Below are 54,176 nucleotides of genomic sequence, written 5' to 3'. Positions count from 1 at the left end.
TCCAGCGCAGCGTAGAACATCGCGACTTCCTCCCTCTTGGATCTGTCGAGATCCTAACGGGAGCTTGACCCCTCGCGGGTCCGCCCGATTACGCATGCTTCTGGCACGCTGTGCCGATCGAACATCAGCAACATGACCAGCGTCCCGCCTGGAACACGGGTCGCCCGATGGGGCCCAAGCCGCCGCTGACGCCCGTCATATCTGGGCGATCCGAACGCGATTGCAGCACGATCAACGCGTGCGCGATCTTGCCATGTTCAATCTGGCGATCGACAGCAAGCTGCGTGGGTACGATCTGGTTCGTCTGTGGGTGAGCGACGTCGTGCTCGGCGGCACCGTCAGATTGCGGACGTCCATCATTCAGCAGAAGACCGGTCGCCCCGTACCCTTTGAACTGACTGATCCGACGCGCGAAGCTCTGACGGCGTGGCTTCGACGCCGCCCCTCAGTCGAGGCCGACTGGCTTTTTCCCAGCCGAAGTCGCAAGGGCGATCACGTTACGACCCGGCAGTACGGGCGCCTACTCGACGGCTGGGTGACACTGATCGGGCTGGACCCGGCCCTCTATGGTACCCACAGCCGGCGCCGGACAAACGTCGCCTTGATCTACAAGCGCACCGGCAACCTGCGAGCCTGTCAGCTCTTGCTGGAGCACTCCAAGCTGGAGAGCACCGTCCGTTACCTCTGCATCGGAGTTGACGACGCGCTCATCCTCTCGGAGCAGACCGACCTCTGACGAAAGCACTACGACAGCGGCTGTAGCTTCTGCTGCAGCCGCTCGGCGTGACGTAAGACGGAAACAGGAGCTATGTGCCGGCAGAAGAGGTTGCACCGGCGCCAGTCAGCATGCTCTCCTCGCGCCGGCCTATCAGTCGGACACGTTCAGCGTTGCAGGCTCGGCGATGTTGACGCTTTCGTTTGTATCGCAGCCATACACCGAACGCGAGCGCGAGAACCAAGCTGATGCCGACAAAGGCGGGGTGAGAAATCAGCGCGATGTCATAGAACCGGGCCAGCCCCCAAAGGATGATCGACGCCAGAGCCGTGCTAATCAGCCCATAGGTCGCGGCTAAGCCCTCCGGCGGAGGAGCATAGTTCGAGGCGGCGAGTTTCGCCTGCTCATTGAGTTCCCGCATCTTGTCTTTCTTGGCACGCAACAGTGCCTGGAACTTCGCCACGGCCTGCTGTATCGCACAAATTAGCTAGGCGGCGAGCGTCATCCGCTTGGCGGCAAACCTTCCCGCGCTCCGTATGGCGGTACATCGACGAGCGTGGCGATGAGCCGAAGCAAGGCACGCTGTTCAGGCCGGTCGTTGCTTCCGCTTCCCAAAAATTCGCTTAACGCGATTGGGGTGAGTTGACCGCCTGACGGGCCATTGGGCTGATGGATCACAAAGGCGTTGCCGTTGCTGGGCTCTCGACCAAGATACCAGCAATCCCCATTGGGACTGCGATAAAGCTCTCGCCTCTCGGTCATGAGATCGGCTCCGGCTTTAGAGGTCCCGATGCCGCCCTGTTGAGACGATCAAACATCTCGGTGATAGGGTTGTAGAGGGAGCGCGGCCGGCGATGTCCGGCAAAGCCATCGCGGGCAATCTGGCTTTCGCTGATCACGCGTTCCCGGCAGTCTTCACCGATAATCCGGTACTGCAGCTCCCCGTCCCGGGCTGCGGGCAGCAGCCTCGTAACGCTGTATGTTCCGACAGCGTCACGGTCGAAAAAACCGTAGGCAAGGCGGACGTCGTGCCCGACAATATGGCGGTGTGTCATGATGGCTCCCATGTGCATTCAGCCAGCGGAGCTGAGATGTCTTGTACCACACCAAGGCCGGCCAAGGGATCCTTTCTGAGACCACAGGCCTGATGCCCAAATATTCCAGCCGCTTCTACGGCGTATCGATCTGATATCGTGCAATAATATTGATAGTGAAACTTCCCTGAAATCGGATTCATGTAAATTTTCTTTGCAAGAGATCCCGTTTTCGTTTAATCCTCTCGTCATCGAGATTGTTCGGACGGCTTTTGTTTTTCTCGCGTTTTCAGCGCGACATCGATGATGACCCCCTTTCGAAATCGTTCTCAACCCGTTGGCAGTCGCCGGCGGGCGGCAGAGTTGTCAACAAGGAGGGTTCTTCATGACCACCGGCATCGTGAAATGGTTCAATTCCACAAAGGGTTTCGGCTTCATTCAGCCTGACGACGGTAGCCAGGATGTGTTCGTTCACATCTCCGCAGTCGAGCGTGCTGGCATGCGTGATCTGCAGGAAGGCCAGAAGCTCGGCTTCGAGGTCGCCCGCGACAGCAGGTCCGGCAAGATGGCCGCTGAGCAGCTTCAGGCTGCGTGATTTAGCCCTGTTTTTGTCGGCGACCACGGATGTACTGGCGCTGACGATCAGAGGTTGCACGAAGAGGCCGAGCTCATGCTTGGCCTTTTTTGCGTTGGTGGGTGCCGACTTCCTGATGTGCAAATGCAATAGACGGCCTCCGCGACCCATGTAGTTGTCGCCGATCACACTCGCGAATGAGGTATGCCTTGCCCTTCAGCCACTGGACACCCGACAGCCTGCGCCGTGCCATCCAGGCCGCCGGGGTCGCGCTTTGGTCATGGCATGTCGAGGCGGACACGTTCGTCATGGACGAGCAGGGCTTCGAGATGTGGGCCGTCGACATGACCGGTGACCTCAAGTTCGAGGATCTGTCGGCTCGCATCCATCCCGCCGATCGCGACCGTGTCCGTGCCGCGTTCACCGCGACGCGCGGCGTCGAGGGCGCCTACGAGATCGACTTTCGCATCATGATCGGGGACGAGATCCGGTGGATCTCCGCACGAGGCCTGGGCAACGATTCCGGCATGCACGAGGGGCACATGTACGGCATTTTCCTGGACGTGACCGGACGCAAGCAGGCCGAGGAAGGCCATGAGCTACTTGCCGGCGAGATGAGTCACCGGGTCAAGAACCTGCTGGCTATCGCGTCGGGGCTGACGCAAATCGCTTCCCGCTCCTCCACGACCGCAGTGGAGATGGCCAAGGACCTTACGAATCGGCTGACCTCGCTGGGCAGGGCCCACGACCTGGTACGGCCGCTTCCCGGTCACCAGGGCACGGCCGCCCTGCTCGGCGACCTGCTGTCGATCCTGCTGTCGCCATATGAGGACATGGGCGCCTTCGCTGGCCGCATCCGTGTCGCCGTGCCCCGCATGGGCGTCGGCGAAGGCGCAGCGACCACGCTCGCGCTGGTCATCCACGAACTGGCCACCAACTCGGTGAAATACGGGGCACTTTCTTCGGACGAGGGAACCCTTGACGTGTCCGGCTCGCTCGAAGGTGACGACATCAAGATCGTCTGGATGGAACGGGGCGGCCCCGAGGTCGAGCCGGCAAAAGCCAGCGGCTATGGCAGCAGGCTGGTGGCCCGCAGCGTCACCGGGCAACTCAGTGGAGCGATCGACTATGCATGGGAACCAGCGGGACTGATCGTTACGCTGACCCTGAAGGTTGCGAAGCTGGCGTCCTAGTCGACGGCCTCCAGCACCTTCAACAGCTCGCTCTCGGCATACGGCTTCCTGAGGAACACGGTGTCGGACGGCATATCGGCGACCAGAGGTGAAACGCGACCCGACGCGAGGATGAGAATGACCGGCGGCCAGCGCTCGCGAACCGCGTGGATAAGCTTTAGGCCGTTCATGGAACCCGGCATCTCGATGTCCGAGAAGACGACGCGAATGTCGGACCGGGTCTCCAGCAGCAGGATGGCATTATCGGCGTTGCCAGCCTCCAAGACATCGTATCCCGCGTCCTCGATCACGCCGACCGCGTTCATCCGGATGATGGGCTCGTCTTCGACGACAAGGACGACGATTTTCATTGGAAGCCTTCACCGCGCGAGCATAGAGAAACCGTCGTAGAAATGAATGGTTGCGTGGTACGCTTCAGAAATCTGAATATCGCGCGTATCCGGCGCATCAAGCTAGGAGTCTGGTTTCCCAGTCGATGGCTTCGAGCACATCGAACAGCTCCCGGTCGCGGTACGGCTTCTTGAGGAAGGCCGTCTCGGATGGCATGTCCGCAACCAGAGGGGATTCTCTGCCCGATGCAAGGATCAGGACCACCGGAGGCCATCGCTCGCGGACCGCATGGATCAGCTTCAGGCCGTTCAACTTGCCAGCCATTCCCCAGTCGGTGAACACCACGCGAATATCGGGATGTCTCTCCAGCTCGACGATGGCGCCGTTGGCGTTGGAGGCCTCCAGGACATCGTAGCCCGCCTCTTCGATTAGCAGGATCACCGTGGCCCGGATGATCGGCTCGTCTTCGACGACTAGGATTGTTTTGTTCACTGGGCGCTTTCGTTGCCCATCAGTAACGGCGCTGGAATGGAATGGTTGCCCGGCTTTCGAAATAAGCTGTCTCGGCCCGCCAGCATCCAAAAATGAATCACCACAATGAGTGGCGGACCGATGCTTTCCGCGCTGCCCAACCTGCTCAGGAGGCAGCACATGGACGCCGCGAAGTATTTCGAGCGAGACGGACACACATGGCGCATCGATCAGCAAGTTGGCGCCGGCCATTGTCTCCGAGATGGGTCGGCTGCGGTCGCCGCGGGGAAAGGTCTGCTTCCCGGCAATGAGCCGATGTCAGGAAGTGGCGCGGCGCGGTCGTCTAGCCGGAAAGCCCGCGACGATGCACGATGCGAGAATCGATGCCCTCCAGTCTCATGCAGCAAATTGCTGAAGCGCGGCCAGCGCGCTTCAGCGCTTATCGTGAGAAAGTCAGGGACTTTATAGCCCGTACTGCCGTCTCATTACCTCTGCTGCCCGCTCACCGACGACTGCGCAAGGAGCCTGGGTGTTGCCGGTCGTGACACGCGGCAGCACCGAGCCATCGGCGATTCGCAGGCCGGTGATCCCGTGGACCGCGAGCGTGGCACCGACCACCGACATGTCATCCGAGCCCATTTTCGCAGTGCCGCACTGGTGCCAGTAGGTCACCGCCGCATCTCGGATAAAGGCATCGTCGATCTGACGACCCGTTCCAGGGATACGTTCGGCGCTGACGAACGGCCTGAATGCGTCGCTGCCGCCGATCTCGCGGCAAAGCTTCACACAAGCCCGAGCCGCTTCCAGGTCGCGCGGATCCGACAGCATGTTGGCGTCGACGACAGGCTTGTCACTCGGATCTGCCGACGCGAGGCGTATCCGACCGCGACTATGGGGCTGGGCAAGCCCTGCAAACATCGTCCAGCCATGGGCTGGCACGCCCAGTTGCGCCGTCCGCTCGCTCGGAACCGGGAACTCCACCTGACAGAAGAGCAGATCCGGCGCGGTGAGGTCGGGCCGGCTCTTCCAGTAAAGCGTCGCCTCGCTGCCGCTGTTGCGCGGCGCAAGCGGCTCACGATACTCCCAGGTACATCCGAACGAGACGTGATCCTGCAGATTGCGGCCGACGCCGGGAAGGTGGTGGATGACGGGGATGCCGAGCCGCGCGAGTTCGTCACGATCGCCCACCCCGGACAGCATCAGCAGCTTGGGCGTGTTGATAGCACCCGTCGAGATCACGACCTCAGCGCTTGCCTTGATCGACGAGATCAAGCCGGCTCGTTCGATCTCCACACCGATGGCGCGGCGCCCGTCGAACAGTACGCGTCGAACGCTCGTCCCGGTGAGGATTGTCAGGTTCGCACGATCGGCAATCGGCCGGACATAGGCTCGGTACAGGGAGTGTCGTCGTCCGTCGCGAACGAGCATGTCGGCATAGGCAACCCCGCCGACGCCTTCCATCATCTCACCATTGGGATGATCGAAGCGGGGGATGCCGTGCCCCTCCGCGGCATCCAGGAGGGCGCCGGCGATGGGGCTTGGGTCCTTTGCCGGCTGAACCCAGACCGGGCCGGTCGTGCCCCGGTATTTGGCATCTGGCCGGCCCTGCCAGTTCTCGATGCGGCGGTAGATTTCGAGGACCGAGGCGTGGTTCCAGGCTGGATCGCCCGTCTCCGCCGCGAAGTGGTCCCAGTCGCTGCGGTGGCCGCGTGCCCAGACCATGACGTTCACGCTGGAACCGCCGCCGATACCCTTGCCCATCGACATCGACAGGGCCCGGCCGTCGAGATGCGGGTTCGGCTCGGCCTGGAACCCCCAGTCGCGATCCGTGCCGAGATTGGTGGGCCACAGAGCGGGATCAAGCACGGACTCCGCATTGTCGTCGGGCCCGGCCTCGATCAGAAGGACGCTACAAGCCGGGTTCTCGGCCAGGCGGCGCGCAACCACCGATCCCGACGAACCGGCGCCGCAGACGATGAAATCGTAGGTGGTCTCGAGGTTGGCTCTGCGCTCCGCCTGATTTTCGCGCGCACGTCTTTCGAAGCCCCCGGCATCGCCGGGGGCGGAAGTGTCAGTCATCGTTCGATCTTTCCGGTTGGGCCGTGTCGGGGACCGCGATGAGCGGCTGGCCGTTACTTCGCGGCGGACTTCGCCTGGCGAGCGGCCTGGTCGATCACGTCGGCGACGACCTTGGGCTGGGTCATGAAGAGGGCATGACTGGCCGAGACCTTCGTGACCTTGGCGCCGATGCGCTTGGCCATGTGATCCAGCATCGCCTGATCGAAGGCCTTGTCCTCGCTGGCGATCACGGCCCAGCTCGGCTTGGTGCGCCAAGCGGCGTTCTTCAACTTGGTGCCGAAGGCCGAGAGGTTGATCGGCACCTGCGAGTCCCGCATGAAGGCGACATCCGCATCGGAGACATCGTGGGCGAAGCCGGCCTTGAACTTNCTTGGTGCCGAAGGCCGAGAGGTTGATCGGCACCTGCGAGTCCCGCATGAAGGCGACATCCGCATCGGAGACATCGTGGGCGAAGCCGGCCTTGAACTTCGCGCTATCGACGAAGGCGAAACCGTCCTGCGCCTTGTCGAGGACGAACTCGGTCGCCGGGGCGAAGCCCTCATACTGCTGGGCCGTCGTCTCGCCGGCATCGGGGGAGAGCGCCGAGACATAGACCAGGCCAGTGACCTTGGGATCGACGCCCGCTTCGGTGATCACGGTGCCGCCCCAGGAATGGCCGACGAGGATCGTGGGGCCGTCCTGCCGGTCGAGCGCCCGCTTGGTGGCGGCGACGTCGTCTTCGAGCGAGGTCAACGGGTTCTGGACGATCGTCACGCGGTAGCCGCGGGCCGTCAGCAGGTCATAGACACCGCGCCATCCCGAGCCGTCGGCGAAAGCGCCGTGCACCAGGACGACGTTCCTGGCAGGTTGCGCCGTGCTTGCAGTCTGGGCGACAGCGGCCTGCGACATGCCGCCGATGGCGGCCGCGGCGAGAAGGGTGTTGCGGATGGACTTGTTCATGACAGCGTTCCTTCGTTTGAATGTTGCGGTAATTGTTATTGCGATAACTGATGTGCTGGTTATCGCCACGCTTGTCAATCTGACACTTGCCGCGATATATGTTTTCGAGATCACGGTTCCGTGAGCCGGAGTGAAAGGCCTGACGATGACCGACGCCACCACAGCCCCGCCAGTGCCGCTGGAGGACCAGCTCTGCTTCTCGATCTACTCCGCGGAGATCGCGATCCAGCGGTCCTATAAGCCGTTGCTCGATGGCCTCGGGCTCACATATCCGCAGTATCTCGTGCTCAACGTGTTGTGGCGTGACGACGCCCAGACCGTCGGCGGCATCGCTCAGCAGCTCGCCCTGGAATCAAGCACGCTGACGCCGCTGCTCAAGAGAATGGAAACGGCCGGCCTGTTGCGTCGCACGCGCAATCCCGAGAATGAGCGGCAGGTCATCATCGCGCTCACCCCCAAAGGCGACGCTCTCCGCTTTCGTGCCGGCTGCCTGAACGCAAATCTGCTCGAAGCGTCCGGACAGACGGTGGGCGACCTTGGGACGCTCAACCAGCTGATCCGGCAACTTCGCGACGCGATCTACGCCCATACCGGCGCCTTGGGCGTGGGAGAGCCGGGGATGAATCCCGACCCCAAGGGCTGACGGCGAGAGCCGAGGCTAGACCGTCGGCACGGTCCCGCCATCGATGGTGTATTCGGTTCCGGTGATGCTTCCGGCTCGGTCCGAGGCGAGAAAAGCGATCAGGCTTGCGACTTCGTCGGTGCTGGCCGGTCGGCCGATCGGAATGCCGCCGAGGGAGTCCATAATCATCTTCGTGCTCGCCGCGACGCTGACGCCCTGTTGCTCAGCCAGGCGCTCCGTGAAGTGGATCGACCCTTCCGTCGCAATCCAGCCCGGCGAGACACGGACGACTCGCACGCCTTTGGGGGAGACCAGCTTAGAGAGGCTCTTGCTGTACGAGGAGAGCGCAGCCTTCGCTGCCGCATAACCGATCGTCGCTTCCGGCAGCGGCATGACGCGCTGGATCGAGGTGACGTGGACGACGACACCGCTGCCTTGCGCCGTCATCGTCGGCACCAGCTCGCGATCGAGTCGAATGGCCGGCATCAGGTTGAGGTCGAGCTCCTTGCGCCATTCCTCGTCCGTCAGGGCCTCGTATCCGCCTGCCGGCGCGGAGGAGCCGCCCAGCATATGCACGATGATGTCGACGCCACCCAAACGCTCTCGTACGGCCTCCGCCAGCTGCGCGCAGCCTTCGGGCGTCGTGAGGTCGACGCCCACGAACATCTCCGCCGGCAGGTCTTCCGGCTTCGACCTGGCACTGGTCAGGACCTGGGCGCCCAGCTCGCGGAAGAGCTTGACGGTTGCGGCGCCTGCGCCACGTGTGCCGGACGTCACGAGCGCCCGCTTGCCTTCCAGGCTGATGAACGGGTTCACAGGGTGATCTCCAGTTCGCCGATCTCGTCGCCTTCCAGGCGGAAGAAATACCGCAGATCGATCGGGCTGCCCGGGAAGTTGCCCTCGACATGGCAGGTCACGACGGTGCGGCCGCGGTCAGCTGCGCGCCCGGCTCTCCGCGAGCCTGCGCGGCGCCAGGGCCTCCGGCAACAAGCGCGAGGCCCTGCGCCTGAGGCGCGAGATGGGCGTCGTACCCAAGACCGCCCAAGCCGTCGTCCTGAACAAGGTCGCGCGCGCCGAGGTCGAGGCGCTCAAGCTGCGCCACGCGAGCCGCGCCCAGGTCCGGATGGCCAAGGTCCGCCAGGCGATGCGCGACTGGCGCGCCGCCGCGCTCGGCGCGAGGCCCGAGCCGATGGCCGCCCCCAACCCCGCCGCCGTGCGCAGCGGCGGCGTCGCCGTCAGCGCCGGCGCCAAGGCGCCGGCGGCCGAGGTCAAGCTCCCAAAGCCGAAGGAGCACCCGATGTGGGCCTCCTACGACCAGATCGTCGACGACGTCTTCAAGACCGGCTTCCAAAAGTACATGTGGGGCGTCTACAAGCGTTACGGCCAGTTCATCCTCGAGAACGCCGACGCCAACGTGCCCGGCCGCACCCCCTTCGACCTCGCCGAAAAGCTCGTCCAGGCGGTCAAGCAGCACCCGGCCAAGGCCGAGGAGCTGATGATGTCGTACACCGACGGCCGCCAGGTCCCGCAGCCGGGCCAGCCGTCGCGGGCCGACCGGCCGCAGCCGGGGCCGCGCGTCGTCGAGATCGAATCCGCGCCGTCCGGACCCGCCTCGACGGCGCCGGAACCCGCCTTCAAGCAGAAGGGCCGGATCCCCCGTCCGACGCCCGACCAGGTCGAACCGTTTCCTTATGACCTCACGCCGAGCTTGCGAGAGGAGGTCATAACGGTCGGGCCGCCCCAAGCCGAGCCACTGGACGAGAAATCGCCAAATGGATACGGGCTGCAGTCCGAGCCTCCGACCGACGAGGATGAGGAATATGCAAAGCTGAAACGCAGGAAGAGAAAGCACGCCCTTCAGGTTCAACGCGCGCGCCGACAGGCGGGGCCAGATCTATAAACGTCGTCTGTAATGAGTCGTCGAGTGGCATACAGGCGCCGCGGAACGAACTCACACTTCTAGACGACCAGGACGAATCTCGCTCGTGATGGCGATCGCGCAAGGTTCGTCAGTGGGGTTGGCTCTGCGCCCGCCTTGGACGGCCTGCCGAGGATCCCGGCGACCGTGCAGGCCTGTTCCACGGTCAGGTAGTGTCCGAGGACGGAGTCGCCATGCAGGTTCTCGATCCTGTCGAGCACCGGCTCGTCGCGCTCGAGCGCGCCTCGGGCGCTGGCAATCGCCTCGCGGATCTCCGCTTCGGCGACGCCGAGGTAGAAGGCGATGTGCGTGTGCCTGGCCCTGAGCACTCCCTCGGCGTCGACGAACATGTCGATCGCCTTCAAGGCGCGGTCTCGCTCTGACGGAGGATCTTCAGCAGGAGCCTCCGCGAGACGTCGTCCCTGTGCAGGGTCTCGTGGAACCAGGTCAGCCGCCCGTGGACGATGCTGGCATCTGCCTTCTCGCGGGCGTGCATGACATCCTGGATCATGCTGAGCCTGTCGGTCTGCGGGAGGCCGTCGACGGCGAAGTCGACGTGGTTCCGGTTCAGGAACCGGCCCGCCCCGCCGAGGGCCGTCGGCCGCTCGCCGAGGGCGTCGATGAAGGGGCGCGAGGCGAGATGGGCCTCGAACTGCGCGACGGTCATGCCGAGCGCCATCGCGAGCGAACCGTCGAGGACGTGCATCTCGGCGCCGAATTCGGAGAAGATAATGCCTTTGAAGGAAGTGGTCCGGTCGAGGTCGAAGCCGCTAGAGGGCGGCGCGATGGCGGGCTGGTGCGGAGCGCCGACCAGTCGCTGGACTTTGTCCGGCGAGACCAACTTGCCCTTTCGCCAGGCGATGAACACGTGCGTCATGAGGATGCGCAGCTCGCGGCCCTTCTTCGTCCGCGTCATCGGGACGAGGTAGTAGAGCGGGTCCTCGGTGAGGTAGTAGACGGTGCCTTCTTTCGTTGCGCCGTTGCCGCTTTCATACGGCTCACTCACTGAGTAAACCGTTCCGAAGAGCCGTAGGTCATCGAGGTGGCGGCGCGTGAGGGCGCGCGCCTTGTAGGTTTTCGTGTTCGAGCCGCTCGCCGGTTCCTCGTAGAGGTACTCGCCGAGATCGAGGTCCCTGACGGTGAGGTCGCCGTTTTTGATGGTGAAGCGAAGCCCGTTCTCGACGAAGGTGTCGCCCTCGCTGATGCCTTCCGGGATGGTGACGTCCTTCATGATGGCGGCCTCCGTCGCGAATCAGCGTGTCAATTCCTAGGGTGGCAGCTGTCCACAGCCTGGGCTAGACATCTCGGATCGGTGGAAACCGCGCCACCGCGTCGCGGTTTGCGCCACCGTGGCGCAAATCTCCAGGGGGGGTTTGGGACGCCATGTCCCAAACCGATTTGCTCCGCTGTGGAGCAAATCGACGAGGCCACCGCATCATGGGCGGCGGGTATCGCAGGGCGGTCCCGCCGCACCCCGCTTCTGAGGCGGGGACGCTCTTCGTCAGGCGTGAAGGTGCCGGCTCTATGGCACCTTCATCATGGTCATCGGCAGGGCGTAGCCATGTCCTGTGGCCCGTTTCTCTTCTGGGCAGATCACCCCGTGTCGCGGGGTGATCTTGCCTGTTTGCAGGGGTCCGGACCAGAACGAGAGTGCTGGCGCGGACCCTTGGAAACGGACTCTGGTGGGCTGTCGGACCGCCATGAGTCTGCTCTTCGAACGACCCGCTGCCACCCTCTCAGGGTGGTGCGATCACCCATCGGGGGAGCGCGCGGGACGAGGCCTCTCAGGCCGGATTCGAGAGCCTTACGCAGGCCGCCGAGAGCGCGGCCGGAGCCCGTCGGGAGACCCCTCGGAGAGCACGGGGAGCGCGGCAGCGGGCCCATCGAAAGTGATCGGAACAAGGCGAGAGCCGCGATCCGTCACTTTTGTATGTCGTGCCCTCCTTCTCCCTCTGTCTGGGCCTAATGCGTTGTAGCATTTGTCCCTTGATAGGCCCAATAGTTAAGTCGTTGAAATCGCACGTCGTAGTGCGTCTGCGAAGCCCGATTTCCCGACTTGAGAGGGATCTCCCCACGGCTCGTTGTAGAGCCGCCTGTGGCCGTCGTAGGCCCGTCCCAGCGGAAGAAAAAAGGCCCGTTTGTGGGATTCGATTAGCTCGAAGGGCTCAACTCGATTGAATCCCACAAAAGGGTGTTCCGCTGGTGGTAAGCCCGGATTTCAGCCTCCTCAATCAACGAGAATCCCAAGAAGCCGGGCCGTTCTGGGATTCCATGCCTGACTCTTGAAGAATCCCAGCTCCAATGCGATTTTTGGGATTCTGCAATGCGAATCCCATTTCCTTGAAGCGTCGTGGGATTCATCCGTGTGAATCCCGAATTTGCTAGAGACTTCGGGATTCCGTGAACTGAATCCCAGCCTGCTCGGAGTTCTTGGGATTCACGGGGATGTGCCGTGAGGCGGCTCATGATACGCTCTTCGGCCTGCGCCGACCCCTTGAGTAGGGTGTCAGGGGCAACAGTTCCGGTGTCCTCGGTCAAGTGAAGTGGTGAGAATGCCGAACCCGACTCATAGCTAGACCGAACCCGTCCGCCGGGCGCACCGGACTGCGGCGGCGGGGCGGTCGGGTCGGCCAAGTCTGGAGAGCACGGTCCCGACGAGGTCAACTTTCTACGACCTGTCTTTGGGCAGATCACCGGAGGCGAAGTTTGCCGAGTTAGGCTTGCTCGACGATGGCGGACTGCTCGACGACATCGTCGGCGTGATGGCCGGGAGGCTGCGCCAGCTGTTCGACGCGCACGCCTCGTTCGAGGCGTTGCGGGGTCGCCTGGCGGAAATGTTCCAGGAGGTAAAGGACGACCTCGGGAGGAAGTCTCCGGTCGAGGTAGGCCCTTCGGTCGACGCGGCGCGTAACGAGCGCGACAACGAGCGTGTTGCGGACCGTGAGGCGAGTGTCCCGGCGATGCACTTGTTTGAGGCGGTCGGGGGGTGCTCCGCGAGATGGTTCAGGACCAGTCCGACGGGACGCGGGACAAGCGGCTCGCGGTGGGTCTGGTTCACAGCCCCCTGCGTATGGACCAGAGGCACGTCGCCTCGGCCGACGGCGCGATTGAGCGGATCCGGCGCCCGCACCTGGCGGGGCGGAGGAGGCGTCAGTGGAAGCGGTCGCCTGAACTACGGTCCGGCCCTAAGCCGGAGGGGACTCTCTTGCAGCGGAGTGATCCGCTTATCCTGAGGTTCTTCTCGCCGACCGTGAAAAAAGCCGATCCGCGAGCGTCGGCTTTTTCCATTCGGGACCGTCGGGTTCGGCGAGGGATGTCCCCGGTCCGGCCGGGCCGCCTTGCGGCGCGCCGACCCGTTCGACTTGCTGAAGGCTCGCCAATACCTAAGTCGGAAGCGCACTTGCCAACCTCGCGCGCTGCCCACGTTCTCGGAGGTATCCTGCACCCTCGCTTCCTGGCAAATTGCTAAGGTCGATTGTCGGGGACAGCGTCGTGGGCTTAACTGGGATCCTCGTCTTAGACCATTCAACAGCAGGTAACTGACTGCGTGCACCCGTCTGTTACATGCCGCTGTCGGTGCGCCGAACGTTGAGGTGCGACCGCAAAATTCAACCTTGATCAAAAACCGATCGCCAGGTAGTCGGTTCCGGATGCCAATGGTATGCGACAATAGAACTGGCTTCGGCAAATCTGTGTTCCACAGCAGTCAGCTTGCCTGATGATGAGGCTTCGCCGACATCCTGTCATCATCGGGCTGATATGCGCTGCGATGGGGGCGTTAGGCTCAATCGTCGTCGGTAATCTGCTGCCAGAGCCACAGCCTCTCCGACAGCCGCTCCCTCACCATCTCTCCTCGTCCGACGAGCAGCTCAAGATCTCGATGGGGGCGCTATTCGGCTCGAACTACCTGCCCGGGAATAGGATCGAAACGCTGGTCAACGGCGTCGAGATCTTTCCCGCGATGTTGCGCGCGATACGCGAAGCGCGGCACACGATTACCTTCGAGACCTACATCTACTGGCGGGGCGATGTAGCCGTCGAATTTGCCGAAGCGCTTTCTGCTAGAGCCCGCGAAGGCCTCAGCGTGAAGGTGCTGCTCGACTGGGTCGGCAGCATCCCCATGGACGAGACGCTCGTCGAACGCATGCAGAAGGCCGGCGTTGAGGTCGTCCGGTTCCGCCCGATCTCGTGGTACACGCTCGATCGGATCAACAACCGCACTCACAGGAAGCTTCTGATCGTCGACGGCCGCATCGGCTTCACGGGTGGCGTCGGTATCGCCGACGAATGGAAAGGCGATGCGCGCGCGCCTGAGGAATGGCGTGACAATCACTATCGCCTGGAAGGCCCGGCCGCAGGGGAGATGCAGGCGGCTTTTGCCGAGCACTGGCTTGAGGCGACTGGCGAACTGTTGATGGGCGATCGGTACTTCCCTGCGCTTTCGCCAGTTGGGGACCACGCCGCGCAAATCGTTGTCAGCTCGACCCACCAGCGCAATGTCATGCATCTCATGCTGCTGACCGCGCTCGCTTCCGCGCAGACGAGCGTGCGGATCGCGACGCCCTATTTCGTCCCGGATGAGTTGATCAGGCAGCAGCTCGTCGAGGCGCGCAAGCGAGGCGTCGACGTTCATGTGCTCGTACCCGGCCCCGAGACGGACGCACGCATTGTCAGGAAAGCATCCCGCCATCTTTGGGGCGAGCTGCTCGAAGCCGGTGTACGCATCAGCGAGTATCAACCCACCTTCTTCCATTGGAAGATGGTGATCGTCGACAACATGTGGACGTCGGTAGGCTCTACGAACATCGACGACCGCGCCCTGAGGCTCAACGACGAAGCCAACATCAATCTCTTCGACCGGCCATTTGCAGATGCCCAGATTGCACTGTTCGAAAAGGACGTGGCGGCCTCGAAGTCGTACACCCTCTCCGACTGGACGAGCCGCTCTGCAAACCAGAAATTCTCCGACTGGCTTGCGTCTCTGTCACGCTCGCAGATCTAAAGGCGCCTTCTGATTTGACGGGTAGGCCTGGACGCGATTAGCGCAGCCGCCTGCAAGAGGCAGTTAGGTCCATCTTATCGCAAAGCGAAAACCTCGTAGGCGCGCCTCAGCGTCATGTCTGAACCTCCCGGCGCGAAAATCCGGACCTCGACCGCAATTAGGGCGGTCGGCAGGGACTGGTCGCGTGTGAGAGCCGGCCTAGGGCAGTCAGCGACGCATTGACGTCGAGGGCCCGTCTGGCCGGCCCACCTGCCCGACCGGGCACGATCCAGGAACCGCTCGAGCGGTTTGACGCGTCGATGGGCGAAGATGAAGCCGATGCCTCTCCGAAGCAGTTGGTGCTGGCCCCAGTGCCTCGGCTTCCGCTGATTGACCGGCCTGCCAGAGCATGACGAGCTCGCGACCTATCCATGCGTGCGTGCCGCGGCAGCTCGGGGAGAACTACTTGGCAGACGCTTCTCCGGCCGGCACACAAACGAACGAAACGCCGGGCTTCGGCCCCTCGCGCTGAATAATTGAGGCCTCTAACGCAGCAGTTTGGCAAGTGGTTTTATCTGCATGCTGCGCTATCGGCGTCACCACAGATGAACCGTAAGCGCTGAGGATCACCATTATAAGCAGGTACTGGCCCATTGCTTCACTTCATCTCCTATTGATGCGGTCTAGTCCGGCGCGATAGTCCGTTCCTTGAATAGGAGCAACGCGTTGTTTTTGAGGTCCTCCTCATCAAGCGCGAGAGGCGCACAGGCCGCAATCACGTGAGCAATCCTCTGGCGCTCGACGTTTCGGCGCTCCGGAGGAATATCGGCAGCGACTTCAATCCAGGCTTTGTCCATCGCAGCATAAGCCCGGGCGAGATCGGCCGGATCAATCAACGACGAAAGAGGCAGTCCCGTCTCCTGATTGCTGAAAACGACGCGAGAATTCTAAGGTCAGGGGATCGGAGTTCAAGAGCCGTTTCTCGATGGAGAAAGCCCTGAGGGCCTTGAAAATCGAAATTTGGAAAACCAAAATTTTGTTATCGCGCAGCCGCCGGTGGCGCGCGAGACCGGACCCCATGTTGCTTCTTGGAGGATATGGCCATGGCACCCGTTGCTGCTCTCAACCGTGGCTTGGGAGTGCGGACCGATGAACAGTGATCATTTTAGGCGCCCTGTCGTCATCCTGACAGGCCTGGGGCATCCGACCGCCGTCTCGTCGGTGATGGAGGCCTACACGTTTCTGGCAGATTGGCCTCCCATTAAACGCGATGCCGCGCATAGCTTCGCGATGAAAGCCTGTCTTGCAGCGCTTCAGGACGAAATCGATGCAGAGACCGCTAGAGGTCTGTTCGCGTCCTGGGCGGAACGTCAGGACATCCTCGCCCCGGATCTGTCTTCGTTCATTTCCAGCTGGCGAGCAGGATCGCCCGACCTGTGAACTAGGGCCCGGCTTCCTTTCGGGGAACCGGGCCTATGACCGATCTCGTGCGAACCGCTGCTGAACGGATTGCCCCACGATCCAATGGAGCGACCGACTAGTCGTTGCCGGCGCGCCGATTGATACGGATCGGGCATGCCCTTACCTCCGGGCGGCGTCGCAGGAAGTTTGTGTATTCATGAAGCACAGCATGGTCTGCGTCGGTATCGATGAGGACTGACACGGCGTTCACCACGAACTCGGTGCCAGCCTATTATCCCTGCACAGTTTGGTGCTGGCGGCGGGGAACAGCAGCCGGTCAGAGCTCTGCCCGTATGTCTTCTCGTCAGCGTCCCTCCGCCCCTACCAGCGTGCTCCCTAGATCGGCCCTCCCGGCGCTCTATTCGCGTATGAGAGCGATGAGCGGAACAGACGAAGCGGTCGAGCTGAGCGGAACAGTGGAGGTCTGACCGCGTTTTGGAGACGCATCCGCTGCATAGCAAACGGGAGCGACAACCATGAAAACGGCTATCTCCATGACGGCCTGTCTTCTGTTGGCGTTGTCTTCCAACGCCGCCCAGGCCGGCGCCTGCACTGCTGAAATTGAGACGCTCACGAAAACGATGTCCAGTAAGGATGCTGGCTCCGGCCCCACTGTGGGAGCGGGTGGCACTGGCAGCGCGCAGCCTCAAGCTTCTGGACAGCCTCAGCACCCACCAGCGGCTATCATGGGTCAGGAGACCCAAGGCAAGGCGACTTCTCCCGACGACGTTCGACGTCAGACTGAGGGACGCCCCACCGCAGCAAGCGGTTCCCCGGACAGTAAACCGGGCGAGGCATCAGTCGCTCTCTCACGTGCAAAAGACCTCGATGCACTTGGACGAGAGACCGAATGCTTGGAAGCGGTGCGAAATGCGCAGCGCCTCGCCGGGTCCTCGGGAGGCAAATAATGACCGAGAGGAAAGACGATACTGTTGGGCAGCCTCGCAGGGCGAGCGACAGTCAGCCCTCGGCCCAATACGGGGACGCCCTCGCTGAAGGAGCCCGCAAAGCGGGGTACTAGGTCCACCAAGCGCGACAACGGAGGAACTCTGAGACCCTCCGATTCCTGGAGCCCGATCGATCCCGGCCGTGCCACGAAACAGGGCCGCGGTGCTCATTAAGCACGCTACCGTCCCCCGTTCCCGAATGCCTACGATGACACAACGCGACCGCATGACCGGGTCAGAGCTTCGCGAAGCGTTACGCTCATTGCCAATGGCGCCCGACGATTTCGGTCGGTTGATCGGCTCTCCGGAGAGACGGGTGCTACGATGGATTCATGAGGAGGAGAACATCCCTTTATGGGTTCGCGGGTACTGCGCCGCCCTGACCGTCCCCGAAGCCAAGACCCGTGCCTGGCGATCAGTGCGACCTCCTGGCGGCGACGGAGAAATGGGGGGCCCGGAATGAGGACAGAGCGTAACGCCTCGAGCGGTTATTCTTGCTGCCCTCAACGAGAAATGACGGCGGCATTGCGGACTAATGAACCGTGGCGGTACCCTCATCCGGTTCGACGATGCCGCCGAGGCCGACGACATCAACAGCATCGACGAATGCCACCTTCGCATCGGTGTCCATCGCGAAAGGCTCCTGCCAGATCGTGGAGTGCCCCTCCTGTTCGACGACCTCAAGGGTCCATCCTTCAACGCCTTCGAGCTTGTAAAACTCCACGCGCACGGTGATTTCGTCCTCAGTGTAGTCCTGAGAGAGCGTTGACCGTGTGATGCCGCGGCGGTCAGCCATCTTGGTCTGTCCATTTCGGTGCACGGCGAGTCGACACGAGGGAATCTTCACAATTGCGGCTTATCGTCCCGCGGGAGTTAATAACGATAAGCCAGCGCGCCATCGCCAGAACTGCGATTAGGCAGCGCTCAACAGCGGAACGGGAAGAACGTCGATACGTTCCCCTGGGCACGCTGTGGGCCGGGCCTGAAGTCTCGGATTCGGAGCTCCGTCGCCAGAACGCTCGGCTGCGAGCAGGCTCAAATTGGCCAGATCGGAAACCTAATGGTTCAGCTCTTGACGGTTTGCAGGATTGGAACCGAGTGGGCGTTCCGAGATGTCACCGGATCTGAATACGGGCACTCGGCTGATATCCGTAAGGTGGTGGAGCAGGCTGAGCATATGGCCCGGCGAACTGGTAGCGATGTACGCCTCACCAGTGAGGCTGAGCAGCATTACTGCGGGATGAAAGCAGGTGATGGGGCGTGCGTGTCGATGGGCTCGAAGGCCAATCGATCGTTCGTAAGGATGTGGCGGGACCTCCGGTCATATCTACAGCGGAATCGAAAGCTCTAATTTCGCTTGGATCGAGCCCCGACACAGACAGCGTCGTCAGGCCCCAACAGCTTTCCTTAACGGGGGCATCGTCCGCGCTACCCGGTCTGAAGCGGCGACAGCGGAGTATAATGATGACCCTTCTCATGGACTGACGGTCCTGCCATTGGCTTGCCTCTCGCGCGTTAAAGCCAGCCACGCGATGGGCAACGCCGGTTCCCAGCGCGCCACGTTCAGCCCAGGGGATACGAGCCCCAACGAGAGGGCCCGGATTTGCACGTCCGCGACGGAAGGCGTCGAGTTGGAGGTGGACATCAATCCATCAGGTCCGCCGTAACCTTGCCTCCGTTCTCCGCGAGCTTCTTGATGACCGCCTTGTGCAACCACATGTTCATCGTCGCGGAATCGTTCGTGTCGCCAGTGTAACCGAGCTCGTGAGCCAGCTCCTTTCGAGCCGTCAGGCTGCTGTCGATCTTAAGGGCCTTCAAGAGGTCCACGATCGACACCTTCCAGTCGAGCGGCTGACCGTTGTCCTTCACGGCCTTGTCGAGGATTGGCGCCACGTCGACCTGGTCCACGGCCGACGACATCGGTGCGGGTCCGACGCTAGTGGTCGGCTCACCCATGGCCGTACCGGCCGGGACGGTAGCCGGAGAGGGCGGAACGGCCGCTCCAGGCACGCGAGCTGGAGTCGGCGCGGCAACGGTATCCGCCTTGGCCTCGCCGAAGATCGCCTTCTTGATGCTCTCGAAAATGCTCATCTGCTTCTCCTGTTCAACCGAGCAGAAAACGGGTGGTACCCCCTCGTCTCCCGCGCTGGAGAAGTCTGGAAGCGGTCAGTTTGCCGACGCTCAGGTAGAGCCCGAGCTCCCCTCCTCGGCCGCACGACGCGCTTTTGAGGCGCGCTTGCAGAAGTCACGCCTGATAACGACGAGATCTTCCTCGTCAAGCTCCTCCAGGTCGAGGAGTTCCTCACGCGCTCCTTCCAACCTGATGATGAGTTCATCGAGCTTGATCTGCATCGCGGCGGTGTCGCGGTTCTGACTGTCTGGATGATGAAAACCATCAAGAAGGTGATGATGGTCGTAGAGGTGTTGATGACGAGCTGTCATGTATCGTTGAACCCGAAGATCGGGCCGGATACTGCCCAGAAGAGGACCAGGCCGACTGCGACGAAGAACGTGGTCGGCTTGCCCGTCCAACTGGAAACCGCCTGAGCAACCCGGGTGAACAGGGACACCTTGTTGTCCTTGTGAATGATGTGATCGTAGCTCGACATGGTGCACCTCGATCGGCGTTTTACGGAGACTTCGTCCGCAGAGCAGTTCAACTGGCAGCGTTCATGGCGAGTTCCGGCCTAGTGTTGGAGGAACTCCATGACGTCATTCGACGAATTCTCGACGGGTGCGCGCTCTTCGCCGGACGGCCCGCGAAGCGCGGCAATGCGGGGAAAGGCAGCCCGCCCCGAACCTGGATCGAAGGCCGGGAACCGCGATCGGGGCGAACCGTTAGATCGGTTTCAACCCCAGCGGAGGAACCCGCCATGGCCAGCGAGCCCAAGACCCTCAACGACCTCTTCATCGACACTCTCAAGGACATCTACTACGCTGAGAAGCAGATCCTGAAGACGCTGCCGAAGATGGCGAAGGCGGCCACGTCACCTGATCTCAAGGCCGCTTTCGAAAAGCATCGCGACGAGACCGAGACCCATGTCGAGCGTCTCAGCCAGGTTTTCGAGATCGCCGGAAAGGCCCCGCGCGGCAAGACCTGCGACGCCATCCTCGGCATCCTTGAGGAGGGTAAGGAGATCATGGAGGAGTACGCCGACAGCCCAGCGCTGGACGCTGGACTGGTCGCTTCGGCGCAGGCCGTCGAGCATTATGAAATGACGCGCTACGGCACGTTGAAGACCTGGGCAACGCAGCTTGGCCTCAAGGATGCCGCCGCGCTCCTGGAGCAGACACTCCGTGAGGAAGAGACCACCGACCAGCTTCTGACCAAGCTCGGCGTCGCGACGGTCAACAAAAGCGCTCAAGGCAAGGCTGCCTGAGGCCGAACGCGCGTCGGCTCTCCCGGAGCCGGCGCGCCCCCCGGGAGGAAGACATGGGCGAGCAACTGCCGCCGCTCACCGACCGCACCGTCCACATCTGCGTGGACATGCAGCGAATATTCGCTCCGGAGGGCCCATGGACCACCCCCTGGATGGCGCGTGTCCTCCCACAATGCGTTGCCCTTGCGGCGGCATATCCGCTGGCCACCCTCTTCACGCGCTTCATCACCCCACCCTCGCCTGAGGCCGCCATCGGCACATGGCGGGACTTCTACCGCCGCTGGCCGGAGACGACCCGCGATCGCCTGGATCCCGCACTCATCGAGCTTGTCCCGGAGCTCGCCAGATTCACGCCCCCGGCCCCGATTTTCGACAAGCCCGTCTACTCCGCCTTCGCGAGCAGCAGGTTGCTTGCATACCTGCGGGAGCGCTCGATCGACACCGTCGTGTTATCAGGAGCAGAGACCGATGTTTGCGTTCTGTCCACGGCGCTCGGCGCGGTCGATCATGGCTACCGGGTCGTGATCGCGACCGACGCCGTATGCAGCTTCTCCGATGCAGGGCACGATAGCCTGCTGGCGCTTTTCCGGGAGCGCTTCAGCCAGCAAATCTCGGCGGTCACGGTCGAGGAGATCCTCGACCGCTGGCACGGTTGAGTTAAGGAGCGAGTACACTTCGCTGCCCGCTGATAGCGGTCTTGTCGACGGAAGCGTTCGGCCTCGATTGGCAGGAACCTCGCCACGTCAGCCTCGTTGAGTGTCTCGCAACGACGAGATTCCCATGGCTAAGAATTCGAAACCAAAACCCGGCAATGGACCTCATGGAGCGTCGCAACTGCCGTCCGTCCAGGTGACGAGCTATAATCTTGAAGCGCGTGATGAGGATGGTTTCGTCGGCGACAAAGCGAGACGAGCGGCGATCTTCGAGCATCTCGAGGACGTGCGAGCGGTGTTGCGCAAGACCGGCGATGACCCACTCGATGTACCGAGCGAAAATCTTAAAAAAAGGGATCTCGACAGCCTGCTCGCCGAGGGCGACCCCACGGAAGCTGCGGTGGTCCACAGCGCAGTCGAGCGATACGCGGAATCCCTGGCGATAGTCGTTCGACGGTTTTGCCGCGGCAAGGCTTGGTCGCAGATCGAACGAATTGCCGTCGGGGGCGGCTTTCGGCAAAGCCGTGTCGGGGAACTCGCGATTGCGCGGGCGGCCATCATCCTGCGCACGCAAGGGCAGCCCATTGAGCTTCAACCGATCCGCAATCACCCTGATGAGGCTGGCCTGATAGGAAACGCGCACATCGCCCCGAAGTGGATGTTCGAAGCGTTCGATAGTCTCGTTGCCGTGGACATAGGCGGATCCAACATCCGTGCAGGCATCGTGGAACTGCGTCAGGCCAAGGCATCGGATCTGAGCAAGGCCAAGGTGTTCGAGTTCGAACTTTGGCGCCATGCCGACGAGGCCACCGATCGCGACCTTGCGGTGGAGCGGATGGGAGAGATGATCCGGAACCAGATCAAGGCAGCCGAGCGTGCTGGATTAAGGGTGGCGCCCTTCATCGGCATCGGCTGTCCGGGGATCATCCAAGCGGACGGCACGATCGACCGCGGCGCCCAAAATCTCCCGGGCAACTGGGAGAGCAGTCGCTTCAATCTGATCGACAGCGTGCGGGCGACCGTCCCGACAATCGGGAAGCACGACACCATGGTGACGATGCATAATGACGCCGTGATCCAAGGCCTGAGCGAAATGCCCTTTATGCAGGACGTCCGGCATTGGGGTGTGCTTACCATCGGGACCGGGCTGGGGAACGCCAGCTTCGAAAACCGAGCGCACGCAAAGAAGCCGGCTTGATCCGGAGGTTTCATCCTTCACGCTCTCATACACTTCGGAACCGTTCGAACTTATTCACCGTGGAGACGTTTGAGGCAGACCACGGAGGTCCGCCATGAACGCGAAAGGGGAACGCAGTCGGTCGGTCTGGATGGACGTTGAGGTCGCGCCCGACGCGGCGCCTCTGGAATCCGACCATTCCGCAGATGTTGCCGTGGTGGGTGCGGGAATCGCGGGCTTGTCCATCGCCTACGAGCTCACCTTACGCGGCCTGTCCGTGGTGGTGCTCGATAGGGATGAGATCGCCGGGGGGATGACCTCGCGCACGGCCGCTCATCTTGCGCCGATCTGCGACGATTCTCTGGCCGACTTGTTGTCGATGCGCGGGCGGGATCTGGCGAAGGCGTTCCAGGCCAGCCAGAACGCGGCCGTCGACCGGATCGAGGCCATTCAATCCGAGCTCGGGATCGACTGCGAATTCCGGCGCCTGGATGGAATCCTGTTCCTCGATCCGGCGAGCGACGAGAGCGTGCTGGATGACGAGGTCGCGGCGGCCAATGAGATTGGCGTTACGGTAGAACGGGAAAAAGGCCTGCCGCTGCGGACCCTCGAGGATCGCCCCCTTCTACGCTACTCCGCGCAGGCCACATTCCATCCGCTGAAGTATCTCCGGGGCATCGCCAAGGCGCTGACGGACAAGGGCGCCCGTCTGCACCCCGACACTGCGGCGCGGCCTTGGCAAGGTCGCGGCCTTCCGGACCGAGGACGGCGACGTCATCGAAAAGTCGGCCGCGTGCACTCACCTCGGCTGTCATCTGCATTGGAACTCGTTCGAGATGTGCTGGGATTGCCCTTGCCACGGCTCCTATTTCGCGCCGGACGGGACCGTGCTCAACGCTCCGGCGATCGGTCCGCTCGCCGATGTCGAAACGACGGATGCCGGAGAAGGCCGATGATCCACCACGTCTCGCTCGCAACGAATGACGTCGCCCGGAGCAGGCGCTTCTACGACCGCGTGATGGGGGTGCTCGGATCGCGTCTTCTCAAGGCGTCGGAGGAGTCCGCTGACTATGGGATCTCGGCGGTCATCTTCAGTCTGGAGACGCCGGTCGACGGCAAACCTGCCTCCGCCGGGAACGGCGTCCATGTCGCTTTCGACGCGGCGGCCGTGACGCGGTCGCCAAATTCCATCGGGTCGCCCTGCAGCATGGCGGAACGGATGCGGGAGCGCCCGGACTGCGGCGCGAATACGACCCCCATTACTACGGCGCCTTCGTCCTCGACCCCTACGGCAACAAGATCGAGGCAGTCACCCATCACGGGAAATGAGACAGGGAGGCGCAGATGATCGGGACCATCACCAGAGCCGCCCTGTCGGGCACGGCCGTTAGCGTCGCCTCGACGATCGCCCTGGCGCTCGCAGCGAAGGCCGAGGGCCGACACGCCGTGCGTCCGACCAATGCGACCGGACACTGGTACCTGGGCGACCGGGCGGCCGTCTCCCGAAACGTCGATGCGAAGCATACCTTGCTCGGGTTCGCGACGCACGAAGGTGCCTCGATTTTCTGGGCCGCTATCTTTCAAGGCTTTCAGAAGCTCGGTCCTCGACGCCCGGCTGTCGTGGATGCCATCGGCGTCTCCGCCCTGGCCGCCTTCGTCGATTACGTCGTAGTTCCGAAGCGTCTGACGCCGGGCTGGGAGAAGGTCGTCTCCCCGCGCTCGATCGCAGCGACGTACGGCGTCATGGCGCTCGCCCTCTGGGCAACCTCGGCGCGGAAGAGCCATCCATGAGCCGGGACGCCGTGATCCTCGGCGCCTTGGCGGGGTTCGTCGCAACCCTGCCGATGACGGCGACGATGTCACGGCTTCACCAGACCCTGTCATTGGAAGAGCGATACCCTCTTCCACCGCGTGAGTTGGCCGAGGACATGCCGTCCATGGCGGTCGGCAGGGCAACAGCGACGCTGACGCTGGTCTACCACTTCCTGTATGGAGCTGCGGCCGGGGCTCTCTTCGGCGGGATCACCGACGCAGGGATATCCCGGCAGGCGCGGCATTCGGAATCGCCGTGTGGGTCGCCAGCTACCTCGGTTGGATTCCCGCCTCACGGCGTCTCAGGCTCGCAACGCGACATCCTGCCCGTCGCAACGGTCTGATGCTGATTGCGCATCTGGTGTGGGGGACGGCGCTGACAGCTGGCTTGCAGGAACTGGAGCGCGCGCAAGCCGCGAGCTTTTCCCGATCGGCCAGCCCGGACAAGCGACTGAAGGACCGACCGGAGGGACAGGGATGAATACCGCCAACCTGCAACTCGAGGGCCTGATGCTCGCGGTCGCGGCGCTCTTCGGCGAAATAAAGCGCAAGGGTTCGCTCGACGACGGGGACATCGAACAAGCGCTCGAACGGGCCGAGCAGGGCGCGTCGCGGCGGACGACCGATCTTACCGCCGCGAATGCCGAAGCGATCCTTTTCCCGATCCGGTTCCTGAGGGAAGCGCTTCGCCGGGCAGGAGGAGAACTGGTTACCAGAGTGTCGTCGCTGAACTCGGTCGGGCCCGGAACGACGACGCGACTACCCGAAGAGAGTGATCGGCGGCCGAGCCATCATGAGCCAGAGTATGGCCAGAATGGCCCCGAAGGCCGGGAACCCGAAGATGAACCACGTCCAGAACAGCGCGCGGTATTGGGGTGGTAGCGGCGCCCCGACGCTGTCGGCCCGCTCGGCCATGTCGCGCATCCGCATCTGCATGACCACGACGGGAAGCCAGAAGATCCCGATGACGATGTAGAGAATGATCGACAGCACGATCCACCCCTCGGACAGGTGATAGCCGACCTCGCGGGCCAGGAGCACGCCGGTGACGGGCTGGGCGATGACCGCGCTGGCCGTGAAGACGAAATCGGCGATGACGACGATCCGGGCGACACCGGCGATCTTGCTCACATTCCCGGTGAAATGAGCCATGACCATGAAGAAGGCGATCCCGGCCCCGGTGCCGATCAGCACGACGGCGCCCAGCAGATGCAGGTATTTGAGGAGCAGATAGGTCATCAGCGATCCCTCAGGGTGGCGAGGCCCACCGCCATCAACGCAATGACCGGCGCGATCTTCAGAATCGGCGCCAGCGGATCGAACCAAAGCCACGGCGTGACCCACGAGCCCGCCAGAGCGTAGGCCAGGGACACGCCTATCCCGGCGAGCATCGCGGGGCGTGCGGTCTTCCGGAAGGCGATACCTATCCCGATCGAGAGATCGGCGAGGCCGCCGCCGACGATGACGAGTTTCGCCCAAAGGCCGGTGACGCCCCCCTGCTCCATCAAGCTCATGCCGGTCGGCAACCCCGGGCCGAGCGAGGCCAGTCCCGAGCCGATCCAGAATATCGCGAGGCTCCCGATGACGATGGGCTTCAGCAGATAGAGCGAGGCGAACCAGCGATCCTGGACGGACGCCGGCCGGGCTTCGAGGGTCTGCGAGATGCGTCTGGGTTCGAGCCCGGTGAGACGCTTCCACTCGCTATCGTCTCCGGTCGCGCCTCTCGCAACCTCCAGCCTCGCAGTGCTTCGGATCGGCGGTCGCCAGCCCAGCCTTCCTGCGAAATCCCCAGTGCGATACGCAAGGGCTGCCATCCAGCGCGGTATGGCGAACTCGACCGCCGGCGGCAGCCCCAGCCAACGACGATACAGCCGGACGAGTTCGACGAATTCGAAGCGTTCCGGCCCGGCGAGTTCCACCGCCACCCGTGTCGGGGCATCGGGGGAGAGGAAGAACCCGACCGTCGCGACGACGTCCTCGAGGGCGACCGGTCTGAGCGCACCCGTATCGGGCATGACGGGTACATACGGCAAGCTCGACAAGCCGCGGATGAGGGCGCTGGCACCGTAAGCCGACGGGCCGAGCACGACGGATGGACGCAAGATGATCCAGTCCAGCCCACTGGCGGAAAGCACGTCATCGCCTGCCCGCTTCGTCGCCGAGAACCGCGTGGGTGTCGCGCGATCGACGCCCATCGCGGAGAAATGGACGAAGCGTTCGACCCCCGCCGCCCTGCAACCAGCGACAAGATCGGCCAGCCCCGTTCGATGGGTCTGCTCGATATCGTCAGATGGCCCGTCTTGAAGAGCGCCCGCGCAGTTCACGACCGCCGTCACGTCCTCGAGCAGGGTCTCCCATTCGGCCCTGTCGGTACGTCCCAGCTCGGCAGCCGACCATTCCATCGTTCGGTGGCGCCGAGGGGCGTCCCCGATATGTCGGGCGACGCCCACGACGCGGATGCCGCGGGTGATTAGTGCAGCCGCAATGCTGCTCCCGATCAGCCCCGTAGCTCCGATGACGGCGATACGATCCACGGCTCTCTCCGGCTGGTGGCCATGCGGCCCCAACCCTGAGCTCGTTCGTGGAGTTCCGGGAAGGCTACCCACGCGGAACCTGGATTTACGGGCCGCGTTTTTTCGGACTGGAGCTACGGGTATCGGGGCACCGTCAGATGCGGAACTTCCTGCGCGACAACGGCCTGAGCTTTGCGCTCTCGGCAATGTTCCTTGCCTCTCTTGCAGGCATGGCGCTGACCGGGCATGCAGCCCGGAACCAGGAACTCACCGAGCATGGCCAGGCCGCGATCGGCTTCGGCGCCTACCTGTCCGGAGGCGTCTTCCTCTCGGCACTTTTCGAGAACTGGGAAAGCGAGTTCCTGCAAATGTCAGTGTACGTCGTCCTAACGGCGATGCTCTTTCAGCGCGGCTCGGCCGAGTCGCGGGACCCGGACGATCCTGAGCGAGAAGGAGACGAGGTTCCCTGGCGAAAGCGTCATCCGGTCCTCGCCTGGCTTTATGAACGATCGCTGGGCATTGCCCTCGCCGTTCTCTTCGTGATTTCGTTCGTCTTCCACTGGTGGTTCAGCGTCGTCGCGGCCAATCAGGAGGCTACGCTTCACGGCCGGGCGGCGCAGTCGGCACTTGAATATCTCGGTGACTCGCAGCTTTGGTTCGAGTCCTTCCAAAATTGGCAGTCAGAGTTTCTTTCAACGGCCCTCCTGGTCGTTCTGTCGATCTTCTTGCGCCACCGCGGCTCTCCCGAATCCAAACCGGTGGCAGCCGCCAACGACGAGACCGGCGCTTGAGGACGCTGATGGGCTGAACGGAAACCGGCTCCGGCGCAGTGAAAGGCGAGCGATGCCCGAAGCCTTCGACTGCCTGATTATTGGGGGCGGACCTGCGGGACTGACGGCGGCCATCTATCTGGCGCGGTTCCATCTGTCCGTGACCGTGGCCGATGATGGCAACAGCCGCGCGCGCCAGATTCCGTGCACTCACAACCACGCCGGGTTTCCGGAAGGCATTGCCGGGGCGGATCTGCTGGATCGCATGCGCGAACAGGGGCGCAAATACGGGGCCCGCCTGCTCGAAGGGCATGTCGACGAGTTGGTGACAGGTCCCCTCGGGTTCGTGTCTCGCGGTCGTGAGGTGACAGGCCCTGCGAGAACTGTGCTTCTCGCAACCGGAGTGACCAACAGGCGACCTGATGTTCCCGAGCCCCTTCATGCTGAGGCACTGCGCACGGGCAGGCTGCGCTATTGCCCGGTGTGCGATGGCTATGAAGTGACCGACCATGACGTAGCCGTCATCGGCTGCGGTGCTCGCGCCGTGACCGAGGCCATCTTCCTGAGGTCATACACCGATCGGGTCACGCTGATCCTCGATCAGGACGATGAACTGACCGAGCAGGATGCCGACCGGATCAACAAGGTCGGCATCAGGTTGGCTCGAGGACGGCCGAGCGAGTTCACCCTCGGTGCGAACCAGATCCACTTCGCTGTCGGTCAACGACAGATGGCATTCGATACCGTCTACCCATCCCTCGGCTCCGAGATCCATTCGGAACTGGCCGCATCGCTCGGTGCCGCTATGACCGACGAGGGGTGTATCAAGGTCGATGCGCACCAGCGGACGAATGTCCCGGGATTGTACGCTGCGGGCGATGTCGTGGTCGGGTTGGACCAGATCAGCCATGCGATGGGTGAGGCCGGCGTCGCCGCCACCGCGATCCGCAACGACTTAGCCGCCGTCAGGCCGATCCTGCGCTAGTCCAATCGGTCGCGGTGGCCCGTCCGCGAAAGGGCCTCTAGGACGAGGGCCTGCGCCTCCTCAACAAGGCCAACGTGCCGACCGCGACGGCACCCGCACGCCCCGGCAGCGGCCGGCGCCATCGTCCGCTTTGGCCGCGTCAGGAGCTTCGCCATTCTTGAGATCTCCAGAGACGCTTGCCGATCCCCCGCCTCACGGGGTCAAACTTGCACGCCGAAACACATCAGTACCAGCCTTGTTGTCGGCAGCGTCGGCGCCCCGTAGTCCAATGGGCCGCGGTGTGCCTTTGGTGGTGTCGCGCTGCGTCTGACGCTCGGCCTCGGAATTCAGTTCGGCACCGACCAGGATGATAATCGCCGACAGCCACATCCACATCAGAAGCGCGATTACGGCGCCGAGTGCGCCATAGGTCTTGTTGTAATCCTCGAAGCTGGCGAGGTACCACGAGACGAGGGCCGACCCGAGCAGCTAGGCAACGCTTGCGAAGACGGCGCGGGGACTGACCCATGCCCACTTGGCGTCGTCACGGCTAGGCCCGAAGCGGTCCAGCACAGCGAGGCCGATCATCAGAATGGCGATCAAGACGGGCCAGCGGCCGAGCCATATGAGCCATTCCGCTGCGTCCCCGAGGTTAAGGTTGTCGAGCATGACCGGGATCGCGGCCACCGCGCCGAGTGCCAGCACGGCGAACACGAGAATTCCGAGCGTGAAGGTCAGCGAGGTCAGGTTCAGCCGGACGAAGCTGTGCTTATCCTCCTCACCATAAGCGACGTTGAGCGCATCGAAAACGGCTTTCACCCCCGCGGTGGCACTCCACGCCGAAAGCCCCAGGCCGATGACGAAGGCGAAGCCGAGCTTGGTCTCGTTGCCCATCGAGATCCGGATGATCTGGTCGCGGACGACCTCGATCGCCCCGCCGGGCAGCATGCCCTTCGCTGCCGAGAGTTGCTCCGCAATCGTTCCCGGATCCGCGACCAGACCGTACAGGGACACGAAGGCCGTGATGGCCGGAAGATTGCAGGCAGCCCATAGAAGGTCACGCCCGCCGCGACCGCGAGCACCCTGTCCTGGCCGACCTCGCCATAGGTCCGCCAGAGGATATCGCGCCAGCCTGTCGGCGGAATCTGGGTCCGGCGTGTCAGCATCAGCCTCGTCAGCGTCGTCAAGGCCACCGGCGCTGTTTCTCGTCCGGACGCCGCCGGCAAGCAGTGTATATGCCTGCGCTGCGATTAAGGATATTGCGAGACCCGCCAAGACTGCGAGCGAAGCATGTTTGACGATAGAAGCTGTGTGCACGTGACCCGTTCCAGCGTGGCGACGACGTCCTCGGCCCGATAGCTGAAGCGCGGATCGGCCGCCGGCGAGAAGCGGGAGAAGGTGTCCACCACCGTCAGAACCCGGATCTTGCGACCCCTGGGCGAGCTGATCATGGACAAAATCCATCGCCCAGACATCGTTCGGCCGCGTCGCCGGCGCGCGATCCTCGCGCAGCTTCGCCTTGCCCGGCGCTTGGGCGCCTTGTTCCTGAGCTGCAAGCCTAACTCATTGTAGATCTTCGAATCCGCTTCTGATTGACGTGCCAGCCCTCGCGCCGCAGCAGCACGTCGACACGACGATAGCCATGGCGGACGCGGGTCTCGCAGATCGCCTTAATCCGGGCTGCCAGGGGGGCCTGGTCGGGCCGGCACGATTTGTAGTGGTAGCTCGACGTGTCGAACTCCAGGACCACACAGGCCCGCCGGATCAACACCTGCCATTCGCCACACATCGCGCCGACGAGCTCGCTTGCGACCAGGCCTCAGGGCTTTCGGCGGATCACGTCCTGCAACATCTCACGGTCCAGCCGAGATCGGCGACGAGCTTGCGCAGCTTCGCGTTCTCGTCCTCGAGCTGCTTCAGCCGGCGCATCTCGGCCGGCAGCAGCCCCTCGTACTTATTCTTCCAGTTGAAGTAGGTCGCCTGGCTGATCCCGGCCCGCCGGCAGATCTCCGCCACCGGAATCCCGTCCGCGCCCTGCTTCAGGATGAACGCCTTCTGGGCGTCCGAGAACTTCGAATCCTTCATCGTCTTCCGCTCCTCCCAGCCCAAGGGAAACGTCGCGGAAAACTCTAACCCAAAGCGGTCCAGTTTTAAGGGCTTAGATCAATGCGAGAATGCGGTAAGAGCGAGACCGGCAGCCTTGTTCGTCCAGATGCTTGCTAACTGGCGAGGCGCGTCCGTCAGCGCGGTTATGACAACCGACACCTACACGACTATAGCGAGGTTGGCCCGCTGCGCGGGTAGATGCCGTCAGGGGGCGTTGAGGAGAAGCAGCCCATCCCGAACATCGACCCGCTCACCAACACTGCTCCGCGGCCGTAGAGCTGCCAAGCGGCTCTGCGATCCGGGACTGCAAAGGTCCAGATGTTGGCTTCGGCAGCCGCCCAGACCAGTTGGCCATCGATAGCCGCCATGGCCGAAATGACCTCGGCCGGCGGTACTGTCCGGCTGAACACGACCGTCACATTCGAGCCTGAAGTGAGTGGGGTCGCTGCGGCAATCCCCGTGCCTGTTGTCAGAACCGCTAAGCAAAAGGCACGGCCGGTGCCGATAGGCGGGCCTGGCAGGCGTTGGTTTGGTCTACCCACCCAAAGGCCGGCGGCAACCAGGGCCAGCCCGAGAGCAAAGAACGCCAAATCCCAGACCAACCAGTTCGGCGAGCCTTCTCGGATGTGGTGAAGGCCGAGTATCCAGTGATTGAGAACTGCATCGAGCAAATGCCAACAGCCAAAGCCCACGAACACCGCGGCGATGACTGTCCGGCCGGACCCTTCAACCGACAGATCCCGGCGAGCCATAAAAAGCATGCCCAAACCAATTAACCCGACGCCGTACATCACCGCATGAAAGAGGCCGTCAGCGAGCATGCGGAAGCGCAAGTCCTGATAGGCAACGCCATCCAGACCGCTGAGCAAACTATGCCACTGAAGCACCTGATGGAGCAGAATTCCGTCGAGAAACCCTGCTAGTGCTACCCCGATCAGAAAGCCAGCGCCGCGAAGAGTTCTGGATGGCATCTGGCAAGCTCCCACGCGGTGGTGAGTTAAGACAGTGATTGCTGCAAGCGCGCGAGTCGGCCCGTATGTTCCGATATGTGGCCCTTTGCCAGCATCGCAACTGCCCGCAAGGTCTTGTCCTGCCCTTTTGCAAGGAAGGCTTCCTGAGCCTGAAGGAGCTCCCCGTGAACGCCCAGCTGTGCCTCGACAAAGAGGCGATCGAACTCTTTTCCTTTCGCCTCCCGCAGTTTGATCATCCAGGCTTTGACATCCTGTTTTGGTACCTGGGGGGGTGGCACGCTGTGGGTGTCGTCAAAAAGGGGGCGCAGAACCGCCGCCAGGCCTTCCTGTTCGGCCACCTCATCCTGCGCGAAGATCCGAACCTCTTCACTGGACGAGTTGGTGACGCCGAGCTTGGCCATATCGAGAGCCGCAGCTCCATAAGTTATGATGGATTGCGCGTACTGCAGGTCGTCATCGCGCTGCGTCTTCGGTTGAGCAATGCCAGGTTGAGTTGCGAGGAGCAGTCCGCCCGCGATTAGCACTCTACGATCCATTTGAGTCCTCCGTTCACGAATTGGGCCAGCGGGGGATGCCGCCGGTGTTGCCGGGAGTACGGCAGCCGCAGCGCAGGAGCGCTGTAGGGCGAGGCGAGCTTGGATAATTTTTCCGCTGTCGCGCTTGGTCGGTTGGCGAAGATGCGCGAGGCAACCACGCAGACTCCCGCCGTTGCAACCAGGCACCTCGTGATGATCAAGCTCGCTGTGACAGCGCCGAAGCTGAACATCAGCATCGTGTGACCGGCATTCAGCGCATATCCGGCCGCGAAGATGATGATCAGAGCTGCCAAGGTCATCAGACCATAGACGGTTGCCTGATGCTTGAGTGCGGCCGTCACTCTAGCCGCTACGAGGGCGACGAGAGCGCCCACGGGTTATTTCGCAGCCCAAAAGCCGATAACGGCGCCTGCCGCTACGGCCCACCCCAGAGCACGCATGGGTCGCGCACGGACCTCGTCTACGATAAGCTGCTGCAGCTCGCTTACCTGCTCCGTTGCAGCTTCCGCCATCTGGTCGGAATCGATGCCATAGCGTTTGGCGGTCGATCCACCGTAGTCCTCATTGCGGGTTGCGCCGCTCTCAGCATCGGCCCCCTGAGACATTGCTTTGAACCCGTTTTCCATCGCATAGCTCTCCCCACATCGGATCACTTATTATGTCGGGCGCCTCAGGCTATTTCGACCGCCTGGGGAGCCGAGGCGCAGCCGGCTCCAATATCGCTGCGGGGTCAGCCTGGTCTTCGACCGCAACGGCTGGCTCAGTGAATCCAGTCGAGGAACCACGAGTCGTGTCAGAATGGCCGTCACGCGCGCATATCGCCCGTGCGGCTTCCCAATGAGCCTTTTCCTGTCCCTCCGGCTGACCTTCGCTGAGCCATATTGAATAGGCTACTTGCCGGATGCGTACTTCCGTGTCGGATTCGCCAGACATTTTTGCCTCCTCAGTTTCGCCAAGTCGCTGCTGTTAACCTCTCCGCATTGCCTGGAGGTTAGCTAGGTGCTCCTTAATAAGGCCAGACGCCAGCATGGCGATCGAGCGGTTAGTGACGTCCTTACCTTGGTCCAGATAAGTATTTTGGATCTCCAACAGTTTTGTATGGCCATCTACCTGAGTTTTGATATAGGCCTCATCAAATTCCTTTCCGGCGGGTATCGATTTAAAATTTTCGATCACCGCCGTGGCGTCAGCACTAAGCTTCTCGGGCGCCCCCTCCGACATTCTGGATGCCGCCTTGATGACCTTCGCCACAGTGTCCTGCTCGGCAACTTCGAACTCGGCAAATCGCTTCAGGGCGGCATCGTTGACCTTGGCAAGCGCCGTCTTGCTGGTGCCCAGAGCAACATCCCCTGTTTCGAGCGTTTCAGCTGCATGGGTCGTCTCAGGCGTCATTCTGTTGGCGCTAGTGCCCTGCGCCATCGCAAGGGTGGACCCGAGGATGGGATGATGGAGGCCTGAACGAGCAAACGGCGGTTCATGAGAGTTCTCCTGAAAGGCCCCCGCTCTCGGCCTAACGTGACGGCGTCTGTTTGGTTCACTCGGCGTGGACTCTAATCCTCCAGCGCGTCCTCAGTGATGGGAGATCATTCGGCGGATCACGGCTTTGGTTGAGGGCGCGGAAACGCACGGATGGTCTCCGTCTCGGGCTTCCCCCTGGTAGACTGCTAAGGCTTTTGACCCTGGACCGGCCAAATCTGAAAGCGAGGCGCACGAGCCCTTTCGTTCGTTGGATTCCCCGGCGCGCATTTGGGCCCCAAGGTAACGCGATCCCTCGCTCAAGGGATACTGCAAAAGACCCGCGTGCTGCGCTTAACGATCGCGGAACTGCCGCAGACATGCGGTGTTGCAGTGGGCAGTAGCGGCCGTCCGGCCCCTGGTTTCACCTTCGACGACGCGGTCGCAATCCTGCCCTATCTCGCCCGGCTCGGCGTCAGCCATGTCTATGCGTCGCCGGTCCAGACGGCCCGCCCAGGCTCCACCCATGGCTACGATATCGTGGACCATACAAGTATCAATCCGGAGCAAGGCTTCGCCCCACGCCATTGCCTTCGACATCGACTGGGAGCGACTGGGCGCCAATGGCAAGCTGGCGCTTCCCTTCCTCGGCAAGCGCTATGGCGACGCTCTGGAAGAGGGCGAGCTGACGCTGAAGCGCGACGAGAGCGGCGATGGCTTCAGCATTTGGCATTTCGAGCATCGTTTCCCGATCAGCCCGCTGAGCTATCCGATCCTGCTCGACCGGGTCCTCGTCCTGGTGGACCCTGCCCGACCGGACTACCGGGAGCTGCTGGCGGTCTCGTCGCGGCTGCGGACGCTGGCGGAGAACCCTGCCACCGTCGGGATAATCGAGAGGAACTCTCCGGTCCTTTGGACGTTCGGCGAATGTCCCCCCGGGCATCGAACAGCAGATGCACTGTCCAACACAGGAGCGCGCCATGTTCATGCGCATCGACCGTCTACAGGCCGAACTGCCGCTACCGAAGGAACCGTCGCCCAACGCCGCCGCCGCGCTCCAGGAGTTGCTGGGTGGAAAATACGGAGAGATGTCGACGCTCGGGAACTACATGTTCCAGAGCTTCAACTTCCGCAACAAGAGCAAGTTGCGGCCCTTCTACAGCTTGGTGTCGAGCATCTTCGCCGAGGAATTGGGGCATGTGGAACTGGTCAGCACCGGCGTCGCAATGTTGAACAACGGGCCGGGCGATCCGACGCCTGAGGTCGATGTCTCGGCAGCTCCCTTCGAAGAGATGAAGGACGTTCGTCTGGCGGGCGGCTTCTTCGCTAATGCGGGCGGCGCTATGCCGATGAACAGCAACGCCGCGTCCTGGAACATGGACATGGTTACCAGCACCGGCAATCTGATCATCGACCTGCTGCACAATTTCCATCTCGAGTGCGGCGCCCGACTGCATAAGCTGCGCGTCTACGAAACCCTGACCGAGCCGACCGGCCGCGAAGTCTGCGGCTATCTCCTGGTCCGGGGTTCGGTCCATGCCCACGCCTATGCGCTGGCGCTCAAAAAGATCACCGGCGTCGAGATCGAGAAGATGCTGCCGACGCCCAACATCGATCTGAGCCGAATCCCTGAGAGCCAAAAATACCTTCAGGAAGGCAGCCACCGTCGCCTCTACATGTTCAGCCCTGATGACTATCGCGAGGCTGCCGGGGTCTGGTCGAACGACGAGGTCGCCCTGCCGGGGGACCCGCCCGGCAATCTCGAAATCGTCGAAGGCCCACCTGACGGCGGCAAGATCCCGGAGCTCGACGGCAACTATGGCGCCTTCGCTCCCGATTATGCGCCGGAGGAGATCTTCGAGATCGCCTCCAAGCTCTACAAGAAAAGCCGCTAGCGGCGCGAACATCTTCGTCGCCCGCGGTGGTCGTTGGCGACGAAGACGACCACCAAAACCGGATTGCGCAGAGATCACGAAGGAACCCGCCGCAGCCGTCGGCGTATTGACCGCGCAGGAGGCAATCATGCGTGTCGATCAAATATTCGAGTGCCGGAGCTGCGGCTCTCCGGCCGTGTCGCTTCCGAAGACCTTGGCCGTCACCGCGATCGTTCGATGCGCCGGCTGCGGAAGCGATCTGGGCACCTGGCAGGACTACAAGAACGCTACATCGGTCGCACTCGTCAGGTCCGGGACATTGCACAGTGCCGACCCGATCCTGCTACCGGCGCCAACCAGCATGTCCTCTCCAGAGGCGTGGGCTGATCCCTCATATGCCCCCGCCGGTCAGGTAAGCGGCCCCCGGCACCGGCAGCACGTGTTGGCTCCCGCGCTTGTCGAGGTTCCCCTGTGGTGAAGCACTTCATCGCTACCTACGACATCGAAGCGGCGCCCGGAGATCCTCACAACCGGTTCCTCGATGCGGCGGTCGCACGAGGATGGAGCGATACGCTCACCGTCGGTGACCGATCCGAGCGGTTGCCCAACTCCACGCTCATCGGCAGTTTCCGAAACCTCGACGATGCGCATCGATCGTTTGAAGCTGCCATCATCGACGCAAACGAAACCATGTCTCCAGCGAGGCTGAACGTCGAGCGGCGCTACATCGTCGAGCGGGCGTCCGGCGGTCGGCTGCTGGCCAGAAAGACCGAGTGGGTCAAAACCAACATCGCGCGGCTCAACAGCATGCTGAGGCCTAAAAAAATGCGCGTGGAAGGTCGCGACGCGAAGTAACCCCGAGGGCAAGATGCGTGCCCCCAACGGCATCCCGGCGCGTGGGCTCTCTAGGGATTTCCGGAACCCGGCTCCGCCATCTTCCGGTGCTGCTTGGCGAGCGTCTCGGCCGGAGTGACGTTGGCCAGCGACGACTGGAGCTTGTTCTTCCAGCCGCTGACGACATCGCCCTCTCCGGCGAGAACCGCATCGTAACCTGCCTTGGCAACGTCGGCTGGATCGTCCTTCTCATCCTGGCTGATCTTGGTATCGAGCAACCCCGCACGTTCGAAGAAGCGGGTCTCGGTTGCGCCCGGCATCAGGCAGGTGACGGTGACGCCCGTGTCCCGCAACTCCTCGCGCAGGGCAAATGAGAAGGAGTCGATAAACGCCTTGGTGCCGTTATAGACGGCCTGGAAGGTGCCGGGCATGAACCCGGCGATCGAAGGATGCGGCCTTCTCCCCGCTCCCGCATCTGTCGGCCAACCTTCTTGATCAGCAACAGCGTGCCGACGATGTTGGTGTCGATCACGCGCAGCCACTCTGTGTCGTCCTGATCGAGGAAGCCGTGCCCGAGACCTCGTCCTGCATTGGCGAAGAGCAGGTCGACCGGCCGCCCGGCTTTGGCGATTTCCGCGACGAGTTCTTCGACCCCCTCCTCGTCGCTCAGATCGGTGACAATCGAGACGACATTGGCACCCTTGGCTTTGAGCTTCGCGGCAGCGCCGTGGATGTCCGTCTCGTCGGCCGCAATGATCAGGTCGTAAACGTCAGCGGCGGCAAGTCGCGCCAGCTCGAAGCCGATGCCGCTCGACGCGCCCGTGACAACGGCCAGCTTTCCCGTTCCATTCGTCATGTCGTTCTCCTTGCTCACGGCTTGAGTACGACCTTGATGCAGCCTTCCTCCTTGTCGCGGAATGTCTGATAAAGCCCCGGCCCATCCTCGAGCCCCGCCCGGTGCGTGATGACGAAGGAGGGGTCGATCTCGCCGGACGTGATCTTCTCCAGAAGCGGCGCGAGATAGCGGTGCGTATGCGTCTGACCGGTCTTGAGCGTCAGCCCCTTGTTCATGAAGGCGCCCATCGGGATCTTGTCGAGGAAACCGAAATAGACGCCGGGCATGGAGATCGTGCCGCCCTTCCGGCAGCACATGATCGCCTCCCGGAGCGCATGGGGACGATCGGTCGCGAGGTAGGTCGCAGCCTTGATCTTGTCGATAACGGCATCGAATGAACCGCTGCCATGGGCCTCGGCGCCGACCGCGTCGATGCAGCGATCGGGGCCACGGCCCTTGGTCATCTCCATGAGGCGATCGTAGACGCCCACATCGTCGAAATTGATTGTCTCGGCCCGGCCCTTGCTCGCCGCCAGCGCAAGCCGCTCAGGAACATTGTCGATCGCGATGACGCGACCCGCGCCAAACATCCAGGCCGACTGGATGGCGAACTGCCCTACCGGACCGCAGCCCCAGACCGCGACCGTGTCACCGTCCTCGATCTCAGCATTCTCTGCCGCCATATACCCGGTCGGGAAAATGTCCGAGAGGAACAGGACCTGCTCGTCGGGGATCCCGGTCGGCACCTTGATCGGGCCGACATCGGCATAGGGTACCCGCAGGTATTCCGCCTGCCCGCCCGGGAAGCCGCCGAGCATATGCGAGTAGCCGAACAGACCGGAGGGTGACTGACCCATGGCCTTCCTCGCCTGATCGGCGTTCGGGTTGGAGCGATCGCAGAGCGAAAAGAGCTGCTTGCGGCAGAAGAAGCAGTCGCCGCAGGCAATGTTGAATGGCACGACGACCCGATCGCCGACCTTCAGATTCCGTACGTCCCGGCCGACCTCGACAACCTCGCCCATGGTTTCGTGACCAAGGACGTCACCGGCTTCCATCGTGGGCGTGTAGCCGTCATAAACGTGCAGGTCGGAGCCACAGATCGCGCAGGCCGTGACCTTGATCACGACATCGCTGGCATCCTGGATCTGCGGGTCGGGCACCGTTTCGCAACGGATATCGCCCTTGCCGTGCCAGCACAGTGCTTTCATGTCGTGGGTCCTTTGACCCCCCATGCTGCCAACGCGACCTGCCAGTGACCGTTCCGTAAAAATATCCTTGCGACTTAATTATTTGTTGCTCGCCGACGTGCCGAGGAACTCTGCCTACGAAAACTTGGTTGGGCGACTCACGGTTCAGACGCCGAGGCCTGTGGCCGGGGCGTTCAGGTGGGCGCGATCACGGTTGAACCTTAAAGATCACCGCACGTTCATGGCTATGGAGACTGCGAGGCCTACCATGTTCCATTCATCGCTTGATCCCTCGTTGGTCATCAGTCGCTGGCGTGAGCGCCCGCCGACCGGACGAGAGATGCAGCGAACACTGACCTCGTTTCTCCCTCCAGACGAACTGGACGCGATCCTCGCCAAAGAGGTAGACCGCTCAGTGATTTACATCCGCTGGTGCCTCAGCAGTGAAGCCATCGTCCCGGCCTGTCTCTTGGCGGCCGCTTTGCGACTAGGCGCACGCAAGCGGCCGGTCGCTGACTATCAGTCGTCGAGAACGGCTATATCAGGCCCTCGATGAGCCCAAGGTTCTTGGCCTCGGTAGCCTCGATGTACCGGTTCCCGGGGGCCCGCTTCAGTACCTCGTCCAGCGTGACCGACGATCCCACGATCAGGTTCGCGAAGCCTTCGTTCTGAATCTGGATAGAGTGCTCGATCTCATCCAGCTTGGCCTTGAGATTGGCGATGCAGGCGGTCAGCGTACCAGCGAGCAGGATATTGGTCTGCAAACTTGCGCTCATGGATCATTATGCGCGTGCCACGGGTCAAGTAAGGGGTGAGGGCGCGCGAAGAAACTTGTGAAGGTCGCTCCGGCGGAGTAAATCGCTGCCTTGCCAAGGAATACGAACCGTCGACGAGGCTCGTGCTCTGAGTGATAGCGAATGTCCTCGCCCATCATCCGCGCCACCTCTGGATCGCCTCCGAGCGTACTGAGCTCGACGACGACGATGCCTTCACGGGGAGCGGCGGCCAGCCGGTCTCGAAAGAAGGCATACATCGAATAGTCCACCGCACCCGCGAGCAGGGTCGGCGGATTGGGAAATCGCCGGGCGACAACGGACGAACCCGATCAAGCATCGACTGGGGATGCGGGGATATCTTGGGCAGGCTCATGTGTGCTCACGAATGGTGGATGCTCTCGAACTCTATGATCTGCCCTTGGGTCCGGACCATCGGATAGCCGCGTGCAGGAACGTCGTGCCTTTCGTTCTTTGACGTCCGCAAGCCTCCCGTGGTGATCGGTCCAGCGGCGCAACCCCTACGGCCTTGTTGCGTTGCCTTTGAAAGGGAGCATCGACATGCCACACCCATCTTCGCCTACCGGACGTCAACTGGCGGTCGCCTTCGCGAGGAAATTTCCTGGTGAGGATTGGATCGCGCGGCTATCCGAACGCTCGGGGATGGATCGCGATACGGTCGAGTGGCACCTACAGGAAGATATGGTCCCACCAGTTGCGATCATGAAAGCCGCCTCGGAAATGGAAGGCGAGCCCGAGCAGCGCGGCGATGCCACGGCACGGGATGATCTTCCCCTCGCCGGCCTGCCCGGCAACCTCGGGAAACTCTACAAGGATTAGCCCCGTCCACTCGTTTCAGGAGACGATGATGCCAAACCGTGGAAAAGAAGCGGAGAAGCATAAAGCCGACGCCCTGGCCTCCCCCGAACCCGCAAAACGCGATGCCGCCGGTCAGTATGCTGCCTCACCGCGTATCTCTCCGAACCCTGGCGGATTGGTGAGTGCTAATCCTGTCGTGCTCTCCGGCGACGGCGATGCGACGACAGGGAACGGGCATGGTCGAAACCGCGAACAGAAAGGGGCGAAGGCAAGCTAAAGCGCTTATCGCGCCCATGAATGCGCTGAAATCCAACCCTCGAACGCTTGAAAGACCCGGCGTCGGAGCAAGAGTCGCAACGTTCTGACGGCAGGGAATTCAGCGCCACTTCGTCAGCGTTCGTCCCGTGGCCTCTCAAGCGGCCTTGCCGCTTCACCTGAGCCGCTTGATCGCATCCGCCAGCGGAACCTCCGCTTCGCAATAACCATCCCAGGCCTTGCTCCTCGCCAACAGGGCGGGAACCGTACGCACGGTGTAACGCGCGGGATCGAGCCCCTTCTTCACCTGCGTCCATTGCACCGGCATCGAGACATGCGCGCCAGGCCGCGCGCGCGGCGACAACAGTGCGACGGCTGTCGACATCCTGTCGTTGCGCAGATAGTCGAGGAAAATCCGGCCGTTGCGTAGCCGCTTGGCCATGTTGACGACGTAGCGGGACGGCTCGTCCGCAGCCATCTCGGCGCAGACCTGCCGAGCAAAATCCTTGGCCGTCGGCCAGTCGAGCTTCCCGCGTTTGGCAGCCTTGAGCGGGGTGACGACGTGCAGGCCCTTGCCGCCCGTCGTCTTGCAGAAACTGTTCAGCCCGAGTGCGTCGAGCCTTTCGCGCATCGCGTTCGCCGCAGCGACGACATCGTTGAATTCGACACCGGGCCCCGGATCGAGGTCGAAGACGAGACGACCGGGAACCTCGGGATCGTCTGGCTGGCAGTTCCACGGATGCAGCTCGATGCCGCCGATCTGGGCCGCCGCGACCAGGGCCTCGATGCGGTCGATCTGGAGATAGGGTTTTTTGTCGCCGAAGACGTGGACGAGCTCGAAGAGGTTTGAGGTGCCGAGGCCTGCATGGCGCTGGAAGAACGTCTCTCCGCTGATGCCGTCCGGTGTCCTGAGCAGCGAGCAGGGCCTGCCCTTGATGTGAGACATCATCCATTCGCCCACGGCGGCGAAGTAGTTCGCCAGATCGAGCTTTGAGACGGGCTTGCCGTCCTCCGCATCCGGCCAGAGTGCCTTGTCCGGATGCGACAGGCTGACGCCGAGCACGTCGACCCTGCCACCCTTGCGCCGAGGCGAGGCGGCGACCGGCTTCGCCGGTTCGACCGCCTCCGGTGATGCGGGCAGATCCGTCTCGACCTCCGCCGCAGGCTTGTCTTCCCGAAGCCCCTTGAAAGCGGCCTGCCTGACCATGCCGTCGCCGGTCCAGCCCGCGAACTCGATTTCCGCAACGAGAACGGGATCAAGCCATGTCACTCCCGCCGCACGCCTTGGCGCGGTGGCACCGGTGAAGGGCGAGGTCTTCGCCGCGTGCTTCTTCAGGCGCGGGAGGAGGGTCGCGACCTTCGACGCGCCGTACCCCGTTCCGACCCGGCCGATATAGACGAAATGCGATCCGCGATTCACTCCGACCAACAGCGAACGGAACTTGCCCTCGGTCGTGGCCCAGCCGCCGATCACCGCCTCGTGCCCGGCGCGGCACTTCGCCTTCGTCCAGGTATCGCTTCGACCGGAGACATAGGGCGCCTCTCCGGACTTCGACACGATCCCTTCGAGCGAGAGCTTGCAAGCCGACTTCAGAACGGCGTCGCCGCCACTCTCGAAATGCTCGACATAGCGCAGGACGACGCCGTCGCCATGACGCTCGACCAGTTCCTTCAGACGAGCCTTTCGGGCCAGTAGCGGCTGGCGGCGCAGGTCCTCGTCCTCGATCCACGGCAGATCGAAGGCGAAGTAGACTAGGCTCAGGACCTATTAACTGGGTTGCTTAGCAGTGCGCTGCTTGATTCCATGGCGGGCGGAGGTGTCGCCATGGATGATCTGCTGTTGCTGTCTGAGGCGCAGATGCGCCGGATCGAGCCGTATTTTCCGCTGTCTCATGGCGTGCCACGGGTCGATGACCGGCGGGTTCTGAGCGGCATTCTGTTCGTGATCCGCAACGGCTTGCGCTGGCGCGATGTGCCCGCCGCCTACGGCCCGCCCAAGACGATCTACAATCGCTTCATCCGCTGGAGCAGGCTCGGCGTGTTCAACCGGATCTTCGCGGAGCTCGCAGCCGAGAGCGACAGCTCGGATCGGCTGATGATCGATGCCACCCACCTCAAGGCGCACCGCACCGCCGCCAGCCTGCTCAAAAAGGGGCTCTACCCCGATCTATCGGGCGCAGCCGCGGCGGCCTGACCTCCAAGCTCCATGCCGTCTGCGACGGCAGCGGCCGGCCGCTCCGCCTGGCGCTGAGCGAGGGGCAGGCCAGCGACTTCAAGGGCGCCGCCATGCTGGTCGATGCCTTGCCGCCCGCCAAGGCCATGCTCGCCGACAGAGGCTATGACGCCGACTGGTTCAGAGCCGCGCTCGCCGCACGCGGCATAGCCCCGTGCATTCCCTCGAAGATCAATCGCAAGACGCAGATCCCGCACGACCGGTATCGCCAGCGCCATCGCATCGAGAACATGTTCGCTCGACTCAAGGACTGGCGCCGCATCCACACACGATACGATCGATGCGCTCACACCTTCATGTCCGCCATCGCATTCGCCGCGGCATTCATCTTCTGGCTCAAACAATGAGTCCTGAGCCTAGATGCCGAAAATGCAGCGGAGGCTGAGGCTTAGATAGCCTCGGCGGCAATCGTCTGGCTAATCAGCTGACAAGGCTTATTGGTTGTTAGAAATGCAATATCCGCGGCATCGCGGCCATGGGCGATGCGTACGAGCCCTTCGACAGGCGCGAGCCGAGTTGGGTCGATCAGCCACCATTGGTTCTCGACGAACACCTCAACGACAGCATGAAAGTCTGCAGGTTGCAGGTCCACAGCGTAAGCGCTCACTGCTCTAGCCGGGATGGAGAGGGCGCGGCAAAACGTGATCGCTAGGTGAGTGAAATCTCGACAGACGCCGGCCCTTACTGTGAATGTCTGCGCCGCCGTGGTTTCCGGCGTGCTCACACCTGCAACGTAGTCCAAATTTCGATCGATCCAGTCCAAGACGGCCATAACGCGGGCGACGCCGTCACCGGCTTGCCCAAACTCACGAAGCGCATATCGCTGGAACTGATCACTCGGGCAGAAGCGGCTCGGCAGTAGGAATGTCAGCGTATCGGCCGGGAGTTCGCTCCACGAGTGTTGGCGACCGCTAACAGGAAGCAGAAGCCTGTGCCCATTATCGACGTCAGCCTGATAGGAGATCGTGACCGTGCCCGACAGGCAGGCGCGCATTCGGCGATCGCCTCCGACGCCGACATCCGACAATAGCGCGCGATGCGGCGTCACCGTCAGGGCCTCGGAGATGATTGCCTGATCCTCAGTCAACGCTGCCTCGATCAGCCCGATGATCTGGGTCGGTTCTGCGAAGTCGTAGATGAGTTCCGCGGACGCTCGGACTTTCATGCCGGCAGCTCCCTGCGCCGAACCACCGCTGCCGGGTCCACGTGACTTTCGCCTCTGCCTTCCAGTCGTCCGACTATGCCCAGAACGGCTACCCGGCCTTCGTTAAAAACAGTACCTGTGACTGCGCCGTGGATTATTGCGGTACCCCCTTTCACAATAGTCAGATCACCGCGGATCCGGTCTTGGACCGTCACGCTCGCACCCGGGTGAACGTGCCAGTTGCCTTCCGCCCGACCGCCGAACCACAGGCCTTCAGCTCTGATGTCTCGATCACCTGTCATGACTTCGGAGTGGTGCACCGCGCAGCTCTTCCGGTTCGGTTGTTCCGGGCGTCGTCACAGGTTTGCTTAGAAGAATATGCGTCAAGCCCACCCCTCCGGATCGTCATCCTCATGCCGGGCATCCCATTTCTCCATGGCCTCCAGCAGGTAGAAGAGCTCAGCCTCCGCATCTGAGCCTGAAGGCGGCATTCCCAACTCGACGACGCGCTCACCTGCCAGATCGTAATCACTCTGGCAGCGGACGATGGCTTTCCCTTCTTTCAGCATCAGCTGTCTCCGGAAATAGGCTTCAGAAACCTGGTCTCGAAAGGTCATCGGTCGAAATTGAAGGCTTGCCTTTCAAGCGAGCCCGCAGACCGGGAAACAATTTTAGGACCACGATGACGGTTGCGACCCCAGCGATGCCGGACGCCGCTGCGGTCGTGGATTGCCGGGAGTACGACAGCCGCAGCGGAGGTGCGCTATAGGGCGAGGCAGGCGTGGACAGTTTTTCGACGGTCTGGCCGGGCCGACTAGCGATGACGCGTGAAGCGACCAGACAGACAATCGCTGCCGCGACCAAAGACCCCGTCATAATCAAGCTCGCTATGACGGCACCGAAGCGGAACACCAGCATGGTGTAGCCGGCATTCAGCGCGTACCCGGCTGCAAAGATGGTGAGAAGCCCCGCTAGAGCCAACAGTCCATAAACCGCTGCCAAGCGCTTGATCGCGGCCGTCACTCTACTCGTAACGAGGGCGAGAAGAGCTCCCACGACCTACTTCGCTGCCCAGAACCCGAGTACTACACCCGCTGCGACCGCCCACCCCAAGGCGCGCATTGGACGGGCCCGGATCTCGTCCAGAAGGAGTTGCTGCAACTCGCTGACTTGTTCGATGGCAGCGTCAGTGAATTGATCGGTATCGACGTCATAGCGCTTGGCCGTCGATCCGCCACGGTCCTCATTATCCTTTCCGCCGCTCCCGACATCGGCAGCCTGGGACATTGCTTTGAAGCCGTTTTCCATTGCCTGGATCCTCTTGCTCGCGCAGTGCGAAGCCGCAGTCAGCGTTCTTCGCTCCCTCAACGGAGCTGGGTGGTAGCTGTTCCGCGTGAGCGTCGTTATCGCCTGGATCGCGCGTCGTGCACCGCCAAAAGTTACATTCAAGGACCGGAACGGTTTTAACCGGGCGCAGTTTCGCTATCAGCTATGCCGTCTTCGCCCCCCGCCTGACGGTATAGTTAGAGCCGGGGCGACCTCGCTCCGGCTCGCTCGTGAGAAACGTTAGATCAAGACACATTTGGCGCGCGAAGCGACGCTATGAGCTGAGCGTCCTTAGGCAAAGTTGGGCGCACTGATGCCCAGGCACGGGTTTTCGCTTCACGGACGGTCAGGGCGGCGCAGTCCCCCTGAATCCAATCAGCGATTTTATCCTTCTCATGAATTGATCGTAGCGCCCGTCTCTCCGGAGAGCCAACCGCGCGCTTGGCAGCGCCACCGATCGCGAGGCCTTGCTGGACGAAACTACGGACGATGCGGTTTTTTTCAATCAAGGCGGCGGCTGCCGCCAAGACGAGCCGGAAGATCCTGGATCACGATTTTATCGCCGAGCACACGCACGGGTACTCGGCCTTCGCCTATCATTGCCGCACAGCCGACTGGGCCGCCATCGAGACGATCAGCGGCTTGAACCAGGCCACGCGGCTGGGTCGATTTGTTCGTACCCGATCATCCGCCTTTCGAGCTTCGCCGGATGTGCTGCTATCGGCGCAGGAAGAACTCGATCATCTCGCGCGAAGCGTTGGGGCCTTGCGGATCGGTGAAGGTCCCGGCGGTGGCGCCACCCGACCAGGCATGGCCCGCGCCCTCGATCGCAATATACTCGGCCAGCACCCTGCCGGATGGATCGACCAACGCCTGCCGCACTGCGGATCTACCATTAGACTTCACCTCGCTTGCGACGAGCCTGACATCCGGAAAGCGGGCCCGCATGCTCGTGAAGAGACGATCACCGTTCGAGGCGTCAACCGTAGGGTCCGCAGTGCCGTGCATGATGAGCTTCCGGCTGCATGCGCCGCCGGCCTTGTCGTGACGGCCGCTGACGTCTCCCTTCATGGCGGCGAACGCTGACATGACGTCGTGGGCAGATCCCCGCTCGAGACCCGAGTGTAGACCGACCCCCGAGAAAATCTCCGGATAGGCCTCCGCGAGGACGTCGGCCATCGCCGCTCCGGCCGACAGGCCTGCAGCAAAGACGCGCTCGGGAGCGATGGCGAATTCCGTCGTCAGAGCCCGCGCCAAGGCTGCGAGCTTCGCGGGTTCGCCAGAACCGGCGGACTGGTGGCGGCGATCGAACCAGTTCCAGCATCCGTTGGCGTTGGCGGATCGCGGTTGGTGAGGATAGGCCACCACGAGACCGAACTCGTCCGCCAAGCGGTTCATCCGCGTCCCGCGGGCAAAATCGTCGGGGTCCTGCGTACATCCATGCAGCATCAAGAGGAGTGCAAGCTCCCGGTCGCGGTCCTGCGGTACATAGAGCTTGTAGTTCAAGCCTCCCGCCGCCGAACTTAGCGAGCGGGATGTGAAGCGCGAATCGCCATCGTTGAGCGCCGTCGTCGCGCTCGTCGCCGATGAGGAGAAGCCCGAACGCGACGATTTCAGGGCGTTCAGGACGTCGCCCAAGCGTCGTCCCCTTCGCCCGACGGGAATTCCAGCGTCCAGTGGCTTCGGAGCGGATGACTGAGTGTCGCCGCTCAGCGCATAGCGGATGGCTTTGGTAGCCCCGGTAACGTCTGATGCCTTCAAACGGCTCATAGCGTTTGCCACCGCATCTTGGATTGAGGAGGTCATTTGGCGGCCTTAAAGTTCACGAGAGACGATCGGATAGAGCGGCTTTGACCTCGGGCGAGGCGTGGAGCGCACCGAGAACCGTGAGCGAGGCGATCGCGTCGCGAGCCAGGGCGGGCGTGACGTCGTCGGAGATGATGGCAAGGCCGAGGACGCGGATGTCGAGGCGCTCGTTACTGGCGACCACCGCTTCGAGGTCGGCGCGCGTAAAGGTCCTCAAGCCAAGCTCGAGCGAGAGGCGATGGGTTGCCTGTGTCGCAATCTCGGAATGCGCCACGAGCTGACTGCGGATGGCCGTCCGGATGAAATCAGATCGATTGGAATAGAAGCCGTCGCGCACCAGAAGATCGATCCGACCGAGATCGACGAATCCCAGATTGATGGTCAGCTTCTCACTCTCTGGCGCTTTCATGATACATCCACATGACATCCGTATGGATGGCATATGGATGTTAGATCGTAATATGCAAGCCCTGCCGGTGGCTTTGAGGCGATGGGCGTTGGCTCAGTGATTTCTGATCGGCGAAGTTGTTGATGGTAGAGGACGCTTCACCCCCCGCCTGGAACGATCTCAACGCTGTCTGGGTGCTGCATCACTTTCAACATCTCGCGCGAGGTTTTTCATGTTGCGACTGATCCTCGGCCAAGCCGTCGGCGCCTACCTGACCAAGGTCGCCGCCAGCGGTCGTCACCCACGTGTCATCTCTGCGGCGCTTGCCCTCTTCGCTACGCGAATGGGCGGTGCCAGTAAGCTGTTGGGGATCTGGGGCCTGCTCTCCGCTCTTTCGGGCCGCCGAGGCCGATAGGCGGAGCCGTGCGGCCTCGGATCAGGGCCGGTGGGCCGCAATAGGATTCAATCGACGGCCATAGGGAAACGAGATCGCTTTCAGATAAGAGGCCGGCCTTCTGAAATCCCGTATCGCCAAGCACAGCTCGAACCTGCTGGCCGCCGATTGGACGCTCCCGGCGCACGCCACCCTTGGCTCGGCGGTTCGCTTGAAGGGGATCGAGCGTCAGGTTCGGCGCAATTTGCCCTGGGCCGTCAGAAAATCTGTGGCGGCGGAGACAGGGCGCATTACGCTGCGTATGCCCGTGACGGAGCAGGCCGCGTTTGATGACGTCGCGGTGCGGATATCCGATATCCTGAAAGGCGTCGGATCGCTCCCGATTCATCCTAGCGAGATCGAGGACATCCTCGTCATCTCCTCCCGTGAGCGTCACAAATGGCTTAAGGACGACCGGCTCAGAAGCGCCGCACCAAGACCGTGAAACTGCGCGGCCGGGCGAAGGCGATAACCTTCCATATCTTCGATCCGAGACAAGTCGAGGATGTCCTGGATGGCGACCTGACCCAGACCTGGAGAGATGAGGACGCACGGGCAGCTGCCGAGAACCGACGGCGGGCAGCGGGCAAGGCCGCGCTGGCCGGGGCCACTCGGAGTGCGACGCAGGCAAGCGGGGTCTCGGATGACCCGAACGAAACGGAGCGAACGCAGTTGAAAGGCTGGGACGACTTCGCGGCTGATGGGCTACTCCGCTGACGTCCCGGTTCGCGCGGTAGGGTCACGGTGCGTTAGGTCAAAGCTGATGTTCAAATTCGACGGCCCCGACAATGCCGAAACGACGATCCTTATGGCGCATGGTGCCGGCGCCCCAATGGACTCGGCGTCGATGACAGCGGCCGCAATCGCGCTGGCGAAAGCGGGCTTTCGCGTCGCTCGCTTCGAGTTCGGATACATGGCGGCTCGCAGGACCGGAGCGAGTGCGAAGCCGCCTCCTCGCGCGGAGAGGCTCATTCCAGAATACCTCGCCGCCATCGGTTCGCTGGAAGAGAAAGGGCCGCTCGTCATCGGCGGCAAATCGATGGGCGGACGGGTAGCGAGCATGGTCGCGGACGAGTGCCTCGCTGCCGGCAACATCTGCGGGTTGCTATGCTTGGGTTATCCGTTTCATCCGCCAGCCAAGCCCGAGCAGCTGCGAACAGGACATCTGACGACACTGCGTACGCCTGCTCTCATTGCGCAGGGGACACGCGACCAGTTCGGGACGCGCGAGGAGGTGTCAACGTACGAGCTCTCGCCGGTGATCGAATTCCTCTGGCTGGACGACGGCGACCATGACCTGAAGCCGCGCAAGACGATCTCTGGCTTCACGGCCGACGATCACCTCGCGACCTTGGCGGACGCCGTCTCAACATGGACAGCGCGGCTCCGGACCGGGCGATGAGGATCGCGACGTTCAACGTCAATGGCATCAACGGACGCCTTCCGGTGCTATTGCGTTGGCTGGAGGAAACAAAACCGGATGTCGTCTGCCTTCAGGAGTTGAAGGCGCCCGACGCGCGTTTCCCTACGGTCGAGCTCGAGAAGGCCGGCTATGGCGCCATCTGGCACGGACAGAGGAGCTGGAACGGCGTCGCGATCCTCGCCCGTGGCCGCGAGCCGATCGAAACGCGCCGTGACCTTCCCGGTGACCCGGACGATCAGCACAGCCGCTACATCGAGGCTGCCGTCAATGGCGTGCTGGTGGGATGCCTCTACCTGCCCAACGGCAATCCAGCGCCTGGTCCGAAGCTCGATTACAAGCTTCTCTGGCTCGAACGACTTGCGACATATGCGGCGGAGTTGCTGGGGCACGGCATCCCCGTAGCGCTGGTCGGCGATTACAACGTCATCCCTACGAACCTCGACGTCTACAAGCCCGAGCGTTGGCAAAAGGACGCCCTCTTCCTTCCCGAGGTCCGCCGCGCCTTTCAAGTCTTGCTCCGCCAGGGCTGGATCGACGCCGTCCGCTCGCTGTACCCCGACGAGACGATCTATACGTTCTGGGATTACCTGCGAAACGCCTGGGGCCGAAACGCCGGCCTGCGGCTCGATCACCTGCTGCTCAGCCCGCCGCTCGCGACGAGGCTCGTCGCCGCCGGCGTCGACTGCGAGGTTCGCGGTTGGGATAGGGCGAGCGACCACGCTCCGGTCTGGATCGAGGTTTCCGATGCCCCTTCGCGCAGGCCCCGTCGGTCACGTTCGAAGGATAACCCCGATGGATGAGGATCCGTTCGATCTGGAAAGATTCGTGGCCGCCCAGGCGTCGAGTTCGACACGGCTCTTGCCGAGCTGATAGGCGGCCGGAAACGCAGCCATTGGATGTGGTTCGTCTTCCCCCAGATGCGCGGCCTTGGCCATTCCTCGACCGCCCAGTTCTACGGGCTGGTTTCCCTCGACGAGGCGCGGGCCGTACCTTTCGCACCCCGTCCTCGCGCAGCGATTGGGCTAGGCGACCCGAGCCATGATGGAAATCGGCACTGGCTCCTTGCGTGAGATGTTGGGCACGCCGGACGACCTCAAGTTCCACTCGTCCATGACGGTGTTTGCGATGGCGGATCCATCACCAGATAACCCGTTTCGGAGCCCCCTGAAGCAGTTCTTCGATAACGCCGATGACGAAGCCACTCTCAGGCTGATCCGCCGCTCGCAGAGCTGATGCGAACGACCTTGGGGGTGACTTCACTGCTGGGCTTCAGTTCATCGAACGACGGCATTTCACGGCGGCGCTGCTGACTTGAATGGTCGCACTGCCATGGTGATCTACAAGCCATGCCGAGCCCGCGTATCCGTGTCGTCGACCTCGAAACCGCTGGAAATGGCCCTCACGATGTCTGCGAGATCGGATGGCAGGACGTCGTTTTAGGAAGCGACGGCAAGTGGTCTCTGAATGCCGAGCGCGGCGCGATCTTGGTGAATCCAGGCCGGCCGATCTCATCGGAGACGATGGCGATCCATCACATTCGGGATGAGGACGTATCAGGCGCTCCCTTCTGGAAAGAGGCCGCAGTCTCCGTATTGCGTCCCGACGGCGAACTCGTCGCCTTGGCGGCGCATCGAGCCGCGTTCGAGCAGCGGTTCTGCACCCCCGCGCTCGCGGGTGGTGCAGCCTGGATCTGCACCTGGAAGTGCGCGTTGCGCGTCTGGCCGCAGCTGCCTCGATTCTCGAACCAGATGCTGCGCTATCAGAGGATGCCGGAAGGTCTCGTGCACGAGATCGGATTGCCCGCGCACCGTGCGATGCCGGACGCCTACGTCACCGCGCATCACCTCCGTGACATGCTCAATGACGCCTCGGTCGAACAGCTCCTGTCGTGGAGTACCCAACCTGGCCTACTCCCACGAATACCGGCCGGCCCGGATCGTGGCAAAACCTGGGACCAGATCGGCGACACGGCACTGCGCGAGCTTTCCAAGGCCCGCGACGTCGACGTCCGATTCAGCGCATCGTCCGAGTTGTGCCGCCGCGGGTCCTCCGACATGCCCGCCGTGCCAGCGCCGCGCCAACCAAGGCTGTTTTGAGGCGCTGGCAGCAGCCGGATAGCCTCAGTTCAACCGTTGTCCAAAGCAGTCCTGGAAGGCTGTCGCAGTGGCCGCGTCGGCGAAGCTCAGCTTGATGCGCCCGTGCTCAGGGTCCATGAGAACGCGAGCTTGGTGCGGCATGTTGCGCTCGATCAGCCAAACCCCGATCTCGAAGAGCCGCTCGTTTAGCGATCCCGAGTCCAGCGGCAAATCGACCTTGACGGCGCCCTCCACGCCGACAATCGTCGTGATCGCGACGGACGGCGTCTTCATGCAGCCCTCCCTAATGTCAAAGCTCTGAATCTACGTCTCGCCTTGGCGGCTCGCGAGCGAGCGTTCCCAATCGGCGTAGGGCGTATCACGGGCCATATGGCGATTTAGATCAGGGCTGCCGTCTGCCTACCATACCGGCCCGCGCTCTCCGAGCGCCACCTTGGCAGCATCGACGCGGGCCCGGGCGGATCGCAGGTCGCCCTTTCCGCTCTTGGCGTCCCTAACCGCTCGGCGGGCATCCATCAGCTCCTTGACGAGCGCGTGACGGCGTTCATCAGGTATCGCGGGGTTTGTCGCTCGCCACAGCCTGCCGGCAACGATGAAGTATCGTCCATCTGGGGTCATGGGATAGGCTGGGCGTGTCACGGTCGGCCACTCGTCGTCGCTATCGTATTCTCACTGCCTCGGTTTGGCCGGACTGTCATCGTTCCGTTTCCTTGTAGCTCGCTCGCTATCAACGTTGGAGTGGGCCGCGCGGTGCCGCAGCGGCCGCCATGCCAGTGACGGAGGAGCCGCTCGCTTCGTGGAGAGCCCATGAGACACGCCGCAGTCATCTTTGGCGCTTCAGGCGGGATTGGCGGGGCGCTGGTGGAGGCAGTGGCCGCGTCGGGCGCGTACTCGTCCGTGCACGCCGTTTCCCGCTCGCCTCGCGCAGCGCCTCGCGGCGTCACCGTTCACAGAGCCGATCTCACGGACGAGGAGAGCATCGCGAGGGTCGCTGCTATGGTCGAAGCGACGGGGCATGTCGGCATGCTCATCGTGGCCAGCGGCGTCCTTCATGAAGGCGACATCACGCCGGAAAAGTCCCTCAAGGCAATCGACCCCGCCGCCCTCGCACAGCTCTTCGCGGTCAATGCCGTCGGGCCGGCGCTCGTCGCCAAGCACTTCATGGGTCTCCTGCCCCTGTCGGGGCGATCGACGTTCGCGGCGATCTCGGCTCGGGTAGGGTCGATCGAGGATAATCGCTTGGGCGGATGGTATGGCTATCGCGCATCGAAGGCTGCGCTCAACCAGCTCATCCGAACTTTTGCCATCGAACTCAAGCGGTCCCGTCCGGAAGCGGTCGCGCTCGCCCTGCATCCGGGGACCGTCGCGACCGAGCTGTCGAAGCCGTTTCGATCGCACGGCGCAGCTGGTACGTTCTCCCCGTCCGAGGCGGCCTCGGACCTGCTAGCCGTCATTGGGAAGGCGTCGGCAGATCAATCCGGCCAGTTGCTCGCCTGGGACGGATCACGGATTCCGTTCTGAGATTGGCTTGGCTGAAATCCTACCGGGACAATGACGGCCTATCGCCAGATCTCAACGCACTGCGTGGCGACCGCTACGGTCGAATGAGCCCGTCGATGACGACCTCGCTATGCTCAACGCCCTCTGGCCTGGCCAGCAGATAGCGGTCGTCCTCGGGATAGTAGCGAGCGCGCAGGTGATCCTCGCCGGCGAACCCCTTGACTGCGTCAATCGAGGTCCACCAGCTGAGCGTTACGACCTCCGTGATCCCTTCGTCAAGATCCCGAAACAGCATCTGAAATCCCAAGTTGCCTTCGGTTGACCGCATCCTCCAAATTGGTTGTCGTTTCGCAACCGGGCCGGCGCGGTGAAGTTCCTCCGGCCGTAATGGTGCCGGCCTGTCTGCAAGCTCATTGGGCGGGGCCGGTCCGAGCCGGTCTTGCGTCGACGCAGGCCACGCTTACCTGAAATAGAGTCGTCGGGCCGCCCGCGCCCTCGTCTCGACTGGCAGGAGCAGGCCATGAGCGTTTCCGAGGCATTGAAGTCGATCGTAGCGGTCCGCTCCAGCATACCCGACGATGCATTCACGGCGTCCGCGCTCGGCACACGGCGGGAAGGCAGCGGTGTCGTCATCCGGGACGATGGGCTCGTCCTGACCATCGGTTACCTCATCACCGAAGCCGATGAAGTCTGGCTGACGACGCAAGAAGGCCGCGTCGTTGCGGCTCATGCGCTCGCTTATGATCAGGAGACCGGCTTTGGGCTGGTGCAGGCGCTTGGTCACCTTGATCTGCCCGCTGTCGCGTTCGGTGATGCAACCGAGGTGCAAGTCGGTGATAACGTCGTCCTCGGCGACGGCATCGGGCAAGCCGTCCAGGCCAACATCGTCGCGCGGCAGGAATTCGCCGGCTATTGGGAGTACCTGCTGGAAGAGGCGATCTTCGTGGCTCCGGCTCATCCGTCTTGGGGTGGGGCCGCGCTCATCGACGAGAACGGCAGGCTCCTCGGCATCGGCTCGCTGTTTCTTCAGGTCGCCCAGGGCAAGGAGGTCTCCAACGTCAACATGGTCGTTCCGATTGATCTGCTGCCGCCCATTCTCAACGACCTGCTGCGTCGGGGCAGCGTCGACAAGCCGCCTCGCCCCTGGCTTGGTGCCTTCACGGCCGAGAACAATGGCAGCGTCGTCGTGATGAGCGTGGCCGAAGGCGGACCCGCGGCGAAGGCGGGGCTTCGGGCGGGAGACGTCATCTCGGATGTCCAGGACGGCGAGGTCGAGGACCTGGCCGACTTTTATCGGAAGCTGTGGGCGACGGGGCCGGCGGGATCGGACGTTTCACTCCGGATCGTGCGCGACGGTCGCGAGGCATGGCTGCGCATCAAGTCTTCAGACCGCAGCAGCTTCCTCTGGAAACCCCATCTGCAATAAGGCCCCCCAGACAGCCAGCATCGCTATCGCAGATAGCGTGGCACCGGCTAACACATCGGCAGTGACCCGGATGTGGGGCGCCGCATAGACAATCCCGAGGGTGCTCCTCGGCACAGGCGGACGCGCTGGCCTGCCCCCTGAAAAGTGGCCCTCCCTGAAGTAGGCTTTTTGAGCCTTTGGAGGATGCCCGCGATGCCGCAGAAGAAGCACAAGCCTGAAGAGA

General features: G+C 62.7%; 54 protein-coding genes and 11 pseudogenes. 28 read left to right on the top strand and 37 right to left on the bottom strand.

The annotated features are described in order from the left end of the window. The first annotated feature begins 167 nt into the window (after nucleotides 1–167). A pseudogene (locus tag ASE63_RS18815) lies at nucleotides 168–736 on the top strand (tyrosine-type recombinase/integrase). A 70-nt stretch (nucleotides 737–806) separates the two neighbouring features. Here the strand turns inward: ASE63_RS18815 and ASE63_RS18810 are convergent. Continuing rightward, nucleotides 807–1,178: a hypothetical protein gene (locus ASE63_RS18810; protein ID WP_056804783.1), complete on the bottom strand. Its 372-nt coding sequence runs from the start codon at nucleotides 1,176–1,178 to the stop codon at nucleotides 807–809. 295 nt (nucleotides 1,179–1,473) lie between these two features. Next, on the bottom strand, nucleotides 1,474–1,770 hold the full coding sequence (locus ASE63_RS18805) for a hypothetical protein (RefSeq protein WP_156410467.1): 297 nt from the start codon (nucleotides 1,768–1,770) through the stop codon (nucleotides 1,474–1,476). Between the two features lie 364 nt (nucleotides 1,771–2,134). Here ASE63_RS18805 and ASE63_RS18800 point away from each other — a divergent pair, with 364 nt between their 5' ends. Both ASE63_RS18800 and ASE63_RS18795 read left to right on the top strand, forming a co-directional pair. Then, complete coding sequence (locus ASE63_RS18800; RefSeq protein WP_056804777.1) at nucleotides 2,135–2,344, top strand: cold-shock protein; 210 nt, start codon at nucleotides 2,135–2,137, stop codon at nucleotides 2,342–2,344. Nucleotides 2,345–2,532: 188 nt separating this feature from the next. After that, nucleotides 2,533–3,516 (top strand): sensor histidine kinase, encoded by a 984-nt coding sequence (locus ASE63_RS18795; protein ID WP_244491453.1) that lies wholly within the window; start codon nucleotides 2,533–2,535, stop codon nucleotides 3,514–3,516. On the opposite strand, the gene ASE63_RS18790 is transcribed toward ASE63_RS18795, so the two are convergent. The 5 genes and pseudogenes from ASE63_RS18790 to ASE63_RS28510 form a co-directional block, all read right to left on the bottom strand. Next, nucleotides 3,513–3,866: a response regulator gene (locus tag ASE63_RS18790; protein WP_056804772.1), complete on the bottom strand. Its 354-nt coding sequence runs from the start codon at nucleotides 3,864–3,866 to the stop codon at nucleotides 3,513–3,515. The genes ASE63_RS18795 and ASE63_RS18790 overlap by 4 nt on opposite strands. A 97-nt stretch (nucleotides 3,867–3,963) precedes the next feature. Further along, complete coding sequence (locus ASE63_RS26835; RefSeq protein ID WP_082610101.1) at nucleotides 3,964–4,569, bottom strand: response regulator; 606 nt, start codon at nucleotides 4,567–4,569, stop codon at nucleotides 3,964–3,966. A gap of 210 nt (nucleotides 4,570–4,779) precedes the next feature. Further along, entirely contained in the window at nucleotides 4,780–6,396 is a 1,617-nt protein-coding gene (locus ASE63_RS27440) for a GMC family oxidoreductase N-terminal domain-containing protein (RefSeq protein WP_056804765.1), read from the bottom strand. 53 nt (nucleotides 6,397–6,449) lie between these two features. Continuing rightward, nucleotides 6,450–6,764, bottom strand: a pseudogene (locus tag ASE63_RS28515) (alpha/beta fold hydrolase); the annotation flags it as partial. Nucleotide 6,765: 1 nt separating this feature from the next. Beyond that, nucleotides 6,766–7,284, bottom strand: a pseudogene (locus tag ASE63_RS28510) (alpha/beta hydrolase); the annotation flags it as partial. Nucleotides 7,285–7,480: 196 nt separating this feature from the next. Here ASE63_RS28510 and ASE63_RS18770 point away from each other — a divergent pair. Next, nucleotides 7,481–7,978, top strand: coding sequence for a MarR family transcriptional regulator (locus ASE63_RS18770; RefSeq protein ID WP_056804792.1), 498 nt, complete (start codon nucleotides 7,481–7,483; stop codon nucleotides 7,976–7,978). Nucleotides 7,979–7,993: 15 nt separating this feature from the next. Here ASE63_RS18770 and ASE63_RS18765 read toward each other — a convergent pair whose 3' ends face one another. Next, the gene (locus ASE63_RS18765; protein ID WP_056804762.1) at nucleotides 7,994–8,773 is read right to left on the bottom strand and encodes an SDR family oxidoreductase; all 780 of its coding nucleotides are present in this window, start codon (nucleotides 8,771–8,773) and stop codon (nucleotides 7,994–7,996) included. Between the two features lie 202 nt (nucleotides 8,774–8,975). Between ASE63_RS18765 and ASE63_RS18760 the strand changes: the two genes are divergently transcribed. Next, on the top strand, nucleotides 8,976–9,857 hold the full coding sequence (locus ASE63_RS18760) for a hypothetical protein (RefSeq protein WP_056804759.1): 882 nt from the start codon (nucleotides 8,976–8,978) through the stop codon (nucleotides 9,855–9,857). A gap of 59 nt (nucleotides 9,858–9,916) precedes the next feature. On the opposite strand, the gene ASE63_RS18755 is transcribed toward ASE63_RS18760, so the two are convergent. Together ASE63_RS18755 and ASE63_RS18750 are read right to left on the bottom strand one after the other, a co-directional pair. Continuing rightward, complete coding sequence (locus ASE63_RS18755) at nucleotides 9,917–10,240, bottom strand: hypothetical protein (protein ID WP_056804756.1); 324 nt, start codon at nucleotides 10,238–10,240, stop codon at nucleotides 9,917–9,919. Beyond that, a complete protein-coding gene (locus tag ASE63_RS18750) occupies nucleotides 10,237–11,106 on the bottom strand; it encodes a hypothetical protein (protein ID WP_056804753.1) in 870 nt (289 codons plus the stop codon). Before ASE63_RS18750 ends, ASE63_RS18755 begins: the two co-directional genes overlap by 4 nt. 2,487 nt (nucleotides 11,107–13,593) lie before the next feature. Here ASE63_RS18750 and ASE63_RS18740 point away from each other — a divergent pair. Beyond that, nucleotides 13,594–14,877, top strand: a complete 1,284-nt coding sequence (locus ASE63_RS18740) for a phospholipase D-like domain-containing protein (RefSeq protein ID WP_200962589.1) — start codon at nucleotides 13,594–13,596, stop codon at nucleotides 14,875–14,877. Between the two features lie 1,128 nt (nucleotides 14,878–16,005). Next, nucleotides 16,006–16,296, top strand: a complete 291-nt coding sequence (locus tag ASE63_RS18735) for a DUF982 domain-containing protein (RefSeq protein ID WP_056804744.1) — start codon at nucleotides 16,006–16,008, stop codon at nucleotides 16,294–16,296. A gap of 1,500 nt (nucleotides 16,297–17,796) precedes the next feature. On the opposite strand, the gene ASE63_RS18730 is transcribed toward ASE63_RS18735, so the two are convergent. The 3 genes and pseudogenes from ASE63_RS18730 to ASE63_RS26820 form a co-directional block, all read right to left on the bottom strand. Beyond that, nucleotides 17,797–18,060: a hypothetical protein gene (locus ASE63_RS18730; RefSeq protein WP_056804741.1), complete on the bottom strand. Its 264-nt coding sequence runs from the start codon at nucleotides 18,058–18,060 to the stop codon at nucleotides 17,797–17,799. A gap of 848 nt (nucleotides 18,061–18,908) precedes the next feature. Continuing rightward, the gene (locus tag ASE63_RS18725) at nucleotides 18,909–19,355 is read right to left on the bottom strand and encodes a DUF3597 domain-containing protein (protein WP_056804738.1); all 447 of its coding nucleotides are present in this window, start codon (nucleotides 19,353–19,355) and stop codon (nucleotides 18,909–18,911) included. 90 nt (nucleotides 19,356–19,445) lie between these two features. Beyond that, nucleotides 19,446–19,873: pseudogene (locus ASE63_RS26820) on the bottom strand (low affinity iron permease family protein). Between the two features lie 264 nt (nucleotides 19,874–20,137). On the opposite strand from ASE63_RS26820, the gene ASE63_RS18720 reads away from it, so the two are divergent. The 4 genes and pseudogenes from ASE63_RS18720 (at nucleotide 20,138) to ASE63_RS18705 (ending at nucleotide 23,430) form a co-directional block, all read left to right on the top strand. Next, nucleotides 20,138–20,644: a ferritin-like domain-containing protein gene (locus ASE63_RS18720; protein WP_056804734.1), complete on the top strand. Its 507-nt coding sequence runs from the start codon at nucleotides 20,138–20,140 to the stop codon at nucleotides 20,642–20,644. 53 nt (nucleotides 20,645–20,697) lie between these two features. Further along, nucleotides 20,698–21,300: a cysteine hydrolase gene (locus ASE63_RS18715; protein WP_056804731.1), complete on the top strand. Its 603-nt coding sequence runs from the start codon at nucleotides 20,698–20,700 to the stop codon at nucleotides 21,298–21,300. Between the two features lie 124 nt (nucleotides 21,301–21,424). Further along, nucleotides 21,425–22,495, top strand: coding sequence for an ROK family protein (locus tag ASE63_RS27425; protein ID WP_056804729.1), 1,071 nt, complete (start codon nucleotides 21,425–21,427; stop codon nucleotides 22,493–22,495). Nucleotides 22,496–22,589: 94 nt separating this feature from the next. Then, nucleotides 22,590–23,430, top strand: a pseudogene (locus tag ASE63_RS18705) (FAD-dependent oxidoreductase). A 112-nt stretch (nucleotides 23,431–23,542) separates the two neighbouring features. On the opposite strand, the gene ASE63_RS28500 reads toward ASE63_RS18705, so the two are convergent. Beyond that, nucleotides 23,543–23,791 carry a hypothetical protein gene (locus ASE63_RS28500; protein ID WP_244491452.1) on the bottom strand — a complete coding sequence of 83 codons (249 nt, stop codon included), beginning with the start codon at nucleotides 23,789–23,791 and terminating at the stop codon, nucleotides 23,543–23,545. 27 nt (nucleotides 23,792–23,818) lie between these two features. Between ASE63_RS28500 and ASE63_RS18700 the strand changes: the two genes are divergently transcribed. After that, a complete protein-coding gene (locus tag ASE63_RS18700) occupies nucleotides 23,819–24,265 on the top strand; it encodes a hypothetical protein (protein ID WP_056804723.1) in 447 nt (148 codons plus the stop codon). Continuing rightward, nucleotides 24,262–24,630 carry a hypothetical protein gene (locus tag ASE63_RS18695; protein WP_056804720.1) on the top strand — a complete coding sequence of 123 codons (369 nt, stop codon included), beginning with the start codon at nucleotides 24,262–24,264 and terminating at the stop codon, nucleotides 24,628–24,630. Before ASE63_RS18700 ends, ASE63_RS18695 begins: the two co-directional genes overlap by 4 nt. Before the next feature lie 415 nt (nucleotides 24,631–25,045). Here ASE63_RS18695 and ASE63_RS18690 read toward each other — a convergent pair whose 3' ends face one another. After that, nucleotides 25,046–25,525 carry a DUF2269 domain-containing protein gene (locus ASE63_RS18690; RefSeq protein ID WP_056804717.1) on the bottom strand — a complete coding sequence of 160 codons (480 nt, stop codon included), beginning with the start codon at nucleotides 25,523–25,525 and terminating at the stop codon, nucleotides 25,046–25,048. Further along, on the bottom strand, nucleotides 25,525–26,820 hold the full coding sequence (locus ASE63_RS18685; protein WP_056804789.1) for an SDR family oxidoreductase: 1,296 nt from the start codon (nucleotides 26,818–26,820) through the stop codon (nucleotides 25,525–25,527). Before ASE63_RS18685 ends, ASE63_RS18690 begins: the two co-directional genes overlap by 1 nt. 137 nt (nucleotides 26,821–26,957) lie before the next feature. Between ASE63_RS18685 and ASE63_RS18680 the strand changes: the two genes are divergently transcribed. Together ASE63_RS18680 and ASE63_RS18675 are read left to right on the top strand one after the other, a co-directional pair. Next, nucleotides 26,958–27,590 (top strand): DUF6766 family protein, encoded by a 633-nt coding sequence (locus tag ASE63_RS18680; RefSeq protein ID WP_056804714.1) that lies wholly within the window; start codon nucleotides 26,958–26,960, stop codon nucleotides 27,588–27,590. Nucleotides 27,591–27,642: 52 nt separating this feature from the next. Beyond that, on the top strand, nucleotides 27,643–28,554 hold the full coding sequence (locus ASE63_RS18675) for an NAD(P)/FAD-dependent oxidoreductase (RefSeq protein ID WP_056804711.1): 912 nt from the start codon (nucleotides 27,643–27,645) through the stop codon (nucleotides 28,552–28,554). Nucleotides 28,555–28,746: 192 nt separating this feature from the next. On the opposite strand, the pseudogene ASE63_RS27785 reads toward ASE63_RS18675, so the two are convergent. The 8 genes and pseudogenes from ASE63_RS27785 to ASE63_RS18635 form a co-directional block, all read right to left on the bottom strand. Continuing rightward, a pseudogene (locus ASE63_RS27785) lies at nucleotides 28,747–29,850 on the bottom strand (YihY/virulence factor BrkB family protein). A 2-nt stretch (nucleotides 29,851–29,852) separates the two neighbouring features. Continuing rightward, nucleotides 29,853–30,618, bottom strand: a pseudogene (locus tag ASE63_RS27420) (transposase); the annotation flags it as partial. Between the two features lie 188 nt (nucleotides 30,619–30,806). Then, a complete protein-coding gene (locus tag ASE63_RS18650; RefSeq protein WP_056804703.1) occupies nucleotides 30,807–31,610 on the bottom strand; it encodes a DUF2243 domain-containing protein in 804 nt (267 codons plus the stop codon). 26 nt (nucleotides 31,611–31,636) lie between these two features. Next, nucleotides 31,637–32,146 carry a DUF4142 domain-containing protein gene (locus tag ASE63_RS18645; protein ID WP_056804700.1) on the bottom strand — a complete coding sequence of 170 codons (510 nt, stop codon included), beginning with the start codon at nucleotides 32,144–32,146 and terminating at the stop codon, nucleotides 31,637–31,639. Next, complete coding sequence (locus ASE63_RS27415) at nucleotides 32,128–32,487, bottom strand: hypothetical protein (protein WP_156410466.1); 360 nt, start codon at nucleotides 32,485–32,487, stop codon at nucleotides 32,128–32,130. The genes ASE63_RS18645 and ASE63_RS27415 overlap by 19 nt, the downstream gene beginning before the upstream one ends. A 36-nt stretch (nucleotides 32,488–32,523) precedes the next feature. Continuing rightward, nucleotides 32,524–32,772 (bottom strand): hypothetical protein, encoded by a 249-nt coding sequence (locus tag ASE63_RS18640; RefSeq protein ID WP_056804697.1) that lies wholly within the window; start codon nucleotides 32,770–32,772, stop codon nucleotides 32,524–32,526. A gap of 49 nt (nucleotides 32,773–32,821) precedes the next feature. Beyond that, nucleotides 32,822–33,079, bottom strand: coding sequence for a DUF2934 domain-containing protein (locus ASE63_RS26790; protein WP_082610094.1), 258 nt, complete (start codon nucleotides 33,077–33,079; stop codon nucleotides 32,822–32,824). 33 nt (nucleotides 33,080–33,112) lie between these two features. Continuing rightward, entirely contained in the window at nucleotides 33,113–33,538 is a 426-nt protein-coding gene (locus tag ASE63_RS18635) for a DUF4142 domain-containing protein (RefSeq protein ID WP_162261801.1), read from the bottom strand. Between the two features lie 486 nt (nucleotides 33,539–34,024). On the opposite strand from ASE63_RS18635, the pseudogene ASE63_RS27410 reads away from it, so the two are divergent. From ASE63_RS27410 to ASE63_RS18615, 3 genes and pseudogenes are all read left to right on the top strand, one after another. After that, a pseudogene (locus ASE63_RS27410) lies at nucleotides 34,025–34,469 on the top strand (alpha-amylase family glycosyl hydrolase); the annotation flags it as partial. A gap of 112 nt (nucleotides 34,470–34,581) precedes the next feature. Next, complete coding sequence (locus tag ASE63_RS18625) at nucleotides 34,582–35,496, top strand: manganese catalase family protein (RefSeq protein ID WP_056804687.1); 915 nt, start codon at nucleotides 34,582–34,584, stop codon at nucleotides 35,494–35,496. 453 nt (nucleotides 35,497–35,949) lie between these two features. Beyond that, nucleotides 35,950–36,330, top strand: a complete 381-nt coding sequence (locus ASE63_RS18615; protein WP_156410465.1) for a hypothetical protein — start codon at nucleotides 35,950–35,952, stop codon at nucleotides 36,328–36,330. Nucleotides 36,331–36,380: 50 nt separating this feature from the next. On the opposite strand, the pseudogene ASE63_RS18610 reads toward ASE63_RS18615, so the two are convergent. From ASE63_RS18610 to ASE63_RS28490, 4 genes and pseudogenes are all read right to left on the bottom strand, one after another. After that, nucleotides 36,381–37,165, bottom strand: a pseudogene (locus ASE63_RS18610) (SDR family NAD(P)-dependent oxidoreductase). A 14-nt stretch (nucleotides 37,166–37,179) separates the two neighbouring features. Then, nucleotides 37,180–38,352, bottom strand: a complete 1,173-nt coding sequence (locus ASE63_RS18605) for a zinc-dependent alcohol dehydrogenase (RefSeq protein ID WP_056804677.1) — start codon at nucleotides 38,350–38,352, stop codon at nucleotides 37,180–37,182. A 515-nt stretch (nucleotides 38,353–38,867) separates the two neighbouring features. Continuing rightward, complete coding sequence (locus ASE63_RS28495) at nucleotides 38,868–39,107, bottom strand: hypothetical protein (protein WP_244491451.1); 240 nt, start codon at nucleotides 39,105–39,107, stop codon at nucleotides 38,868–38,870. After that, a complete protein-coding gene (locus tag ASE63_RS28490) occupies nucleotides 39,104–39,364 on the bottom strand; it encodes a hypothetical protein (RefSeq protein ID WP_244491450.1) in 261 nt (86 codons plus the stop codon). Before ASE63_RS28490 ends, ASE63_RS28495 begins: the two co-directional genes overlap by 4 nt. Nucleotides 39,365–39,665: 301 nt before the next feature. Here ASE63_RS28490 and ASE63_RS27405 point away from each other — a divergent pair, with 301 nt between their 5' ends. Continuing rightward, a complete protein-coding gene (locus ASE63_RS27405; protein WP_156410464.1) occupies nucleotides 39,666–39,944 on the top strand; it encodes a hypothetical protein in 279 nt (92 codons plus the stop codon). Between the two features lie 409 nt (nucleotides 39,945–40,353). Here ASE63_RS27405 and ligD read toward each other — a convergent pair. Then, a pseudogene (gene ligD / locus ASE63_RS18595) lies at nucleotides 40,354–41,934 on the bottom strand (DNA ligase D); the annotation flags it as partial. Nucleotides 41,935–42,003: 69 nt separating this feature from the next. Here ligD and ASE63_RS26785 point away from each other — a divergent pair. Next, nucleotides 42,004–42,758 (top strand): IS5 family transposase gene (locus ASE63_RS26785; protein WP_244491449.1). Its coding sequence is split into 2 segments (ribosomal slippage): nucleotides 42,004–42,337 and nucleotides 42,337–42,758, totalling 756 coding nucleotides; the frame shifts between segments, so codons are not numbered across the junction. Between the two features lie 41 nt (nucleotides 42,759–42,799). Here ASE63_RS26785 and ASE63_RS18580 read toward each other — a convergent pair. The 6 genes from ASE63_RS18580 to ASE63_RS18560 form a co-directional block, all read right to left on the bottom strand. Beyond that, on the bottom strand, nucleotides 42,800–43,576 hold the full coding sequence (locus tag ASE63_RS18580; protein ID WP_056804668.1) for a transglutaminase family protein: 777 nt from the start codon (nucleotides 43,574–43,576) through the stop codon (nucleotides 42,800–42,802). 362 nt (nucleotides 43,577–43,938) lie between these two features. Further along, nucleotides 43,939–44,124 (bottom strand): hypothetical protein, encoded by a 186-nt coding sequence (locus ASE63_RS18575; protein ID WP_156410463.1) that lies wholly within the window; start codon nucleotides 44,122–44,124, stop codon nucleotides 43,939–43,941. Between the two features lie 22 nt (nucleotides 44,125–44,146). Next, entirely contained in the window at nucleotides 44,147–44,578 is a 432-nt protein-coding gene (locus ASE63_RS27400) for a hypothetical protein (RefSeq protein WP_156410462.1), read from the bottom strand. Nucleotides 44,579–44,614: 36 nt separating this feature from the next. Then, complete coding sequence (locus ASE63_RS18570; RefSeq protein WP_056804661.1) at nucleotides 44,615–44,863, bottom strand: hypothetical protein; 249 nt, start codon at nucleotides 44,861–44,863, stop codon at nucleotides 44,615–44,617. A 735-nt stretch (nucleotides 44,864–45,598) separates the two neighbouring features. Then, nucleotides 45,599–46,519, bottom strand: a complete 921-nt coding sequence (locus ASE63_RS18565; protein WP_056804657.1) for a PHB depolymerase family esterase — start codon at nucleotides 46,517–46,519, stop codon at nucleotides 45,599–45,601. A gap of 184 nt (nucleotides 46,520–46,703) precedes the next feature. Next, nucleotides 46,704–47,096 carry a CopG family transcriptional regulator gene (locus tag ASE63_RS18560; RefSeq protein ID WP_244491448.1) on the bottom strand — a complete coding sequence of 131 codons (393 nt, stop codon included), beginning with the start codon at nucleotides 47,094–47,096 and terminating at the stop codon, nucleotides 46,704–46,706. 506 nt (nucleotides 47,097–47,602) lie between these two features. On the opposite strand from ASE63_RS18560, the pseudogene ASE63_RS18550 reads away from it, so the two are divergent. The 6 genes and pseudogenes from ASE63_RS18550 to ASE63_RS18530 all read left to right on the top strand — a co-directional run bounded on the left by ASE63_RS18550 (nucleotide 47,603) and on the right by ASE63_RS18530 (nucleotide 51,027). Further along, nucleotides 47,603–48,225 (top strand): annotated as a pseudogene (locus ASE63_RS18550) (hypothetical protein). A gap of 46 nt (nucleotides 48,226–48,271) precedes the next feature. Then, nucleotides 48,272–48,910, top strand: a complete 639-nt coding sequence (locus ASE63_RS18545; RefSeq protein WP_056804649.1) for an alpha/beta family hydrolase — start codon at nucleotides 48,272–48,274, stop codon at nucleotides 48,908–48,910. Then, complete coding sequence (xth, locus tag ASE63_RS18540) at nucleotides 48,907–49,731, top strand: exodeoxyribonuclease III (RefSeq protein ID WP_082610103.1); 825 nt, start codon at nucleotides 48,907–48,909, stop codon at nucleotides 49,729–49,731. Before ASE63_RS18545 ends, xth begins: the two co-directional genes overlap by 4 nt. Before the next feature lie 96 nt (nucleotides 49,732–49,827). Then, the gene (locus tag ASE63_RS28830) at nucleotides 49,828–50,001 is read left to right on the top strand and encodes a DUF1810 family protein (protein ID WP_348271363.1); all 174 of its coding nucleotides are present in this window, start codon (nucleotides 49,828–49,830) and stop codon (nucleotides 49,999–50,001) included. Beyond that, nucleotides 49,970–50,164 (top strand): DUF1810 family protein, encoded by a 195-nt coding sequence (locus ASE63_RS28825; RefSeq protein WP_348271362.1) that lies wholly within the window; start codon nucleotides 49,970–49,972, stop codon nucleotides 50,162–50,164. Before ASE63_RS28830 ends, ASE63_RS28825 begins: the two co-directional genes overlap by 32 nt. Nucleotides 50,165–50,277: 113 nt before the next feature. Next, nucleotides 50,278–51,027 (top strand): exonuclease domain-containing protein, encoded by a 750-nt coding sequence (locus ASE63_RS18530; RefSeq protein ID WP_056804641.1) that lies wholly within the window; start codon nucleotides 50,278–50,280, stop codon nucleotides 51,025–51,027. Between the two features lie 24 nt (nucleotides 51,028–51,051). Here the strand turns inward: ASE63_RS18530 and ASE63_RS18525 are convergent, their stop codons facing one another. Next, nucleotides 51,052–51,300 (bottom strand): hypothetical protein, encoded by a 249-nt coding sequence (locus ASE63_RS18525; RefSeq protein WP_056804638.1) that lies wholly within the window; start codon nucleotides 51,298–51,300, stop codon nucleotides 51,052–51,054. A gap of 534 nt (nucleotides 51,301–51,834) precedes the next feature. Between ASE63_RS18525 and ASE63_RS18520 the strand changes: the two genes are divergently transcribed. After that, nucleotides 51,835–52,548, top strand: coding sequence for an SDR family NAD(P)-dependent oxidoreductase (locus ASE63_RS18520; protein WP_056804634.1), 714 nt, complete (start codon nucleotides 51,835–51,837; stop codon nucleotides 52,546–52,548). 73 nt (nucleotides 52,549–52,621) lie between these two features. On the opposite strand, the gene ASE63_RS18515 is transcribed toward ASE63_RS18520, so the two are convergent. Continuing rightward, nucleotides 52,622–52,822: a hypothetical protein gene (locus ASE63_RS18515; RefSeq protein ID WP_056804631.1), complete on the bottom strand. Its 201-nt coding sequence runs from the start codon at nucleotides 52,820–52,822 to the stop codon at nucleotides 52,622–52,624. A gap of 225 nt (nucleotides 52,823–53,047) precedes the next feature. Here ASE63_RS18515 and ASE63_RS18510 point away from each other — a divergent pair, with 225 nt between their 5' ends. Then, the gene (locus ASE63_RS18510; RefSeq protein ID WP_056804628.1) at nucleotides 53,048–53,953 is read left to right on the top strand and encodes a S1C family serine protease; all 906 of its coding nucleotides are present in this window, start codon (nucleotides 53,048–53,050) and stop codon (nucleotides 53,951–53,953) included. Nucleotides 53,954–54,176 lie beyond the last annotated feature (223 nt).

This window comes from Allobosea sp. Root381 (genome assembly GCF_001429395.1).
Lineage (GTDB): Bacteria > Pseudomonadota > Alphaproteobacteria > Rhizobiales > Beijerinckiaceae > Allobosea.
The sequence above is the reverse complement of the archived record's forward strand: the minus strand, read 5'-3'. Positions and strand labels throughout refer to the sequence as shown.

Bases quoted from the DNA above. Each gene is read 5' to 3' on its own strand.
- ASE63_RS18725 (WP_056804738.1), bottom strand. From the start codon at position 19,355: ATGAGCATTTTCGAGAGCATCAAGAAGGCGATCTTCGGCGAGGCCAAG.
- ASE63_RS18760 (WP_056804759.1), top strand. From the start codon at position 8,976: ATGGGCGTCGTACCCAAGACCGCCCAAGCCGTCGTCCTGAACAAGGTC.
- ASE63_RS18575 (WP_156410463.1), bottom strand. From the start codon at position 44,124: ATGCTGAAAGAAGGGAAAGCCATCGTCCGCTGCCAGAGTGATTACGAT.
- ASE63_RS18690 (WP_056804717.1), bottom strand. From the start codon at position 25,525: ATGACCTATCTGCTCCTCAAATACCTGCATCTGCTGGGCGCCGTCGTG.
- ASE63_RS18605 (WP_056804677.1), bottom strand. From the start codon at position 38,352: ATGAAAGCACTGTGCTGGCACGGCAAGGGCGATATCCGTTGCGAAACG.
- ASE63_RS18530 (WP_056804641.1), top strand. From the start codon at position 50,278: ATGCCGAGCCCGCGTATCCGTGTCGTCGACCTCGAAACCGCTGGAAAT.
- ASE63_RS18715 (WP_056804731.1), top strand. From the start codon at position 20,698: ATGGGCGAGCAACTGCCGCCGCTCACCGACCGCACCGTCCACATCTGC.
- ASE63_RS18695 (WP_056804720.1), top strand. From the start codon at position 24,262: ATGAGCCGGGACGCCGTGATCCTCGGCGCCTTGGCGGGGTTCGTCGCA.
- ASE63_RS18730 (WP_056804741.1), bottom strand. From the start codon at position 18,060: ATGGCTGACCGCCGCGGCATCACACGGTCAACGCTCTCTCAGGACTAC.
- ASE63_RS18560 (WP_244491448.1), bottom strand. From the start codon at position 47,096: ATGAAAGCGCCAGAGAGTGAGAAGCTGACCATCAATCTGGGATTCGTC.
- ASE63_RS18645 (WP_056804700.1), bottom strand. From the start codon at position 32,146: ATGGATCGTAGAGTGCTAATCGCGGGCGGACTGCTCCTCGCAACTCAA.
- ASE63_RS18680 (WP_056804714.1), top strand. From the start codon at position 26,958: ATGCGGAACTTCCTGCGCGACAACGGCCTGAGCTTTGCGCTCTCGGCA.
- ASE63_RS18650 (WP_056804703.1), bottom strand. From the start codon at position 31,610: ATGCCATCCAGAACTCTTCGCGGCGCTGGCTTTCTGATCGGGGTAGCA.
- ASE63_RS18640 (WP_056804697.1), bottom strand. From the start codon at position 32,772: ATGGAAAACGGGTTCAAAGCAATGTCTCAGGGGGCCGATGCTGAGAGC.
- ASE63_RS18625 (WP_056804687.1), top strand. From the start codon at position 34,582: ATGTTCATGCGCATCGACCGTCTACAGGCCGAACTGCCGCTACCGAAG.
- ASE63_RS18790 (WP_056804772.1), bottom strand. From the start codon at position 3,866: ATGAAAATCGTCGTCCTTGTCGTCGAAGACGAGCCCATCATCCGGATG.
- ASE63_RS18580 (WP_056804668.1), bottom strand. From the start codon at position 43,576: ATGAAAGTCCGAGCGTCCGCGGAACTCATCTACGACTTCGCAGAACCG.
- ASE63_RS28830 (WP_348271363.1), top strand. From the start codon at position 49,828: ATGTGGTTCGTCTTCCCCCAGATGCGCGGCCTTGGCCATTCCTCGACC.
- ASE63_RS27425 (WP_056804729.1), top strand. From the start codon at position 21,425: ATGGCTAAGAATTCGAAACCAAAACCCGGCAATGGACCTCATGGAGCG.
- ASE63_RS18510 (WP_056804628.1), top strand. From the start codon at position 53,048: ATGAGCGTTTCCGAGGCATTGAAGTCGATCGTAGCGGTCCGCTCCAGC.
- ASE63_RS18740 (WP_200962589.1), top strand. From the start codon at position 13,594: ATGATGAGGCTTCGCCGACATCCTGTCATCATCGGGCTGATATGCGCT.
- ASE63_RS28500 (WP_244491452.1), bottom strand. From the start codon at position 23,791: ATGGGTGACTGCCTCGATCTTGTTGCCGTAGGGGTCGAGGACGAAGGC.
- ASE63_RS18675 (WP_056804711.1), top strand. From the start codon at position 27,643: ATGCCCGAAGCCTTCGACTGCCTGATTATTGGGGGCGGACCTGCGGGA.
- xth (WP_082610103.1), top strand. From the start codon at position 48,907: ATGAGGATCGCGACGTTCAACGTCAATGGCATCAACGGACGCCTTCCG.
- ASE63_RS18805 (WP_156410467.1), bottom strand. From the start codon at position 1,770: ATGACACACCGCCATATTGTCGGGCACGACGTCCGCCTTGCCTACGGT.
- ASE63_RS26835 (WP_082610101.1), bottom strand. From the start codon at position 4,569: ATGGCCGGCGCCAACTTGCTGATCGATGCGCCATGTGTGTCCGTCTCG.
- ASE63_RS18570 (WP_056804661.1), bottom strand. From the start codon at position 44,863: ATGGAAAACGGCTTCAAAGCAATGTCCCAGGCTGCCGATGTCGGGAGC.
- ASE63_RS18635 (WP_162261801.1), bottom strand. From the start codon at position 33,538: ATGACGCCTGAGACGACCCATGCAGCTGAAACGCTCGAAACAGGGGAT.
- ASE63_RS18770 (WP_056804792.1), top strand. From the start codon at position 7,481: ATGACCGACGCCACCACAGCCCCGCCAGTGCCGCTGGAGGACCAGCTC.
- ASE63_RS28495 (WP_244491451.1), bottom strand. From the start codon at position 39,107: ATGAGCGCAAGTTTGCAGACCAATATCCTGCTCGCTGGTACGCTGACC.
- ASE63_RS26790 (WP_082610094.1), bottom strand. From the start codon at position 33,079: ATGTCTGGCGAATCCGACACGGAAGTACGCATCCGGCAAGTAGCCTAT.
- ASE63_RS18515 (WP_056804631.1), bottom strand. From the start codon at position 52,822: ATGCTGTTTCGGGATCTTGACGAAGGGATCACGGAGGTCGTAACGCTC.
- ASE63_RS18520 (WP_056804634.1), top strand. From the start codon at position 51,835: ATGAGACACGCCGCAGTCATCTTTGGCGCTTCAGGCGGGATTGGCGGG.
- ASE63_RS27405 (WP_156410464.1), top strand. From the start codon at position 39,666: ATGCCACACCCATCTTCGCCTACCGGACGTCAACTGGCGGTCGCCTTC.
- ASE63_RS18700 (WP_056804723.1), top strand. From the start codon at position 23,819: ATGATCGGGACCATCACCAGAGCCGCCCTGTCGGGCACGGCCGTTAGC.
- ASE63_RS28825 (WP_348271362.1), top strand. From the start codon at position 49,970: ATGATGGAAATCGGCACTGGCTCCTTGCGTGAGATGTTGGGCACGCCG.
- ASE63_RS28490 (WP_244491450.1), bottom strand. From the start codon at position 39,364: ATGTATGCCTTCTTTCGAGACCGGCTGGCCGCCGCTCCCCGTGAAGGC.
- ASE63_RS18720 (WP_056804734.1), top strand. From the start codon at position 20,138: ATGGCCAGCGAGCCCAAGACCCTCAACGACCTCTTCATCGACACTCTC.
- ASE63_RS27440 (WP_056804765.1), bottom strand. From the start codon at position 6,396: ATGACTGACACTTCCGCCCCCGGCGATGCCGGGGGCTTCGAAAGACGT.
- ASE63_RS18525 (WP_056804638.1), bottom strand. From the start codon at position 51,300: ATGAAGACGCCGTCCGTCGCGATCACGACGATTGTCGGCGTGGAGGGC.
- ASE63_RS18800 (WP_056804777.1), top strand. From the start codon at position 2,135: ATGACCACCGGCATCGTGAAATGGTTCAATTCCACAAAGGGTTTCGGC.
- ASE63_RS18545 (WP_056804649.1), top strand. From the start codon at position 48,272: ATGTTCAAATTCGACGGCCCCGACAATGCCGAAACGACGATCCTTATG.
- ASE63_RS18735 (WP_056804744.1), top strand. From the start codon at position 16,006: ATGAACAGTGATCATTTTAGGCGCCCTGTCGTCATCCTGACAGGCCTG.
- ASE63_RS18750 (WP_056804753.1), bottom strand. From the start codon at position 11,106: ATGAAGGACGTCACCATCCCGGAAGGCATCAGCGAGGGCGACACCTTC.